Source organism: Streptomyces sp. NPDC046215, from assembly GCF_040646215.1.
In the GTDB taxonomy this organism is placed as follows: domain Bacteria; phylum Actinomycetota; class Actinomycetes; order Streptomycetales; family Streptomycetaceae; genus Streptomyces; species Streptomyces stramineus.
This window is the reverse complement of the sequence record NZ_JBEYZW010000031.1, coordinates 1-56,621: the sequence shown is the minus strand read 5'-3', so window position 1 is coordinate 56,621 and position 56,621 is coordinate 1. Positions and strand designations below refer to the sequence as shown.

Here is a 56,621-nt window from a genome sequence, read left to right as displayed (position 1 = left end):
GAGGTAGACGAGGGCGAGCGGGCGGCCGGCGGCGTCGCGGAAGCCCAGCAGGGAGCAGAGGAGCTGCGGGCCGAAACCGGCGTCCTGGAGCAGCGTATTGACCGCGTGCAGGTCGTTGACCAGCGCGGCGGCCCCCTCGGACTCGGCCGGCTGCCGGGCGAGCAGCCAGGTGTAGCCGTAGGCGTCCTGGCTGAACTCCACGGGCACCCCGCCGCGCCCGGTATCGGCGTCCAGGAGGTCCCGCACGTCCTGCCGCAGCCGGGTGAAGGCCCCGCCCTCCACGCTCGCGAAGCACACCGAGCCCAGCCCGGTCGGGGTGAAGCCGGCGCCCGCCTCGAGGGTCACGGCGGCGGAGGGCAGGGCGAAGAGCTGGTCGAGGTCGGGGCGGACCGGCTTGCTGCGGCCGAGGATGGCGTCCAGGAATCCCATGGGCGAAGCTCCTAGGGGCCGGGAGCGGTCAGGCGCGGCCGAGCCGGGCCGAGATCCGGCCCAGCAGGTCCAGCCGCTGCTCCAGCGACGGGTGGGAGGAGAACAGCCTGCTCAGGCTGTCCTTGGAGAAAGCGGGCGCGAAGTAGAAGGCGTTGAACGGCTCGGCCTGCCGCAGGTCGCGCGTGGGTATCCGCGCCATCTCCCCGGTGACCTTCGTGAGCGCGGACGCCAGGGCGGAGGGCCGGCCCGTCAGCAGCGCCCCGGCCCGGTCGGCCGACAGCTCGCGGTAGCGGGACAGCAGCCGGGTGAGCAGGAAGCTGATGGCGTAGACCACGGCGCTGATCAGCGGGATCAGCACCACCAGGAGCGCCGCGCTGCTGTCGCGCCCGCCGTCCCGGCGGAAGCCGCCCCACAGCCCGATACGGGTGATCACCCCGGCCAGGACGCCCAGGAAGGAGGCGATGGTCATCACGGCCACGTCGCGGTGCGCGACGTGCGAGAGCTCGTGCGCGAGGACGCCCTCCAGCTCCTGCGGCTCCAGTCTGCGCAGGAGCCCGGTGGTGGCGCAGACCAGGGCGTTCTTCCGGTTGCGACCGGTGGCGAAGGCGTTGGGGACATCGCTGTCGGCGACGGCCACGCGCGGCTTGGGCATGTCGGCGAGCGCGCACAGCCGGTCGACAGCGCCGTGCAGCTCGGGTGCCTCCTGCGGGGTGACCTCGCGCGCCCCCATGCTGAAGGCGGCGATGCGGTCGCTGAACCAGAACTGCGCGATGAACAGGCCGCCCGCGACGACCACGACGATCGGCCAGGACCCGCGCAACAGCGCCACCAGCACACCCACGAAAACCACGTAGAGGAGCCCGATGAAGAACATCGTGGCCACCATGCGGCTGGTCAGCCCCCGGTCAGGGGCGAATCGGGTGCGTGGCATGGGTACCTCCAAGGCTCTGCGGTACGTGCCCCAGAAACTGCCTCTGCCCCGATTCTCCCTCTTCACCGGCTGCGCGGGGGATAAAACCCCCGCCCCGGACGAAACGGCCGGGGCGGGCACGCACCGCCCCGGCGGCCCTTCCAGCCCTTGGTCCCCGGTCAGGACAGCTGGGCGAGCCCCTCCGTCGCGATCTTCTCGAAGACGACCGGGTCGGCGTCGAAGATCGAATCTGCGATCGGCCAGTGCAGCACGATCTCGTCGATGCCCAGCTCCGCGTGCGCGCCCGCGAAGTCGACAAAGGCGTCGAGGGAGGTCAGCGGGCGGCCGGGGTCCGGGGTGAAGCCCGTCAGCAGGATCTTCTCCGGGCCGGCGCCCTGACGGCCGACGTCGGCGCACGCCTTGGCCAAGCGCTCGATCTGGCCGCCGACGGCCGCCAGGGACTGCTCCGGCGTGCCCGTCTCGAACAGCTTCGGGTCACCCGTGGTCACCCACGCCTGCCCGTGGCGCGCCGCGAGCTTCAGACCGCGCGGGCCGGTGGCGGCCACCGCGAAGGGCAGCCGGGGGCGCTGCACGCAGCCGGGGATGTTCCGCACCTCGGTCGCCGCGTAGTGCTCGCCCTCGAACGAGACGACGTCCTCGGTCAGCAGCCGGTCCAGCAGCGGCACGAACTCGGCGAAGCGGTCGGCCCGCTCCCGCGGCGTCCAGGGCTCCTGGCCGCCCTTCAGCAGCGCCGAGGCGTCGAACCCGGAGCCGCCCGCGCCGATGCCGAGCGTGAGGCGGCCGCCGGAGATGTCGTCCAGGGAGATGAGCTCCTTGGCGAGCGTCACCGGGTGGCGGAAGTTCGGGGAGGTGACGAGCGTGCCCAGCCGCATCCGGGACGTGGCCGTCGCCGCCGCCGTCAGGGTGGGCACGGCGCCGAACCACGGCCCGTCCCGGAAGGTGCGCCAGGACAGGTGGTCATAGGTGTAAGCGGTGTGAAAGCCCAGCTCCTCGGCTCGCTGCCAGCGCTCACGGCCGCCCTCGGACCAGCGGCGGTCGGGAAGGATCACGGTGCTCAGTCGCATGGGAGCGAGCCTAGGCGCTGGGTATGACAGCGCGGGAGTGGGTATGACAACAGCCTATGCACCGAGTGGGGGGACACACGGCGCGGCCCGCACCTCGGGAGGTCGCACCGGGCTCGCCCGCGCATCCCGGCGCACGCCTGTGCGAACCGGTCGGCCCGTAGACGAGAATGGGACCGTGACTTCAGCTACCGAGCAGCCCGAGACCCCGGCAGCCCGCCGGTCAGCAGCCACTCCCCGGCTGATCGCCACCGATCTCGACGGCACCCTCCTGCGCGACGACAAAACGGTCTCCGACCGCACCGTCGCGGCCCTCGCGGCGGCGGAGGCGGCGGGCGTGGAGGTCTTCTTCGTCACCGGCCGCCCGGCCCGCTGGATGGATGTCGTCCGGGACCACGTGCACGGCCACGGCCTGGCGATCTGCGCCAACGGCGCCGCCGTCGTCGACCTGCACGACGGCGGCCGCTTCATCGAGGTCCGCCCGCTGGAGCGCACCGAGGCCCTCGCCATCGTCCACGCGGTTCGGGCCGTCGCCCCCGGCGCCTCGTTCGCCGTCGAGCGCACCACCGGCATCCACTACGAGCCGGAGTACCCGCCCTTCTTCCTCGACCCGGGAGCGGTCATCGGCCCCGCCGAGAAGCTGCTGGCCGAGCCCGTTGACGGCACGGACCACACGGCTGACACCGGGCACCCCGGTCCCATTCTGAAGCTCCTCGCCCACCACCCCGACCTCGGCCCGGACGAGTTCCTCACCCTCGCCCGCGAGGCCGGCGGAGCCCACGGTTCGTTCACCCGCTCCAGCCCCACGGCCCTGCTGGAGATCAGCGGCCTCGGCGTCAGCAAGGCCAGCACCCTGGCCCGGTGCTGCGCCGAGCGCGGGATCGCGCCCGAGGAGGTCGTGGCGTTCGGCGACATGCCGAACGACCTGGAGATGCTCGACTGGGCCGGCACCGCCTACGCGATGGCCAACGCCCACCCCGAGGTCCTGGCCCTCACCACGGACCACACCGCCGCCAACAACGAGGACGGCGTCGCGGCGGTCATCGAGCAGATCCTGCTCGCCCGCGGCCGGTAGCCGGCCGCTACAGCCGCACGCCCCGTGCGCCCAGCCAGCGCACCGGGTCGACGGCCGACCCGAAGCCGGGCGTGGTGCGGATCTCGAAGTGCAGGTGCGGACCGGTGGAATTGCCGGTGGTCCCGGACAGCCCGAGCCACTGGCCCGCGCGCAGTTCCTGCCCCGGCGTCACGAACGGCGCCGACAGGTGCGCGTACTGCGAGTACCAGCCGCCCTCGTGCCGGACCACCATGCTGATGCCGAACGGTCCCCCGCACCCGGCCGCCACCACCGTCCCGGCCCCGATCGAGCGCACGGGGGTGCCGATGGGGACGGCGAAGTCCTGCCCGGTGTGGCCCTTGGCCCAGTTCGCCCCCACGCCGCCGAAACCCGCCGTGAGCCGGTACGCGGTGACCGGTCGCGCCCAGTCCCCCTCGACGGCCTCCTCCTGCCCCGCGGCGGCACCGACCTCGGCCGCCAGGCCGTCGAGGCTGTCGAGCGGCACGCAGTTGCCGGACGCGACGGCCGCCTGGGCCATCGCGTTCAGCTCGCCCCGCGCGGCCGCCAACCGCTTCTCGGCGGCGAGCTCCGCGGTGCGCAGCCGCTCGGTGTCCTTGTCGAGGGCCGGCCGGGAAGCGGCCAGCGACCGCTCCTCCGCGGCCAGCTGCCGGCCCGCACGGACGTTCTGGTCCAGCAGCCGCCCCAGCCGGGCCCGGCGGCGCACGGCGGGGGCCTGGAGGTCCACCAGCTCCACGGGGTCGTCCGCGGCCCGGGTGCTGCCCACGGCGGTGAAGCCACCGGTCCGGTACTGCGCGCGGGCGGCGGCCCCGACGTCGTCGCGCAGGATCGCAGAAACGATTCTTCGATTGCGCAGCAGCGCGCCGATCTCCGCGGCCCGGGCCCGCTGCGCCCGCGCCGCGCGCCGCACCCGCTCGTACCGCTGCCGGGCCCGGCCGGCCTCCTCCGCGAGCCGGAACACCTCGGAGGTGACCTTCGTGAGCCGTTCCGGGGCCCGCCCGGCGGCCGGCAAATCGAAAACGAGCGGCGGGGAGACCACCGCGCACAAGGCACAGAGAACCACGCCACCGCTCCTGCGCAGGCGGCCCGGTACGTGAGACGGATACGGGCGTCGCATGAACGCGATCGTGTCCCGCGGCCGGGGAGGCGCGCGCCCGCTGAGGTCCGTTCGGACGAAGGGATGCCGCCCCGGGTGTGTGCCGTACGGCTGCGTGCGGCGGTGGCAGTGGCCCACGAGGAGCGGCGGACGGCCCGCCGGAGCGCCCGGTACGGGCGGTGGCACGGTCCCGGACGACGCCTGGGGGCGAGAACGACCCGGGCGACGGGCGACTCACCGGGCGGGAACACCCTCAGCCCGGCCGGCGGACCGCCCGTCACCCGTCAGCCGCACCCCGGAACACTTCCCGCCCCCGTCGGGGAACCGCTCACAGCGGCGCCTCCCACACCACCCGTGTGCCGCCGCCGTCCTCCCCCAGTCCCGGCCCGTACGAGCTGGAGCCGCCCAGCGACTCCGCCCGCTTGGCGAGGTTCCTCAGGCCGCTGCGGCGGCCGCCCTGCGGAATGCCCACCCCGTCGTCGGCGACCGTCAGCCGCACCCCGTCCCTGCCGTCCGGCAGCGTGACCGTCGCGTCCACCACGACCTCCATACGGGACGCCTGAGCGTGCCGGAACGCGTTGGACAGCGCCTCACGCAGCGCGGCGATGAGGTTCTTGCCGGTGAGCTCGCCGACCCTCGCGTCGACCGCGCCGAGGAAACTCGCCGACGGCTGGAAACCCAGCGGGACGGCGGCCGTGCCGAGCTCCCTCAGGACGCGCGTCCGCAGCCCGGCGGGCGCCTCCGCCGGGCCCTGCTGGAGGGCGAAGATGGCCGTACGGATCTCCTGGATGGTCACGTCCAGCTCGTCCACGGCCTGGCCGACCTTCTTCCGCACCTCGGGCACGACCGCCTTGCGCTGCGCGCTCTCCAGCATCAGACCGGTGGCGAACAGCCGCTGGATGACCAGATCGTGCAGATCCCGCGCGATCCGGTCCCGGTCCTCGTAGACGGCGAGCCGCTCCCGGTCGCGCTGTGCCTCGGCCAGGACGAGCGCCAGGGCGGCCTGGGCGGCGAACTGCGCGGCCAGCTTGCGTTCGGCCGGGCTGAATCTCCGCGCGCCCCGCGCGCGGGGCGTCGCGAGCGTGCCGAGCACCCGGTCGCCGCTCTTGAGCGGCAGCAGCATGCTCGGCCCGAACCGGGGCGCCACCTCCGTGATCATGCGCGGGTCGGTGGCGGAGTCGTCGATGAACACCGGTTCCCCGGCGAGCAGGTGTGAGACGACCGGGCTGTGCGGCGGTATCACCGTCCCCAGCAGGCCGGCGGGGTCGTCGGCGGAGACGGCCACCATCTCCATGCCGCCGTCGCCGTCCGGCAGCAGCACGATGCCGGCGGCGGAATCGGCCAGCCGGCGGGCCTGTTCGGCGACGACGGCCAGCGCGTCCTCCGCGTCGCTCCCCGACAGCAGGGCCGTGGTGACGGCCACCGAACCGTCGATCCAGCGCATCCGCTGCCGGCCCTCGTCGTGCACGCGCGCGTTGCCGATCGCGATGCCCGCCTCGGTCGCCAGGATCTTCACCATGTGGAGGTCGGCGATGCTGAACTCGCCGCCGCCCAGCTTCTCGGTCAGGTAGAGATTGCCGAAGACCTCACCCTCGACCCGGATCGGCACCCCGAGGAAATTGCGCATCGGCGGGTGTCCCGGCGGGAAGCCGGCCGAGCGCGGGTCGGACGCCAGGTCGGAGAGCATCACCGGCGCGGGCTGGTGGATGAGCGCGCCGAGCAGCCCGCGGTGGCCGTCGGGCAGCGCTCCGATCCGCTCGTGCTGCTCCTGGGAGACGCCGTAGGTGATGAAGTCGGAGAGCCCCTCACCGGTGGAGTCGATGACGCCGATGGCCGCGTAGCGCGCCCCGGCGAGATCGGCGGCGGTCCGGGCGATCCGGTCCAGGGTGGTGTGCAGCTCCAGCCCGGTGCCCACCGACTGCATGGCCTCCAGGAGCTGCGGCACGCGCGAGGTCAGCTCCGTGGACATGCCCTGGAGGCTGCGGGTGGCCTCCGTGGCGATGGCCAGCGGGTCCATCGGGCCCTGCACCTCCCGTGGGTCCTGCGGTCCGGGGGGTTCTGCCGTGGGTGCCATGCCCCCGAGCCTAGTAAGTCCCATTTGTCAGGGAAAGCGCGCTGAGGCTGATGTCCGGCACCGGTTCGATGACGTTCTCCGGCGGCCTGCCGGTTCCCGTCGCGGGTTCGCGCTCCAGCATCCGCCGGAACGGCCCGTCCGCCACCGCCAGCTCCTCGTACGGGCCCCGCTGCACCGCCCGCCCGTCCGCCAGGACGATCACCTCGTCGACCGCCTCCAGACCCGCCAGCCGGTGCGTGATCAGCACCGTCGTCCGGCCCTCGGTCGCCGCCAGCAGATCGGCGGTCAGGGCGTCGGCGGTCGGCAGGTCGAGGTGCTCGGCGGGCTCGTCCAGCACCAGGACGGGGAAGTCCGCGAGCAGCGCCCGGGCCAGCGCGAGCCGCTGTCGCTGACCGCCCGACATCCGCGCCCCGTGCTCCCCGACGAGCGTGTCGAGCCCCTCGGGCAGCCCGTCCACCCACTCCAGCAGCCGCGCGGAACGCAGTGCGGCCCGCAGCGCGGCGTCGTCCGCGTCCGGCCGCGCGAGCCGCAGGTTCTCGCGCACGGAGCTGTCGAAGAGGTGCGCGTCCTGCGCGCACAGCCCCACCAGCCGCCGCACCGCGTCCCCCGCCATCGGGGCCGTGTCCTCGCCCGCCAGGCTGTACGTGCCGGACTCGGCGTCCAGGAAGCGCAGCAGCACCTGCGCCAGCGTCGTCTTGCCCGCCCCGGAGCGGCCCACGACGGCCACCCGGCGCCCCGCCACCAGCTCCAGCCCGAAGCCCTCCAGGGCCGGCGCGGACTGTCCCGGATAGCGCGCCGTCACCCCCTCCAGACGCAGCGGGAACGGCGAGGCCGGCGCCTCGGCCGTCCCTTCCCGTACGGGCACGGGCGCGTCCAGCACCTCGTACACCCGCTCCGCCGAGCGCCGCACGCGCTGGCGGTACTGCACCGCGAGCGGCAGCCCGTTCACCGCCTCGAAGGCGGCCAGCGGCGTCAGCACGACCACGGCCAGCCACACCCCGGCCAGCCGCCCGTCCTGCACGGCCGCCACACCCGTCCAGGCCGCCCCCGCCACCGTCAGACCGCAGGCGAGAGCCGACAGGCCGGAGCCGAGCGCCGTGGCGGCCGACGCGCGGCGGGCGAGAGAGGTGAGCACAGCGTCCGCGCGGCGCAGCCTGGCCAGCCGGAAGGAGAGCACACCCGCGGCGGTCAACTCGGCTGTCCCGGCCAGCACGTCGACCACCTGGGCGGTCAACTCGCCCCGCGCGGCGGCCGACTGCCGTTCCGCCCTGCGGGCGACCGCCCCGGACAGCGCGGACACCCCCGCGCCGGCCGTCAGCAGCCCGAGCGCCAGCACCAGGCCGGCCTCCGGCAGCAGCCAGGCGGTGAAGCCCACCGAGACGGCCCCGACGGCCACCGCCGAGCCGACGGGCAGCAGCCAGCGCAGGAAGTAGTCCTGAAGGGCGTCGACGTCCGCGACGAGGCGCGAGAGCAGGTCACCGCGGCGGGTGTCCCGCAGCCCGGCGGGCGCCAGGCGCTCCAGGCGCCGGTACACCGCGACCCGCAGCCCGGCGAGGGTCCGCAGGGCGGCATCGTGGGAGACGAGACGCTCGGCGTAACGGAAGACGGCGCGGCCGATCCCGAACGCGCGGGTCGCCGTGACGGCGACCATCAAATAAAGCACGGGAGGCTGTTGCGAGGCCCGCGAGATCAGCCAGCCGGAGACGGCCATCAGCCCCACGGCGCTGCCGAGCGCGAGACTCCCGAGCAGCAGCGCCAGCCCGAACCGCCCCCACCGCTCGCGCCCGGCGGCACGGACACGGGCGAGCACACGGGGGGCGGGGGCGGCCGGGGTCGCCTTCCGGACCGCGCGCGATGCGAAAACGTCCGGCCGACCGGGCGTCGCCTCAGCGGACCGCGTGCCAGTAGTACGGTGCGCGGTTCCAGCGGCCGGGACCGCCGGGGCCTCGGCCTGGTCGGCGCGGTCGGTGCGGTCGTCCCGGTCGTGCTGGTCTGCGCGGTCACCGGCGCCGCCCTGCTGCCCGGGCACCTCCGGAAGCAGCCCTTCCGAAGGCAGTCCTTCCCGAAGCAGCCCTTCCGGAAGCAGCCCTTCCGGAAGGTCCGCGGGCCCGGCGAGAGTCACCACCCGGTCCGCCACCGCCAGCAGCGCCGGCCGGTGGACGACCAAGAGGACCGTGCGGCCCTCGGCCAGCCGCCGGACCGCCGCCACCACGGCCTCCTCCGTCTCGCCGTCCAGGCTCGCGGTCGGCTCGTCGAGCAGCAGGACGGGGCGGTCCGCGAGGAACGCCCGGGCCAGCGCGACCCGTTGGCGCTGCCCCGCGGACAGGCCGGCGCCGTCGTCGCCGAGGCGGGTGTCAGTGCCGTGGTGCAGCATGGAGACGAAGTCGAGCGCACCGGCCGCCCGCAGTGCTTCCCGCACCTGCGCGTCCGAGGCGTCCGGCCGGGCCAGTCGCACGTTCTCGGCGACCGTCCCGGCGAAGAGACGGGGTCGTTGCGGCACCCAGGCCACCTGGGCCCGCCAGCTTTCGGGGGAGAGCGATGACAGATCCGTACCGCCTACGAGCACCCGTCCGCCCGCCGGGCGGGCGAAGCCGAGCAGCACGTTCAGCAGGGTGGACTTCCCGGCCCCGCTCGGGCCCACGAGCGCGACCGTCTCCCCGGGCCGCACCTCGAACGAGGTCTCGGGCAGAGAGGGTTCGGTCCGCCCCTCGTGCCGCACCACCAGCCGGTCCACGGTGAGGGTCGCGCGGCGGGCGTCGGGGGCCGGCGCGGTCCCGGCCGGCGCCGGCTCGGTCTCCAGTACGGCGAAGACCTCGTCGGCCGCCGACAGCCCCTCGGCGGCCGCGTGGAACTGCGCGCCCACCTGCCGCAGCGGCAGATACGCCTCCGGTGCGAGGACGAGCACCATCAGGCCGGTGGCCAGATCGAGTTCGCCGTGGACGAGCCGCATGCCGATGCCGACGGCGACGAGCGCCACGGACAGGGTGGCGAGCAGTTCGAGGGCGAAGGAGGAGAGGAAGGCGATGCGCAGCGTCCGCAGCGTGGCCCGCCGGTAGTCGGAGGTGATCGCGCGGATCGACTCGGCCTGCGCCTTGGCCCGCCCGAAGACCTTGAGCGTGGGCAGTCCGGCGACGACGTCGAGGAAGTGCCCGGAGAGCCGGGCGAGCAGCCGCCACTGCTTGTCCATGCGCGACTGGGTGGCCCAGCCGATGAGGATCATGAAGAGGGGGATGAGCGGCAGCGTGAGGACGATGACGAGCGCGGAGACCCAGTCCGCGAAGACGATACGGGCCAGGACGGCGACGGGAACGACGGCGGCGAGGCCCAGCTGGGGCAGGTAGCGGGCGAAGTAGTCGTCGAGCGCGTCGATCCCGCGCGTGGCGAGGTTGGTCAGTTCGCCGGTCTTCTGCGAGTCGAGCCACGCGGGGCCGAGGCGGGTGGCCCGTTCCAGGAGCCGCAGCCGCAGCTCGGACTTCACGGCCGCGCTCGCCCGGTGGGCGGCGAGTTCGGTGAGCCAGGAGACGGCGGCCCGGCCCACGGCGACGGCCGCGAGCAGGGCCAGCCGCGTCCCCAGGTCCCCGGTGGTGCGGCCGTCCTGGAAGGCCCCGGCGACGATGTCGGCGATCAGCATCGCCTGGGCGATGACCAGGCCGGCCCCCGCCAGCCCGAGCACGACGGAGGCGACCAGGAAGAAGCGGGTCGCGGAGGCGTACCTGAGCAGGCGGGGGTCGACGGGCTGCATGGGGTTTCCGTCCTCAGTGGGCGGCGGGGGCCGGGATGTGCTGGGTGCCGATCCGCTTGCGGAACACCCAGTAGGTCCACGCCTGGTAGCCGATGATCAGCGGGGTCATGGGGACCGCGACCCACGTCATGATCTTCAACGTGTACGGGCTGGAGGCCGCGTCGGCGACGGTCAGGCTCCAGGCCGGGTTGGTCGAGGAGGGCATGACCTCGGGGAAGAGCGCGAGGAAGACCAGGGCGAAGACGGCCGCGATCGTCACCCCGGAGAGCGCGAAGGCCCAGCCCTCGCGGCCGAAGTGGTTCAGCACCAGGGCCAGTGCCAGCGCCACCACGGCCGTGACCAGGGCGGCGAGGCTGCGGCCGTTGCCGGACTCGATCTGGGTCCAGCCCAGGAAGGCCACCAGCAGGACACCGGAGGTCATGCCGAGCACGGTGGCGTAGGAACGGGCGCGGTGCCGGATCCCGCCGGTGGTCTTCAGTGCGGCGAACACGGCCCCGTGGAAGGTGAAGAGCACGAGCGTGAGGAGCCCGCCGAGGAGGGCGTACGGGTTCAGCAGGTCGACGAGCGCGCCGCTGAAGTTCTTGTCCGGCCCGATGGGCACCCCGCGCACCATGTTGGCGAACGTGAGGCCCCACAGGAAGGCGGGCAGCAGCGAGCACCAGAAGATCGCGTGCTCCCAGTTGCGCTGCCAGCGCTCCCCGGACCGCTTGTGGCGGTACTCGAAGGCGACGCCGCGGATGATCAGGCAGACCAGAACGGCGAGGAAGGGGAGGTAGAAGCCGCTGAAGAGGGTGGCGTACCAGTCGGGGAAGGCGGCGAAGGTCGCTCCGGCCGCGGTGATCAGCCAGACCTCGTTGCCGTCCCAGACCGGGCCGATCGTATTGATCAGCACCCGGCGCTCGGTGCGGTCCTTGGCGAGGCCCTTGGTCAGGACGCCGATGCCGAAGTCGAAGCCTTCGAGGAAGAAGTAGCCGGTCCACAGGACGGCGATCAGCAGGAACCAGAAGTCGTGGAGGTGCATGGTTCGTTGTCTCCGTTCCGCCGCGTCAGTACGCGAAGGTCATCGGCTTGTCGGCGTCCTCGGGCCGCCCGTCCCCGGCGCCGCCGGAGGGGAGCCGCAGCCTGGGGTCCTTCGCGGGCGGCTTCTCGTCCGTGTCCGGCCCCGCCTTGGCGTACTTCACGAGGAGCTTGACCTCGACGACCGCGAGCACCCCGTACAGCAGGGTGAAGACGGCCATGGAGGTGATGACCTCGCCCTGGCTGACCCCGGGCGAGACCGCGCTGCCGGTCTTGAGCAGCCCGTAGACGGCCCAGGGCTGGCGGCCCATCTCGGTGAAGATCCAGCCGAAAGAGTTGGCGATCAGCGGGAAGCCCATGGTCAGGATGCCGATGCGCCAGGACCAGGCGGTGAAGAAACCGTTCATCTCACGGGTCCGGGTCAGCATCAGCCGCGGCACCTCGTGCTCGCCCGTCCGGAACTCGGGGGCGAGCCAGAACTTCTTCCGGGTGGTCCACAGCCCGATGGCCGCGGCCACGAACGAGGTCATCCCGAAGCCGATCATCAGCCGGAAGCCCCAGAAGGTCATGAAGATGCTGGGGATGTAGTCCTCGGGCTTGCCGCCGTACCGTTCCGCCTCCTGGGCGGCGATGTCGTTGATGCCGGGCACGGCGTCGGTGAAGTTGCTGTGGGAGAGGAAGGAGAGCAGGCCGGGGATCTCTATCTCGACGCTGTTGTGGCCCTTGGAGACATCGCCGACCGCGAAGACCGAGAACGGCGCCGGCGCCTTGGTCTCCCACAGGGCCTCGGCCGCGGCCATCTTCATCGGCTGCTGCTCGAACATCACCTTGCCGAGGCTGTCGCCGCTGATGGCGGTGCCGAGCCCGGCGATGACGGCGACGACCAGCCCGACGCGCAGCGATGCCCGCATCGCGCCGATCTGCGTCCGCTGCTTCTCCCCCAGCTCCTCGCCCCGCAGCTGCTTGCGCTTGGCGCGCCACAGGTGGAAGGAGGCGATGCCGACGATGAAGGCGCCACCGGTGAGGAAGGCCGCGGTGAGGGTGTGGAAAACGACGACGAGCGTGGTGTTCTGGGTCAGGACCGCCCAGATGTCCGTGAGCCGGGCCTTCCCCGTCGCCTGGTCGATGGCGTAGCCCACGGGGTGCTGCATCCAGGAGTTCGCCGCCAGGATGAAGTACGAGGAGAGCACGGTGCCGAGCGAGACGATCCATATGCAGGCGCAGTGGATCTTCTTGGGGAGCTTGTCCCAGCCGAAGATCCACAGCCCGATGAAGGTGGACTCGAAGAAGAAGGCCAGCAGGGCCTCCATCGCGAGCGGCGCCCCGAACACATCGCCGACGAACCTGGAGTAGTCCGACCAGTTCATCCCGAACTGGAACTCCTGCACGATGCCGGTGACCACCCCCATCGCGATGTTGATCAGGAAGAGCTTTCCCCAGAACTTCGTGGCGTGGAAGTACTTGTCCTTGCCGGTGCGGACCCAGGCCGTCTCCAGCCCGGCGGTGACCGCCGCCAGGCTGATCGTGAGCGGGACGAAGAGATAGTGGTAGACGGTCGTGATGCCGAACTGCCAGCGGGCCAGCGTCTCAGGAGCCAAAGCCAGATTCACTCGGTCTCTCCTTGCCTCTCGCGTCACCGGCGACACGGGCCGCCGACGGTTATGCACCTGTATGACCCAGTTAAAGCAGGGCATAAAGGCAGAGCTTGTGAACGCGTTCACATTCACAAGCATTATGGCGCACCCGATTTTCGGACTTCTCAGCGGGTACCCCTTTCGGCCCTAGCGCGGGGGCCGTCCGGCGGGGGCGGGCCCGGACACGCTGAACGCCGCGCACCCCCTTCAAGGGGCGCGCGGCGTTCAGCGGCCGGGCGGGCGCGGGCTCAGAGCTCCTTGCGGAACGTCTCCGCGGCCTCCAGGAAGAGGTCGTTCGCCTCCCGCTCGCCGATCGTCACCCGCACGCCCTCGCCCGGGAACGGCCGGACGATCACCCCGGCCCGCTCGCACACGCCCGCGAAGTCGAGCGTCCGCTCCCCCAGCCGCAGCCAGACGAAGTTGGCCTGGGAGCCCGGGACCGTCCAGCCCTGCCCGGCCAGCCCCTGGGCCACCCGCGCCCGCTCGGCCACCAGCGCGTCCACCCGCTCCCGCAGCGCGTCCTCGCTGCGGAGCGAGGCCACGGCCGCCTCCTGCGCGATGTGGCTCACGCCGAACGGCACGGCGGTCTTGCGCAGCGCGGCCGCCACCGGCTCGTGGGCGACGGCGAAGCCGATGCGCAGCCCCGCCAGCCCGTACGCCTTGGAGAAGGTCCGCAGCACACAGACGTTCGGACGGTCGCGGTACAGGTCGAGCCCGTCGGGCACGTCCGCGTCCCGGACGAACTCGATGTACGCCTCGTCCAGCACCACCAGCACGTCCGCGGGCACCCGGTCCAGGAAGGATTCCAGCTCCGCCCGGTGCACCACGGTGCCCGTGGGGTTGTTGGGGTTGCAGACGAAGATCAGCCGGGTCCGCTCGGTGATCGCGGCGAGCATCGCCTCCAGGTCGTGGACGTCGTCGCCGGTCAGCGGGACCTGCACGGGCGTGGCACCGGAGACCTGGGTGATGATCGGGTACGCCTCGAAGGACCGCCAGGCGTAGATCACCTCGTCGCCGGGGCCTGAGGTGGCCTGGACGAGCTGCTGGGCGACGCCCACCGAGCCGGTGCCGGTGGCGAGGTGGGAGAGCGGGACGGAGAAGCGGTCCGCCAGCTCGGCCAGCAGGGCCGCGGAGGCCAGGTCCGGGTAGCGGTTGAGGGAGCCGGCCGCCTCGACGGCCTTCTCCAGCACCCCGGGCAGCGGCGGGTAGGGGTTCTCGTTCGAGGACAGCTTGTACGCGACCGGCCCACCGGTGGCGGCGGGCTTGCCCGGCTTGTAGGTCGGCACCCCTTCCAGGGCGGGGCGCAGCTTCGGGGTCTTCTCGGTCACCGCAGGTCCTCCTCGACATCCCGTGCGCTCGCGACCGCACGGACACACCGCACACGAATAGCGGACATGAATACTGCACACCTTAAGAGGATTCACCGGGGTGGCGTCCAGAGCAGGGGGAGCGCTCCTTTTTATGGCGCGCGCCGGTGGCGAGCGCCGTGGCGCGCATCACCCATGAAGGTGAGTTGAGACCTCTTCGAGACCTGGACCATTCACGAGACCTGGATATGCCAGAGGCCAAGGGTTCACCGTGAATAGCACCAACTCCCTCCGTTTCCATGGTCATTGCTCGGGAGAGCACATGCAGAAACGTGCCTGTCAACAGTCAAATACGCCGCCCTGCCAACGGACCACCCGAGCCCTACTATCGGCTCGCCATGACAGCAGCAGGGAAGCACCAGGTGAGCCGGGCGGATCCATCCCGCAGGGGCAGCCGGCACGAACGGGCGGGGATCCGGGACGTGGCCGCCGCCGCCGGGGTGTCGATCACGACCGTCTCCGACGCGCTCAACGGCAAGGGCCGGCTACCGGACGCGACCCGCCGCCATGTCCGCGAGGTCGCCGACCGGCTGGGCTACCGCCCGTCGGCCGCGGCCCGCACGCTCCGTACCGGCAAGTCCGGCCTCATCGGCCTGACGGTGACGACCTACGGGGATGAACCTTTCACCTTCACCGAGTTCGCCTACTTCGCCGAGATGGCCAGAGCCGCCACCTCGGCCGCGCTGGCCCGCGGGTACGCCCTGGTCATCCTGCCCGCCACCTCACGCCACGACGTGTGGTCCAACGTCGCCCTCGACGGCACCGTCGTCGTGGACCCCTCCGACCACGACCCCGTGGTCTCCGACCTGGTCCGCCAGGGCATCCCCGTGGTCTCCGACGGCCGGCCCGCGGGCAGCCTCCCCGTCACCGCCTGGGTCGACAACGACCACGAGGCCGCCGTCCTGGGCATCCTCGACCACCTCGCGGCGGCCGGCGCCCGCCGGATCGGTCTGCTCACCGGCACCACCACGGACACCTACACCCGGCTCTCCACCACCGCCTACCTGCACTGGTGCGAGCGCGTGGGCCAGGATCCGGTCTACGAGGAGTACCCCGCCCACGACCCCTGTGCGGGCGCCGTGGCCGCCGACCGGCTGCTGGCCCGCCCGGACCGTCCCGACGCCGTCTACGGCCTCTTCGACCCCAACGGCACGGACCTGCTGGCCGCGGCCCGCCGCTACGGCATGCGCGTCCCGGACGACCTGCTGCTCGTCTGCTGCAGCGAGTCCACGGTCTACGCCACGACCGAGCCGCCGGTGACCACGCTCTCCCTGAAGCCGCGGCGGATCGGCACCGCGGTCGTCCAGCTCCTCATCGACGCCATCGAGGGGCTCGACACCGGGCGGCCGGTCGAGCAGGTCATACCGACGGAGCTGATCGTCCGGACGTCCTCGCAGCGCCGCCGGCCCCGCACCACGGTCAGCCCGCCGCGGGGGCCCGCCCCGGACTGAGAACCGGGCGCGGAACCGGACCGGGAGGCGGCGGCCGGGCCCGCCCGGTCAACCCGCCGTTTCCCGCCGCCGCACCTTTCCCGGGCCCGTACCGAATCTCATACCGGGCGCAGGGGGCGCGGAGTCGCCCGGGCGAATGACTCAATTGGGGAGAAATGACCGGCGTATGCACCCTCCCGCTCCGATTGGCGGCCCCTGGTGCGTCACAAGGCGCGACGGTCATTCCTATGATGGGCGCACGACACCACGGACCGCCGTCGACCAGGCAAGGTCCACAAGGTGCACGGCGGCGCGATGGTGGAGGGGTCGATGACTCAGGGGGCCGGTCAAGGACCCGCGGCACGGACCACGGCGGCGATCCCGCCCTTCCCCGGGTACGCCGCGCCTCCTCCGCTGCCTCCGTACGCCCAGTCGGCGCCACCGGTGCAGCCGCCCATGGACGCTCCGGACGGCTACACCCCGACCGAGCGTGACCTCCCGGTGATCGGCCGCGGCGCCCCCGAGGACGTCCCGACCGTCGCCCTCACGCCGCTCCCCGAGCCGCACGCGCCCACCGCGCAGACCGGCCCCGGGCCGCTCTACGTCGTGGGCGACGTCCACGGCTACCTCGACGAGCTGTGCGAGGCGCTCTTCGCCCAGGGCCTCATCGACGAGAACGCCAGCTGGTGCGCCGGCAACACCCGTCTGTGGTTCCTCGGCGACTTCACCGACCGCGGCCCCGACGGCGTCGGTGTGATCGATCTCGTGATGCGGCTGTCCGCCGAGGCCGCGGCCGCGGGCGGCTACTGCAAGGCCCTGATGGGCAATCACGAGCTGCTGCTCATCGGCGCCAAGCGGTTCGCCGACACCCCGGTCAACTCCGGCGCCGGTACCGCCTCCTTCCAGGCGGCCTGGCTGCTCAACGGCGGCCAGCGCGCCGACATGGAGCGCCTGGAGGACCACCACCTGCAGTGGATGTCGCGGCTGGACGCCATGGCCCAGGAGGACGGGCACCTGCTCGTGCACTCCGACACCACCGCCTACCTCGAGTTCGGCGATTCCATCGAGGCCGTCAACGACGCGATCACCGAGGCCCTCCAGCGCAACGACCCCGACGAGTGCTGGGACCTCTTCCGCAAGTTCACCAAGCGGTTCGCGTTCCGGGACGAGGCCGGCCCGATGGCCGTGCGGGAGCTGCTCGACACCTACGGCGGCGGCCGGATCGTCCACGGGCACAGTCCGATTCCGTATCTTCTGGGTGAAGTCGGCGCCGAGGACGAGGACGGCGAGGGCGGCGGCACGCCGGTGGTCGACGGCCCTCATCTCTACGCGGACGGGCTGGCCCTGGCGATGGACGGCGGCGTGACGATGGCCGGAAAACTGCTGGTCGTGCAACTTCCGCTGAGCGGCTGAGGGTTCAGCAGGCGGGCGTCAGGGCAGGTAGGGAGTTCCACCGCAGCGGGGTAATTCGGGAAACACACTGTCACCCCGTGCCGGAACGGCTCTACCATCGGCTTATCCGTAGCAGGCTCTCCTCCGTTTCCGCCCACTGCCCGGTGTAAGCCGGCAAGAAGGCCCTACGGAGCATCGGGGGATGCACATGAACAGCGTTCCGCACCTGCTGGCCGAGGACCGCCCGGAATTCGAGCGTGTTGTCGACCAGGCGTTGCGTACCGCCGACCATGACCCGGAACTGGCCGCCGCGATAGGACAGCGGCTCAATGCGGAACAGTTGCGCGCCATGGCTCTCGACGCCATGTCCGCCATCTCGGCATGTGCGACTGTCGAATACCAGAACTACATAAAGGCGCGCGAAGCCCTGCGCGCGCTCTCTTCCCGAAAGCGCCGCCAGCCCGTGAGCGCCGGCGGCGCGCACGGCGAGGAGAGCGCCCCCGAAGGCGTCGCGGCCCCGGCCGCCCCGGATGACGCGACCATAGGGACCGCCGGCGCGGGCGCCGGTGCCGTGATCGCCGTCCTGGCCCCGGTCCTCGCCGGTATCGCCGCCCTGCTCTTCCTGGTGATCGGCTATGTGCTGCACACGATCGGAACGGACGCGACCGTCGCGGACCCCATGATCACCACGGGGTGGTGGTTCGCCGGTCTCACGGCCGCGGGAGCGTTCGTCGCCATGGTCGCCATGGTCCTCACGGCCCTGCGCAACGGCGTCGGCGCGGGCAGTGACGCGCGCGGGGTCGGCCTGACGGAAGAGGTCGACCGGGCCAGGGAAGCCTGGCGGCAGGCGCTCATCCACCGCGGGATACTGCCCTTCCTCCGCGAGGCGCTCGGCGGTCCCCCGGGCTCCCCCGCCGCCTCGCCGAAGCCCTTCGTCCCCAGACTTCCCGGCGGTCCCAGCCGCACCCCGCAGCTGGGTTATTCCCGTCCGGGCTTCACCAGCCCCGACAGTGAGTCCTCCCCCAGCCCCCGACCCAGCTACACCAGTCCCGACTTCACCAGTCCCGACTACGGGGGCCCGGACCACAACAGCCCCAACCGCCGGCCGAAGTGACCGGCCGGGCGACAGGCCCCGCGGCCGGGTGAGACGCCCGCTGAGCGCCCGTGAAGGGAGGCCCCGGCTGTTGCCGGGGCCTCCCTTCACGCCACCGCGGGGGCCCGCTCAGCGGGCCGTCAGTCGGCGATCGGCAGGTAGACGCGGTTGCCCGCCGCCGCGAACTCCTTGGACTTCTCCGCCATGCCCGCCGCGGGGTCCACGGCGAGATCGCCGCCGTGCTCGCGCCGGATGTCCTGAGAGATCTTCATGGAGCAGAACTTCGGCCCGCACATGGAACAGAAGTGCGCGGTCTTCGCCGGTTCCGCCGGCAGCGTCTCGTCGTGGAAGGCGCGGGCGGTGTCCGGGTCGAGGGCCAGGTTGAACTGGTCCTCCCAGCGGAACTCGAAGCGCGCGTCCGACAGCGCGTCGTCCCACTCCTGCGCGCCCGGGTGGCCCTTGGCCAGGTCCGCCGCGTGGGCCGCGATCTTGTAGGTGATCACGCCGGTCTTGACGTCGTCGCGGTCCGGCAGGCCCAGGTGCTCCTTGGGCGTGACGTAGCAGAGCATCGCCGTGCCCCACCAGGCGATCATCGCCGCGCCGATCCCGGAGGTGATGTGGTCGTACGCGGGCGCCACATCGGTCGTCAGCGGGCCGAGTGTGTAGAACGGCGCCTCCTCGCAGATCTCCTGCTGGAGGTCGATGTTCTCCTTGATCTTGTGCATCGGGACGTGCCCGGGGCCCTCGATCATCGTCTGGACGTGGTGCCGCTTGGCGATCGTGTTCAGCTCGCCGAGCGTCTTCAGCTCCGCGAACTGCGCCTCGTCGTTGGCGTCCGCGATGGAGCCGGGGCGCAGCCCGTCGCCGAGGGAGTACGTCACGTCGTACGCGGCGAGGATGTCGCAGAGTTCCTCGAAGTTTTCGTAGAGGAACGACTCCTTGTGGTGCGCCAGGCACCAGGCCGCCATGATCGAGCCGCCGCGCGAGACGATGCCGGTCTTGCGGCGGGCCGTGAGCGGGACGTAGCGCAGCAGCACGCCCGCGTGGACGGTCATGTAGTCCACGCCCTGCTCGGCCTGCTCGATGACCGTGTCCTTGTAGATCTCCCAGGTGAGCTCCTCGGCCTTGCCGTCGACCTTCTCCAGCGCCTGGTAGAGCGGCACGGTGCCGATCGGCACGGGGGAGTTGCGCAGCACCCACTCACGGGTGGTGTGGATGTTGCGGCCGGTGGAGAGGTCCATGACCGTGTCGGCGCCCCAGCGGGTCGCCCAGGTCATCTTCTCCACCTCCTCCTCGATCGAGGAGGTGACGGCGGAGTTGCCGATGTTGGCGTTCACCTTCACCAGGAACTTCTTGCCGATGATCATCGGCTCGATCTCCGGGTGGTTCACATTGGCCGGGAGCACGGCCCGGCCGGCCGCGATCTCCTCGCGGACGGTCTCGGGCGAAACGTTTTCCCGGAGGGCCACGTACTCCATCTCCGGGGTGACCTCACCCCGGCGGGCGTACGCGAGCTGGGTCACCGCGGTGCCGGCCCGGCCCCGGCGGGGCTGGCGCGGACGCCCGGGGAAGACCGCGTCGAGGTTCTTCAGCCCCCCGCGCGGCGACGTGTGCTTGAGGCCGTCGTCCTCGGGGCGCATCGGGCGCCCCGCGTACTCCTCGGTGTCACCGCGGCCGATGATCCAGTTCTCCCGCAGCGGCGGGAGGCCGCGCCGGACGTCCGTCTCGACGGCCGGGTCGGTGTACGGGCCGGAGGTGTCGTACAGCCGTACGTCCTGCCCGTTGGTGAGATGCACCCGCCGCACCGGAACCCTGAGGTCCGGTCGCGAGCCGGTCACGTAGTCCTTGTGCCAGCCGATCCGGCCGTTTTCGGACGTGCGTGCATCCTGCGAGGTCATGAGACCAGAACTCCCTACGCCGGCATTACCCGGTAACAGGTTCGGCGGTCGACGCAGCGATTTTCCGTACACGTGCGTACACGCACTACGGAGGTCAGCGCCCTCTCAGCCCGGTGCTCCGAGCTCCCGCGATTGCAAAGGTGCCACCACGCTAGCGCTTCCCCGGCCCGGAGGGCCAGGGGGGCTTGCGATGATCGGGGCGTGACCCCCGAGAACCGCTCCCCCCACGAGCCCACCCCTGCACACCCGCCCAGCTCGTCGCACAGCCACGGACATGCGCACGCGCACAGCCACGGACCGGCCAAACCGGTCTCCGCCCACCTCCGCAAGGTGATCGCGGCGGTCCTCATCCCGTTCGCCGCCGCGGTGCTCACCGGACTCGCCGTGCTGTGGCCCGGCGGCGCGCCGGACCACCCGCACTCCGGTCTCGGCCTCGACCGGCAGACCGAGTCCGGGCGGGTAGTCAAGATTGAAGAGATGGACTGCACCAAGGCCGGCGCCGCGCCGCAGCAGCCGGTGCGGCAGCAGCCGGGCGGGGAGGGCGGGCCGCCTCCACCGCCCCGAGGGCCCTGCGAGAAATCGGAGATCGAGGTCACCTCCGGCCCTCACAAGGGCCGCACGTTCACCGAGCTCGTCCAGCCGACGGCCTCACGGCACTACTCCGTCGGCCAGAAGGTCATCCTCGCGTACGCCCCCAAGGCGCCCGAGAAACTCCAGTACTCGGTCACGGACGTGGACCGGACGCTGCCCATAGCGCTGCTCGCCGGGCTGTTCGCCCTCGCCGTCGTGGCGGTGGGCCGGCTGCGCGGCGTCTTCGCGCTGATCGCCCTGGTCATCAGCTTCGGTGTGCTGACGCTGTTCATCCTGCCGGCGATCCTCCAGGGGTCCGACCCGCTGGTGGTGGCCGTCATCGGCGGCAGCGCCATCATGCTGATCGCGCTTTACATGTGCCACGGACTCTCCGCCCGCACCTCCGTGGCGGTGGTCGGCACGCTCACCTCGCTGCTGCTCATCGGCCTCCTGGGCGCCCTCTTCACCGGCTGGGCGCACCTGACGGGCGACACCGACGACCAGACGGGGCTGGTCCACGGCCTCTACCCGCAGATCGAGATCCGCGGGCTGCTGCTCGCCGGCATCATCATCGGCTCGCTCGGCGTCCTGGACGACGTGACGGTCACGCAGACGTCCGCGGTCTGGGAGCTGAAGGAGGCCGACCCCGGCGCCGGTTGGCGCAAGCTCTACGGGGCGGCGATGCGCATCGGGCGGGACCACATCGCCTCGGTGGTCAATACGCTCGTGCTGGCGTACGCGGGTGCGTCGCTGCCGCTGTTGCTGCTGTTCTCCATCGCGGACAGCGGGGTGGGGACGGTCGCGACCAGCGAGATCGTCTCGGAGGAGATCGTCCGGACGCTCGTCGGCAGCATCGGTCTGGTGGCCTCGGTGCCGGTGACGACCGCGCTGGCGGCGCTCGTTGTCAGTGCCGACCGGCACACTGCGGGTACGAAGCCGGGTGCCAGGGGCAGGGCTTCGAAGGCTTCCCGGGGCGGCAGGCGGCGCCGCGCGAAGTGACGGGGGCACGGCTCACGGGGGTGGGGACATGTCGACAGTGGTCGGGGCGGCGCGGGTGAGTGCGGCGGCCGCCGCGGAGGCGGTGGTCACGGAGGCGGTGGTCACGGAGGCGGTGGTCACGGAGGCCCGGGGCGCGGCCGGCGCGGCGGCCCGGGCGACCGGTGACGCCGAGGCCGCGGCCGCCCGGGCACGAGGGCCGGCGGGGGCCGCGGCGGCTACGGTTCAGGGTCCGGCGGGATCCGCGGCTATCCAGGTCCGGGCGGTTGCCCGGACGGAGCGCCGGGAGCCGGTCGTCGCCCGACAACTGGCCGAAAAGCGGCCGGAGATCGTACGGGCCGGGGCGGAGGCGTCCGGGAACGCCGACCGCACGGTGGTGCTCAACGGCGCGGACGGGGGCTCCGCGCTGTTCGCGAAGGCCCCGGCGAGGGGCGGTACGGGCCGGGGCCCGGCGCGGCGGCTCCTCGTCGCCGGGAGCGCGGCGGGCCCGGAGGGCATGACAGAGGGCCCGGGCGCGGGTGTCCCGGGCGGAGGCGGCGGCGGGGGCCCGGCGGCGTCCGGGGCACCGGCGTCCGCACCCGGGGGTGCGGCCCCGCGTGTCGAGCGGGTGCCGATGCAGGAGACCGACGGTGTCCGGCGGGCCGGCGAAGGCATAGCGGGCCGCTAACCGGCGTTCTGCCCCTCGGTGTTGCCGGCGAGGATGTTGTCGAGCTCGGCGGCGAGGTCGTAGTCGAAGTCCGCGACCGTGCGCTCCTCGCCGAGGGGAGCGATGCGGTCGGTCCGGTCGAGGAACGCCACCAGGGGTGCCGCGCCGGCCCGGAAGAGTGCGCCCTCGGGGCCCACTTGCAGACGGATGAAGACGTCCGAGAGGTGCTCGGTCGAGGCGGGGGCAATATGCACATCGCCCTCGCCGGACGGCTGGCTGAGCCCGTCGAGGAGCAACTCACGGGCGAACGCCCAGGTCACGGGCGCGTCCCCCGGGAGGTGAAAGGTGAACTTCACCGCGTAGGGATCACTGCTGTCGTAGTCCAGCCCCACCGGAATCCGGAAGGACAGCTCCTCGGATACGAGGAAGGTCATGATCACTTCTGCCTGAACCGTTTCACGCATCGCCCAATGCCCCGATTCGTCGTTTTGGCCGGGATTGGCTCCTTATGCCTTTAAACGCCATCGTTCGACAGCATCCCGAGATCACAAGGAGTGACTTTTCAGATACCGATAGAGATCGAGAGTGAGCTTACGAGCTCTATGACTCTGGAGCGTAGCGACTCGACTACTGCATGGAGTCGTTCCACGGGATTCAAGGCAGAGAAATCGCCAATAACCGTCAACACCGACCTTGGGCGACGGTCGGAAAGGTTATGCCGACGGTGGGCGCGGTGACGTACTCCTGTCCGCCGCACACGGGTTGGAGCTGACGAATCGGTACGAAGCGGGACAGAGCGGGCCGTGAGGCCCGTGCGGCTACCAGTCGCCCTTCGACGACGAGGACGTGAACTTCTTGACGACGAAGATCAGACCGCCGATGAGCGCCACCAGCAGCAGCGCCTTGAAGGCCAGGGCGATGACCCAGCCCAGCACGCTCATGATCAGACTGCCGAACACCACGAGGACGAGGACCGGCACGGCGATCCACTTCACCCACCACGGGAGACCTTCGACAATCCCCTGCACAGCCATGTCGTCCTGCTTTCCGCTCGGTGGTTCCGGGGCCCCGCAGGAGCCCCGCTCTCGCTCTCGATGCTAGGACGGACAGCCGGGCCGCCGGGGGCCTCACGCCCCCCGTCCTCCCCTGACCGTTCCCCTACGGGACGCCGGGCCCGCGGCTCAGCTCTCCGGCGGAGAGAAGACGACGAGAACCCTCAGATCCTCGCTGACGTGGTGGAAGCGGTGCGTCTCACCGGCCGGGACGTACACCACGCTCCCCCGCGCGACCTCGGTCGTCTCCGCGCCCACGGTGATCGACGCCCGGCCGCTCATCACCATGTAGACCTCGTCCTGGGCGTGCGGGGTCTGCGGGTCGGTGTCCCCCGCGTTCAGCGCGTACAGCCCGACGGACATGTTCCGCTCCCGCACGAACTGCAGGTACGCACCGTCGTTGGCGGCCCGCTCGGCCTCCAGGTCATCCAGCCGGAACGCCTTCATCGCTTGCCCATCCTTCGTCGGCCGACCCCGTCTGCAACGATCTCACCATGAAGAATTTTGTAGTCAAGACGATCGCCAACGCGGCGGCCCTGGCCGTTGCGATCTGGCTGCTCAGGGGCATCACCCTGTCCGGCGAGAACACCGCGCGCAAGGTGCTCACGCTGTTCGGCGTCGCCCTCGTCTTCGGCGTGGTCAACTTCATCGTCAAGCCGCTCGTGAAGCTGCTGTCCCTCCCGCTCTTCATCCTGACCCTCGGCCTCATCACGCTGGTGATCAACGCGTTGATGCTGCTGCTGACGTCCTGGATCGCGGACAGCCTCGATCTCGCCTTCCACGTCGACGGGTTCTGGACGGCCCTGGTCGGCGGCGTGATCATCTCCGTCGTGGCGTGGGCGATGCATGTGATCCTGCCGGACGAGCAGGACTGACGCGGCCGGGGCAGCCGGCCCCGCCGCACGGCGGGGCGCGGCCCGCGGAAGGCGGCACACGGCCCGCGGACGGGGGGACACGACAGGACACACCGCACCACGGCCGGCCCGCGGGCGGGGCGGTCGGCAGAAACGTTTTCGTACCGGCAGGACCGCGACAGGACCGCGGCAGCGCCGACTGAACACGGGCAGGACCGACGGAGGGATCAGCACATGACAGGCGACGGCACACGGGTCGTACGGGCAGGTCTGCCGGAGCCGCGGCCGAACGAGCCCACGCTCCCCGGCCCGGCCTTCGCCGCCCACTTCCACCTCCCGGGCGAGGTCTCGGGCCCGTACACCTACGGCCGCGAGGCCAACCCCACCTGGACCGCCCTGGAAGAGGCCCTCAGCGAGCTGGAGGCCCCCGGAGGCGGGGCCGGCACCGTCGTCTTCCCCTCGGGCATGGCCGCGATCTCCGCCGTGCTCCTGTCCCGGCTGCGCCCCGGTGACACGGCCGTCCTGCCGAGCGACGGCTACCAGCTGCTGCCCGCGCTGCGTGAGCGCCTCGAAGGCTTCGGCGTCACCGTGCGGTCCGCGCCCACGGGCGGGGACGCCCAGCTCGCGGCGCTGGAGGGCGCGCGGCTGCTGTGGCTGGAGACGCCGTCCAACCCCGGCCTCGACGTGTGCGACATCCGCCGCCTCGCCGACGCCGCGCACCGCCGGGGCGCCCTCGTCGCCGTCGACAACACCCTGGCCACTCCGCTCGGCCAGCGCCCCCTCGAACTGGGCGCCGACTTCTCCGTGGCCAGCGGCACCAAGGCCCTCACCGGTCACGGCGATGTCCTGCTGGGCTATGTGACCTGCCTGGATCCGGAGCTCACCGCCGGCATCCGGGCCTGGCGCAAGATCACCGGCGCGATCCCGGGCCCCATGGAGTCCTGGCTCGCCCACCGCTCCCTCGCCACCCTCCAGCTGCGCGTGGACCGCCAGGCCGGGTCCGCCCTCGCCCTGGCCGAGGCGCTGCGCGACCGCCCCGAGGTGACCGGCCTGCGCCACCCCGGCCTGCCCACCGACCCCGCGCACGCGCTCGCCGCGCGGCAGATGCGCGGCGGACGATTCGGTTGCGTGGTTTCTTTCGTCCTTCCGGACCGCGCTCACGCGGAACGCTTTTTGTCCGCTCTGCGATTTGTCGACGAAGCGACGAGTTTCGGTGGAGTGCGGTCGACGGCGGAACGACGGGGGCGCTGGGGAGGAGATGCGGTGCCCGAAGGTTTCATTCGTTTCTCGGTAGGTGTAGAGGACACCGAGGATCTCGTCAACGACGTGTTGACCGCGCTGAATCAGGCGAAAGGATAAGGCGGCCGACGGCCCGGAAAAGGCCGTCGGTCCGACCTGCCGGGCAGCGTTTCCCGGTCGGCCCGGCAGCAGCCGGTAAGACCCGCACCGCACAGGCGGCCCTCACCGCGCAAGAGGTGAACCGGCCGATGAGGACGACGGAGGGGCACGGCGGCGGCGGGGTGGTGGTCGGGGCGCACATCCGCAGGTCAGACACACCACGGCAGGTGAAGACGGCTCGAGCCTCCCCCCTCTTGGCTCGAGCCGTCGCGGGCGGACGGTGACAACACGTCCGGCCGCGCGACCAAGGCTAGTTGACTCTGCGTCAGTGTCCAATCACGCTAGCGACACAGCCCTATCGACTTATTTATAGTTCGCGTACGACCGGGCAGCGTCGAGCCAGGGAGACAGCATGGATCTGGCCCTCTTACGCACATTTGTCACGGTGCACCGGGCCGGGTCCTTCACCCGGGCCGCGGCCCTCCTCGGGCTGTCCCAGCCCGCCGTCACCGGCCAGATACGGACGCTGGAGAAACAGCTGGGGCGGCCGCTCTTCCTCCGCCAGGCGCGCGGGGTGAGCCCCACGACCACGGGGCAGGAGCTCGCCCACAAGATCGCCCCGCACATCGACGCCCTCCTGGAGATCACCGAGGCGGATCTCGACGGGCCCGACCCCCACCGCACCCTGCACCTCGCCGGGCCGCCCGAGTTCACGGCCCTGCGCGCCCTGCCCGCCCTGACGCCCCTGATCAACAAGGGGCTCGCGGTGCGCACCGCGCACGGCACGGCCGAAGAGCTCTTCGAGAACCTCGCCGCAGGCCATCACGACCTCGTCATCACCACCTCCCGCCCCCGCGGCGGGCTGCTGACCGCGACCCCGCTCTGCGACGAGGAGCACGTGCTCGTGGCCGCGCCGCGCTGGGCGGCCCGCCTCGGGGGCGCGGCCGTCCTGCGCGACAAGGGCGCTCAGGCCCTGGAGAACCTGCCCGTCGTCGAGGTCCACGAGAGCCTCCCGCTCGTCTCCCGCTACTGGGCCAGCGTCTTCGACACCAAGCCGATCGCCTCGGGCAGCGTCATCACACCGGACCTGCGCGCCGTCCTCACGTGCGTCACCGCCGGGGCCGGGCTCGCGGTGCTGCCCCGGTACCTGTGCGCCGACGCCCTGGACACCGGAGAGGTCGTGGCCCTCCTGGACCCGCCCGTGCCCCCGCTGCGCACGTACTTCCTCGTCGTCCGCACGGGAACGCTCGCTCTTCCGCACCTCGCGCGGGCGCACGAGTGGCTGCTGCGCTGCGCCGTCTCCTGGTGAGAATGGGCCTCACCAGGGGGTTTCACCCGGTGCTCCACGCGGCAGATGTCCCCTATGACCGAACGCCCAGTGGTCAAGCGCACCGCCCGTGCCATTCTTCTCGACAGCACGGCCCACGACAGTACGGCCCTCGACAGCACAGCCCTTGACCGCGCGGCCGGCGGGCCGGGCGGTGCGCCCAGCCCCGCTCCGGGGCTCGAAATGATCGTGATCAAGCGCGTCAAGCCCGGTGAGGACCCGTACTGGATCACGCCCGGCGGGGGCATGGAGCCCGAGGATGCCACCGTCGTCGCCGCTCTGCACCGCGAGGTCGACGAGGAACTCGGCGCCAAGGTCGTCGATGTCGTGCCCGCCTTCGTCGACACGGTCTCGCACTCCACCCACCACGCGGCCCACGGCGTGAAGGTGCAGCACTTCTTCGTCTGCCGCCTCGCGTCGATGGATCTTTCGCTCCGCCACGGCCCCGAAGTGGACGAGCCGTGCGGGACGTACGACGTGGTCCGCATTCCGTTCACCCGGGCCGGGGTCACTTCGGTGAATCTGGTGCCGCCGTCCCTGCGCGCGTACTTGGAAGCGAACATCGAGGGCGTGCGGGCCCTGCTCGCTGACGACCTCGGCTGACGCGCGCCCCGCCCGTCCGGCCGTTCAGCCCCTGGTCCGTGCCATCAGCTCGTCGATCTCGTCATGCCTTATGCGGTGCGGCGGGATGCCGATGCCTTTCAGGGCGCTCACGCCGCTGCGGATCATGCCGGGCGGGCCGGACAGGTAGGCGTCGTAGGCGGGCCACGGCCCGTACTGCCGGATGACGTGCGGGAGTTGCCCGCTGAGGCGGCGGGTCGGGCTGTCGGAGACGACCGGGCGGACGGAGAGCCAGGGGTGCGACCGCTGGAGCCGCAGCATGGTGTCGATGTCGTAGAGGTCCCCGTCGTGCCGGGCGCCGTAGAAGACGTCCACGGGGCGGCGCCGCCCGTGCTCGGCGATGTCCTCGACCAGGGCCTTGATGGGGGCGATGCCGGTGCCGCCGCCCAGGCACAACAGGCCGTTGTCAGTGGTGTGGTCCACAATCATGGAACCGGCGGGGGGACCGAGGCGCAGCACATCGCCCGGGCGGGCGCGATGGACGAGCGCGTTGGAGACCCAGCCGGCCGGTACGGCTTTGACGTGGAAGGAGAGCAGCCCGTCCGAGCGGGGCGCGGCGGAGAAGGAGTAGTGCCGCCAGACGCGCGGCCACCAGGGGGTTTCCAGGCTGGTGTACTGCCCGGCGAGGAAGGGGTAGGGCTGGTCGGGCCGTACGGAGACGACGGCGATGTCCGGCGTCCGGCGTTCGTGGCTCACCACCTCGGCGTGCCACCAGGCGGGGGAGGTCGCCTCGTCCTCGGCGGCCGCGTCGATCATGATCTGTGAGATCGCGGTGTACACCCGGACCCAGGCGGCTTCGGTCGCCGCGTTCCAGGTGCCCGGGGCGTAGCGGGTGAGCGCCCCGATCAGGGCCTCGCCGACGGCCGGGTAGTGGGAGGGGAGCGTGCCGTACTTGCGGTGCCCACGGCCCAGCCGGCCCAGGTACGCGGTGAGGGTGGCGGTGTCGTCCGCGTGCCGGGCGGCGGCCAGCAGGGCGGTGAAGAGTCGGTCGCGCTGTACGTCCATGGCGGCGGGGAAGAGGGCACGCAGATCAGGGTGGCGGATGAACAGCAGCGCGTAGAAGTACGAGGTCACCTTGTCGGCGACGGGCTCGACTTCGGACAGGGTGCGGCGGATGAGCACGGTGTCCGGGGACGGTGCGGAAGGGGAGGGAGGGGAGGACGGGGAGGAAGAGGAGGAAGGGGCGGGCAGTTGACTGGTTCCCGGTGCAGCCGGGGAGGCGGGGGCCGGTGGGGGTGATGGGGCCGGAGTGGGCGGCGGCACGGGCTGGAAGGTGAAAGCTCCGTGAGGTTCCGGGGATTGGGGAGCAGCGAGTGACTCCTGCGAGGGCCTGCTCGGGGTGGGGGTCGGTGCAGGGGGCGATGCCGGTGCCGGTGCCGGTGCCGGTGGCCAGGGTGACGCGTCGGTCGACGGCTCCGGGGGGACCGGCTGCGGCGGCAACCACAGGGGCGGGCCGGCTGGTGGCTCGAAGGCGGGCGCCGGTGGGGTTTCGGCGCGCGTGACCGGCGGGGGGCCGGGCGGGGCCGGGGGCCAGGGGTCGGCCGGTATCGACGCCCAGAGTGACCGGTCGGCCGGTGGCTCGGGGGTGGGGGACGGAGGGGGTGACGGCGAAGGCTCGGCGCGCGTCCCCGACGGCAGGCCGGGCGGGACCGGGGGCCCCGGGTGGGGCGGTGCCGAGGACCAGGGCGACCGGCTCGCCGGTGGCTCCGAGGTGGTCGGCGGCGGAGGTTCTACGCCCGTGGCCGGCTGCGAGGCGGCTGGGGCTTCGGGCTCGCGAGGGGGCGGTGGCGGCATCGGCATCAGCGGTGCCGGTGACCACGGCGCCGGACCGGCCGGTGCCTCCGGGACGGGCCATGGAGCGGACCCGGCATCCGCGTCCGGCCGGGGATCGGGCGCGGCCTCGCGCCCGGGATCTGCCGGTGCCGGTGACCACGTCGGGGGGTCGGCCGGTGGCTCCGGGACGGGCCATGGACCGGGCCCGGCATCCGCGTCCGGCCGGGGATCGGGCGCGGCCTCGCGCCCGGGATCTGCCGGCGCCAGCGACCACGTCGGGGGGTCGGCGGGGGGCTCACCGCCCAGGGGCTGAGGCACATCCGGTGCGAGCCCGGGCCGCGCCGGCGTCGACATCGGCGTCGGCGTCGACATCGGTGACCACAGTGAGGCGGTGTCCGGTGGCTCATCGCCCCGGGTCCGCTGCGGGTCCGACATCGTCTCGGGCTCTGGCCCGCCCCCCGCCCCGGGCGGGACCGGCGTCGTCGGCGGCGACCAGAGGGGGCCGCCGGCCGGTGGTTCCGGGGCCGCCGACGGCCGGGCGGTCCGGGTGTCTTGTGGGGCCCGGGGTACTGGCCCGGACGTGGTCGGCGGCCGGACCGGCGGCTCCGGGGCCCCGGGCCACTCGGGCGCCTCCCCCTGGCCCGGCCATGGCCCCGCCGTCGCCGGGCGCCACGCGCTCCGGGGGGCGCCCCCTGGTGGCTGCTCGACCGGCCCGCCGGAACGGGGCTCCGGCACGGCCGGTGGTACCGCCGGCGGTGCGGGGACGGTCCGCGGACCGCTGTGCGGTTCGCCGGACGCCACCGGCGAAGGCGGTACGCCCTGTCCGTCGGCCTGCCTTCCCCGAGCCGGCGGCTCCCCGAGCCCCGGTGGCACGATCCCCGCAGTCGGCACGGCCCGCTGCCAAGCCCCCGGTTCCGGGTGCGGGGAGCGGTGCGGCGGGGGTTCGGCCGAGCGTTCGTGTTCCCGTGGTGGCGGCTGGTGGTGGTGGGACGAGGGGTTCGGGTGGTGCGGTAGACGCTCCACCCGCCCCTCGGGGCCGGTCCCACGGCGCGCGGCACCGGGCTCACGCGCTTCGTTCGGCCCCCCGTGCTCAGGGCCCCCGCGCTCAGAGCTGCCGGGCTTCGGCTTCCCCGGCGGGGTGAACCAGCCCCGATCGCCTCCGGTGGCGCCGCCGCCGCTGCCGCCATCGGCCGACGTGGTGGTCGGAGCGTCCTTCATCGTCTCGCCTCGAACATCTCTCGGTCGGTCCTCGCACTTCCGCCCACGTCGGATTCGTGCCGCGATTCCCCACTCCGTTCATGGGCGTTCATGGGCCGCTGTGCCGGTCCGCGCAGCATGCCACCTTCCGCACCGTCTCCGCTCAAATCACCGGAAGTCCGGGCGTGCGGGCCCATGTTGAGGCTAAACTCGGCCCGCTTCCGCGCGCCCGGCCATATCTGCACGGGTAAAACGGAGTTGACCATACCGGGCGGTCAGCGATCCGCAAGACGCGCGTTCGGGGCGCTCGTCGACCGTGGCCTTTACCGCGGGGCGCCGACCAATGCGTACGCCTCGCGGAGGTCCCGTCCGGCATAGGCGTGGGCGGCGATGTCCCGCACGTGGTGGTCCGCGTTCACCGCCACCGAGACCGGTACCACGGCGAACAGCAACGCGTCCGACATCGAGTCCCCGTACGCGACGCAGTCGGCGCGCCCCAGCCCGTACTCCGCGCAGAGTTCGTCCGCTATCCGCACCTTCGCTCCGGCGTCGAGAATGCCCGCCGGGTCCACCGGGTCCAGGAACGGGACCTCGGGCCAGCGTGACCCGTGGGCCGCGTCGACTCCCCAGGTCAGCAGGCGTTCCACAAAGAAGCCCGGCGACAGTGAGATCACCGCGGACCGTTCGCCGCGGGCCCGGATCTCCGCCCAGACGTCGGGGATGCCGTCCATCCACGGCGCGCCGTCGAACGCGGCCGCGATGCGGTCCTCGGTGAGTTCTCCCCACAGCTCGCACGCCAGCGCGGCGAAGCGGGCCGGGGTCAGTTCGCGCGCCGCGAAGGCCCGCTCCAGTTCGTCGATCTCCCGTTCCACGCCGAGCTGCCGGGATATCTCGACGGCCGCCGCCGACCCGTGCATCAGGGTTCCGTCCATATCGAACAAGTGCAGTCTGGTCACAGTTCCCGAGGGTAGGCGCACCGCGCTCGGCAACCCCGGCGGACCCGGCCCCGTGCGAACACCCGGTGAGGACGGGAGGTCCTCACCGGGTGTGTGTGGGCCCGCGCGTTCAGCCGCCCAGGACCTCCGCGATCGCCCCGGCCGCGAGGCCGTGATCCTGCTCGGGTGCCCCGCCGCCCACGCCGACCGCGCCGATCAGCCGGCCGTCGCGGTGCAGGGGCACGCCGCCCGCGATGAAGAGCAGCGGCCGGTCGAGGGCGGTCGGCAGCGTGTGGAAGAGCCCGCCGGGCTGCACGGCGTCGACCAGGTCGGCGGTCGGCGCGCCCAGCTGGAGGGCGGTGAACGCCTTGCGGGTGCTCGTCTCCCCGGCGATCAGCACGGCGCGGTCGTCCCGGCGGAAGGCCAGCAGGTGGCCGCCCGCATCAAGGACGGTGACGGCGATCCGTACGCCCTGCGCGTCGGCGGCGCGGCGGGCGGCGGTGACGAGGGCGTCCGCGTCCTGCGTGGTCAGGGGGAGGACAGGGGTGGGGGCGGTCATGGGTGGTGCTCCTATAGCTGTGTTCAGAGGGTGTTGCGGTGGTTCAGGTGAGGCCGGGGTGGTCGGGCAGCCCGCCGGAGGACGTCAGCGGCCCGCCGTGACCGGCTCGGGGCTCGGAGCGGCCGCCGAACCGGCGGCGATGAGCCCGCCCCGCCCGGCCGTCCGCCGCTCCAGGGACGCGGACAGCACCGCCAGGCCGAGCGCGGAGGCGGCCATCAGGGCGCCGACCCAGTTGGGCGCGGTGTAGCCGAACCCGGCGGAGATGACCAGGCCGCCGAGCCAGGCCGCGATGGCGTTGCCGAGGTTGAAGGCGCCGATGTTCACGGCGGAGGCGAGCGTCGGGGCGTCGGCGGTCTGGTCCAGGACGCGCTTCTGCAGGGGCGGCACGGAGGCGAAGCCGAAGGCACCGATCAGGGGGACGACGACCGCGGTGGCGATCTTGTCGTGCGTGGCGAGCGGCAGCAGGGCCAGGGTGACGGCGAGGGCGGTGAGCGAGACGTACAGCATGGGCATCAGCGCCCGGTCCGCGTACCGGCCGCCGACCAGGTTGCCCACGACCATGCCGAGGCCGAAGAGGACGAGCAGCCAGGTGACGGAGGAGGGCGCGAAGCCGGCGGCGTCGGTCATCATCGGGGTCAGGTAGGTGCTCATGGTGAAGACGCCGCCGAAGCCCAGCACGGTCATCGCCATCGCGAGCAGCACCTGCGGGTTCCGGAAGGCGGCCAGTTCGCCGCTGACGCGGGTCCGCTCCGGGCGGGGCATCGGCGGCACGAGGGCCGCGATGCCGAGGACGGCGAACACGCCGAGCGCGGCGATGATGAAGAAGGTGACGCGCCAGCCGGCGCTCTGGCCGACCATGGTGCCCAGCGGCACGCCCACCACGTTGGCGACGGTCAGGCCGGTGAACATCATCGCGAGGGCGCCCGCCTTCTTGTGCGGGGCGACGAGCCCGGCGGCGACGATCGAGCCGATGCCGAAGAACGCGCCGTGGGCGAGCGAGGCGACGATCCGGCCGGCCAGCATCACCCCGAAGACGGGGGCCACGGCGGAGAGGACGTTGCCCGCGACGAACAGCCCCATCAGGGCCATCAGCATCCGCTTGCGGGAGACCCGGCTGCCCACGATGGCGAGGATCGGCGCGCCGATGACGACGCCCAGCGCGTAGCCGGTGGTCAGGAAGCCTGCGGTGGGGATCGAGACGCCGAAGTCGTCCGCGATCTCGGGGAGGAGCCCGGAGGTCACGAATTCGGTGGTGCCGATACCGAAGGCGCCGATGGCGAGCGCCAGCAGTGCGAGAGGCATGACGGTTTCCTTCAGAAGCGCAGAGAAGAGGGGAGGGACCCCGAGCACCTACTTCATTGCAGGCGGCCCTTACGAGCGTCCACAATAATTGCAGACGCTGGTTACTTGCAAGCGCGGGCTATTGCGGTAGCGCAGTATCCTGTCCGTACGGCCTCGGATCGCACGGGGGAGCCGCCTTACCGGGCGGTCGCGTGCGCCGTCCCCGTCCGTACATCCGCAAAGGAGGGCTCCCCATGTCCGACACCCCGGACCCCGCTCTGCTCGGCCTGGCCCAGGGCTGGTGCGCGCTCTCGGCGCTGCACGGCCGGATCGAGGCGCACATCGAGCGCGCCCTCCAGGCCCGGCACGAGCTGAGCGTCCGCGAGTTCTCCGTCCTCGACGTCCTCAGCCGGCAGCACGCCGGCGAGGGCGGCCACCTGCGGATGAACCAGGTCGCCGACTCTGTCGTCCTCAGCCAGAGCGCGACGACCCGCCTGGTCAACCGCCTGGAGGACCGCGGCCTGCTCACCCGCTACCTCTGCCTCACCGACCGCCGCGGCATCTACACCGACGTCACGGACGCGGGCCTCGCCCTCCTCGCGGAGGCCCGGCCCACGAACGACACCGCTCTGCGCGAGGCCCTGGAAGAGGCGTCCCGGCGGCCCGAGCTGGCTCCGCTGGTCGCCGCCGTCGAGTCGCTCGCACCGGCGGTATAGCGCTTCACGGGGTCTCCTGCGCGGGCCACCGCCCCGCGTAGGGTCCCGATCATGAGCGATACAGAGATCCGGCGCGCGACCGCCGACGACATCCCCGCCCTCGTGAAGCTGCTCGCCGACGACCCCCTCGGGGCGCAGCGGGAGACCCCGGAAGACCTCGCTCCGTACCGGGCGGCCTTCGCCCGGATCGCCGCCGACCCCCACCAGCACCTGGTCGTCGCCGTGCGCGACGGCCGCACGGTCGGAACGCTCCAGCTCACCCTCATACCGGGGCTGTCCCGGCGCGGCGCGTCACGCGCGCTGATCGAGGCCGTGCGCGTCGACAGCGAGGAGCGCGGCGGGGGTCTGGGCACCCGGCTCGTCGAGTGGGCCGTCGGCACCGCGCGGGACGCGGGATGCCGGCTGGTGCAGCTCACCTCGGACGCCACACGGATCGAGGCGCACCGCTTTTACGAGCGGCTGGGGTTCGAGGCGTCACACCTGGGCTTCAAGTTCCAGCTGTAGCTCGGTAGCGGTAGGTACGGGACGCCGGGGCCCGTTCCGAACGGCCATCGGCGTCCCGAATCTACCCCGAGCTCAGGGGCCGGCCTTCCGGGCGCGCGTCCGCTCGCGGTGCGCCTTCTGGCGGCAGGCGGCACCGCAGTACCGGGCGGGCCGGCCCGTCCGGGCGGAGGGCACGGGTCCGGCGCAGACCGCGCACCCCGTTTCGTTACGCAGTGGCGCCCGCGGCGGGGGTAGTTTCGTCACGCTTCTTCCCGGGCGGAGGCTGTCGCACATCAAGGCCGTCATCCTCCCGGGCGGGCCGTCCGGGCCGCGCCGCCGCTCCATCGCCAGACAGCCGAAGAGCAGCGCCAGCACGTCCTCGACGCTCACGTCTTTCCTTACCGCGCCCGCCTGTTGAGCCCTGTCCAGGAGGACGGACAGGGCCGCGCGGAAGTCCTTCTCGATGTCCGGCGTCGGCTCGAAACGCGCCCCGGCACCGCCGGAACTCTCCTCCAGCGCGTCCTGGAGCGCCTTGTTCCGCGCGGAGATCCTCACCACAGCCGACAGATAGCGGTAGAACACCACCCCGGGGTCGGCTGCAGTGGCCAACTCCCGTGCGGTGTCGGTGAAGAGCTGGATCCTGCCCACCACTGTCGCCCTGAACAGGGCGTCTTTGGAGGGGAAATGGCGGTAGACCGTGCCCGGGCCCACTCCGGCCCGGCGGGCGATCTCGGTCAGCGGTACCGCCAACCCGCCTTCCTCGAAAGCGGACCGGGCCGCTTGCAGCACGAGCGCCCTGTTGCGGCGAGCGTCCGCCCGGAGCGGTGCGCCGACCCGCGCCGGGGGCGGGGCGGTCCTGCGGTGTGCCATGCGGGCGGGCCTCCGGGCGGCGAGGAGCGAAGCGGGGTGGTGATTCCGATTCTATCCGGGCTGGTAGAGGAGCGGAGGGAGTGCACAAAGAGGCGCTAAATGTCATATATACCTACTTGAGGGCATGAAAAAACCGCCGCCGGTGCGCGGGGCACCGACGGCGGCAGAGGGCCCTAAGACGGCCCGCTCAGGAGGCTCAGGCAGCGAGTGCGGCGTCCCACGCGGCGCCCGCCGCTGCCCGCGCCGCGCCCTCGCCCTCGTCCGCGATCTCCGCGCCCACCGCCCGCAACCCCGCGGCCAGTGCCGACAGCGAGGCCAGGACGACCGCCCGGTCGGCCGCGAGACCGTAGTGGTTAACGCGGATCATCTCCTTCGCCAGCGACCCCGCCGCGGCCTGCACGGGCACGGCCGGGTCGGCGGACAGCGCCGCCGCGACGACCTCCCGGGCGTCGACACCCGCGGGAGCACGCAACGTGGTGGCGACCGGGGCCGCGTCCCCGTCACGGGTCACATAGGGAGTGAGGGCGCCCAGTGCCCGTACGCCTGCTCGGGTAGCCGCGGCGGCGGCGCGGTGTCGGTTGATCACGGCGTCCAGGCCGACCGCCTCGATCCGGTCCACGGCCTGCTCCAGGGCGAGCATCTCCAGCTGCGCGGGCGCGTGCGGCAGCGCCGTGCGCCCGCCGTCGATCCAGCGCTCCTTCCAGTCCAGCAGGGAGAGGTACGAGCGGCGCGGAGCCTGCTCGTTGGCGGCGATCCGCTCCCACGCGCGGGCGCTGACCGACACCGCCGACACCCCGGCCGGGCCCGTCATCGCCTTCTGCCCGCCGATGACGCACAGGTCGACGCCCCACTCGTCGGTCAGCAGCGGTTCCGCCCCGACGGACGCCACCGCGTCCAGCATCAGCAGCGCGCCGTGCTCCCGCACGACCTTTCCGATCTCCGCCACCGGATTGGTGTTGCCGGTGGCCGCCTCCGCGTGGACGAGGCTGACGAAGTCGATCGCGGGGTGGGCGCGCAGCGCCTCGGCGACCTGCTCCGGGCCGGCCGCGCCGCTGAACGGCGCCGTCACCGTCACGACCTCAGCGCCGCAGGACCGCAGCCAGCCGCCGAACGTCTCCCCGTACGGGCCCGTGATGATGTTCAGCGCGGTGCTGCCGGGGCGCACGGCCGAGCGGATGCACGCCTCCAGGGGCAGCAGCGCCTCGCCCTGCATGGCGATCACGCTCTCGCGCGTCCGCATCAGCGCGGCGACCTTGTCCTCAATGCGCGCGAAGTGCGCGGCACCGAGCGGTGCGAGGTCGAGCAGGACCGGTGCGGTGTTCGCAGTCACGGTGGCCTTCCAGGGTGGTATCGCGCCGCGTTCCGGCGCCCGCCAATCTCTCCCCGAGCCTACGTCCGGGTGGTGGCGGGCGCCGAGCCCGTCACCGCCAGCCGCCCTCGTCCACACCCCCCGGCACCGCGTCCCCGCGCTCGTACGGCTCCCGGGTGAAGACGAAGGTGCCGAGGTCGAGATGGCTCACCGCGCCCCCGCCGGCCGCCCGGACGACCCTCAGCGTCTCGCCCGTGTAGTAGCCGTCGAGGCCCGTCCACGTGCCGTCGGCCTCCGGGCGGAAGCGCGACCCCCGGCCCGCCGCCCCCAGCGGTGTCAGGTCCAGCGACCCGCCCGCGCCGAGGCGCACGGTGAACGGCGCCGCGCCCCAGTGCCACAGGCCCGTGAGCTCCAGCAGGGCCGGGTCCACGTCGCCTTGGCCGAGCGGACGCCAGGGTGCCGGAATGCGGGGTTCGCGGTCGGCGACCGTGCGCACCAGGTCCGCGGCGGCGGGGATGACGTCGAAGCAGGACGTCCGATTGGCCAGGACCACACCGGCCAGCGCCTCCTCCGGACTCGCCCACAGCGTCGCCACGAACCCCGGCATCGAACCGACGTGCCCGACCAGGGTCCTGCCCTCCCGGCGCACCACCTGGATCCCGAGCCCGTACGTGCTCGACCAGGCCGGGTCCGTGGGCGCGCACTGCGGGGTGCGCATCTCCGCGAGCGTCGCCGCACCGAGCACGCGGTCGTCACCGTCGAGGAGGAACGCCGCGAAGCGGCACAGATCAGCCGCTGTGGACCAGAGCTGCCCGGCCGGGCCCATCCGCCCGGTGTCCACCGCGGGTTCCGGAAGCAGTACGTCCGCCCAGGGGTGCACGGCCCGGCCCGCCGCGTGCGGGGCCTCGGGCGCGAGCGTGGTGCGGTCCATGCCCAGCGGTGCCAGCACCTCCCGGCGCAGCGCCTCGCCCCACGGCTCCCCGCGCAGCCGCTCCACCAGCGCGCCGAGCAGCGCGTATCCAGGGTTGGAGTAGTGGTGCAGCCGGCCCGGGGCGTGCAGCTGGGAGCGCTCGGGGAAGTTGTCGGCGAGCTCGGGGCGCAGTTCCCCTTCCGTGCGCTCCCACCAGGGGCCGCGCGCCTCGGCCACCAGGCCCGAGGTGTGCGCGAGGAGCTGGGCGACGGTCGCCTCCCCGCCCTCGGGAACGTCGAGGTACGTGCCGAGCGGCCGGTCGAGATCGATCAGCCCCTCGTCGCGCAGCCGCATCACCAGGACGGCGGCGAACATCTTGGTGAGCGAGCCGATGCGGTACTGGGTGCCGGCGCCGACCGTCTCCTCACCGCTGTCCCCGGACGCGGAACCCCGCCCGCCGGACCACACCATGCGCCCCTCGCGCATCACCGCGCCCACCAGAGAGGGCGTGCGGCCCTCACGTTGCGCGACGGCGATCCGGTGCAGCAGGGCCCGCTCCGTCTCCGGCAGCAGGTCGGCGGCCCCCCGGCCCTGCGCGGAGCTCTCGTATGAGGTGATCATGCCCGCACCCTAGCCAAGGCCGCTTCCCACCCCAGGGGGTGACCGGCGCACTGGCGTTGACGCCGACGTCAAGGTCTACGGTCGTGCCCATGCGCATCGGGGAACTGGCCCAACAGGCGGGCACCACCACCCGCACCCTGCGGCACTACGAGTCCCTGGGGCTCCTGACCGCCCGCCGCACCGGCAACGGCTACCGCACCTACGACGAGGAGGACCTGCGCCTCCTCCGGCAGATCCGGACCCTCCAGGACTTCGGCTTCGGCCTGGAGGAGACCCGGCCGTTCGTGGACTGCCTGCGCGCCGGGCACCCGGCCGGCGACTCCTGCCCCGCCTCGCTCGCGGTCTACCGCCGCAAGCTGGCGGAGCTCGACGAGCTCATCGCCCACCTCGGACGGGTACGGGCCGAGGTCGGCGCCCAGCTCGCCCGCGCCGAACTGGAAGCCACCGCCGGCCTCCCCGGCGGCCCGCCCCCGCGCTGCGCCTTCACCGCACCCGACACCGAACAGGAGACCGGCAGCCCATGAACCTCGGCACCGCCGCGGCTTCGGCCACTTCAGTGGCTTCCGCCCTATCTGTCCCGACCGCCACGGCCACCCCGTCCAGCACGGCCACCCCGTCCGTCACGTCCAGTACGACCGTCACGACCGTCATGTCTGTCACGGACGACACCTTCGCCGCCGAGGTCCTCACCTCGGAACTGCCCGTCCTCGTCGACTTCACCGCCGACTGGTGCAAGCCGTGCCGCCAGATCGCCCCCGTCCTCGCCGGGATGGCGGCCCAGGAGGCCGGTCGGCTCAAGATCGTCCGGCTCGACGTGGACACCAACCCGCGGACCCAGGCGGCCTACGGCGTCCTGTCCATGCCCACGCTCATCCTCTTCCGCACCGGCGAACCCGTGAAGTCGCTGGTCGGCGCGCGCCCCGAGCGCCGCCTCCGCCAGGAGCTCGCGGACGAGCTGCCCTGGCTCGCCCCGAGCTGAAGGCGGCTCGGCTCCCCGGCGTCAGCCGAGCTTCTTGACCTGCGCCTCGATGACGGCCTTCGGCTGCTCGGCCTTCCCCGTCAGGCTCTGGGAGTAGAAGGTCGCGACCGTGGAGCCCTTGCGGACCGCCACCAGCTGTCCCGTGCCGGGCGTGCCCTCCATGTCCACGGTGAGGGTGAAGGCGAGCGCCTCGTCACCCGCCGTGTACGAACCCGTCTCCACCTTGGTGACCTTCGTCTTCGTGCCACCGGCGTCCATGGTGAAGCCGCCGGCGCAGTCCGCGCCCGCCTTCTTCAGCGCCGCCACGGCGTCCACGCCGCCCTTGCCGTCGTACGAGCCCAGCGTGTCGACCGTGACCGTCGCGCCGATGGCGCCCATGCCGGCCTTCATCTTCTCCTCGGCCGAGGCGTCCGCGGGGAGGGGCTTGGCGATCGGCACGATCTTCCGCGCCACGGTCGCGGCGGCGCTGCCGGGGGCGCGCAGGCCCATGATGTCGGTGAGCACCTTGCACTCGGCCTTGTCGCTGCCGACCGTCTTGGCCGCGGCGACGTCGACCGCGCTGGGCGCCTCGATCTTGTGGTCCTTGAGGTCGCTCTGGGTCAGCACCAGCTTGTCCAGCTCGGCCTGCGGGAGCGCCTTCGCGTTCGCGCCCGGCGCGGCGGGGGCCGACGCCTTGCCCTTCGGCTCGTCCTTCGCGCCCTTCGCGGGCTCGTCCGAGCCACAGGCGCTCACGAGAAGGGCCAAGGAGACCGCCGACGCGGCGACAGCGGTACGGCGGAGGGTGGTGCGGCGCATGTGACAGGACTTTCTCTGGAACGGTGAACGACGCCTCTTCGCGCGGTTCACTCACCAGCGGTCACACAGCGGTGGCTGCGCATCGGTGGCTGCACATCAACGGCCAGGCGACAGCGGCCGGGCGGCAGATGGGCATGCGTCAGGTGGGTACGCGAATCGTCGTACGAGAGGGCCCAAACCTATGTCCAGAACCGGTCCACGGATCAACTTTTTTTGGCCGGATCCCAATCGTGATGACGGCGCAATCACACCTGTATCCAACCGAGACACCCACCGCACAACCCACGGGCCCCACGCGCACATCAAGCCCCGCAGGGCCGGCGATCAGGCCCCCGCCATGTCCACGAAGCGGGAGTAGTGACCCTGGAAGGCAACCGTGATCGTGGCCGTCGGGCCGTTACGGTGCTTGCCGACGATGATGTCCGCCTCGCCCGCGCGCGGGGACTCCTTCTCGTAGGCGTCCTCGCGGTGCAGCAGGATGACCATGTCCGCGTCCTGCTCGATCGAGCCGGACTCACGGAGGTCGGAGACCATCGGCTTCTTGTCCGTGCGCTGCTCGGGACCACGGTTCAGCTGCGAGAGGGCGATGACCGGCACCTCCAGCTCCTTAGCGAGGAGCTTGAGGTTTCGCGACATGTCCGACACTTCCTGCTGACGGCTCTCGGCCCGCTTGGCGCCACCCGCCTGCATGAGCTGCAGGTAGTCGATGATGACGAGCTTGATGCCGGCCCGCTGCTTCAGCCGGCGGCACTTGGCGCGGATCTCCATCATCGACAGGTTGGGGGAGTCGTCGATGAAGAGCGGCGCCGTGGAGACATCGGGCATCCGGCGGGCGAGGCGCGTCCAGTCCTCGTCCGTCATGGAGCCGGAGCGCATGTGGTGGAGCGCCACCCGCGCCTCGGCCGACAGCAGGCGCATCGCGATCTCGTTGCGGCCCATTTCGAGCGAGAAGATCACGCTCGGGAGGTTGTGCTTGATCGAGCAGGCCCGGGCGAAGTCCAGCGCGAGCGTCGACTTGCCCATGGCCGGGCGGGCGGCGATGACGATCATCTGGCCGGGGTGCAGGCCGTTCGTCAGCGAATCCAGGTCCGTGAAGCCCGTGGGGACGCCGGACATCTGGCCGCTGCGCGAGCCGATGGCCTCGATCTCGTCGAGCGCGCCCTCCATGATGTCGCCGAGCGGCAGGTAATCCTCGCTGGTGCGCTGCTCGGTGACCGCGTAGACCTCGGCCTGGGCCTTGTTGACGATGTCGTCGACGTCGCCGTCGGCCGCGTATCCCATCTGCGTGATGCGCGTGCCCGCCTCGACCAGGCGGCGGAGCACCGCCCGCTCGTGGACGATCTCGGCGTAGTACTCCGCGTTGGCCGCGGTGGGGACCGACTGGACCAGGGTGTGGAGGTACGGCGCGCCGCCGACGCGGGTGATCTCGCCCCGCTTGGTGAGCTCGGCCGCGACCGTGATCGGGTCGGCGGGCTCGCCCTTGGCGTAGAGGTCGAGGATCGCCTGGTAGATCGTCTCGTGCGCCGGCCGGTAGAAGTCGTGGCCCTTGAGGACCTCGACGACATCGGCGATGGCGTCCTTGGAGAGCAGCATGCCGCCGAGCACGGACTGCTCGGCGTCGAGATCCTGCGGGGGGACGCGCTCGAATCCGCTCGCCGCGCCCTGCCGGCCCTCGCCGCCCTGGGACCAGGAGCCTTCCTCGTCGTGGTCGCGGCGCTCGCTACGGGGCGCTCCGTCGCCCCGGCGGGGGCGGGAGACGGGGAGCCGGTCGCTGGGGCCGGAGTCCGCCCAGGGGTCGTCCATGGGCGGTTCGGGGATGCTCATCCCGCCACCTCCTCCCGTCCGCGACGCGGACCTCGCCGTGCAGTTCTTTCTTACGGCACGGCTCTGACAATTAAGTCGCCCGACTCCGGTTCCGGTGCGTCGAGTTCGTGGTGATCTCGTCAGGTCGTCGAATCCGGAACAGGCTGCGGGCGCCGGTCCACGGTAGGCCCGCGGGCACCGTCAGCCAATCTGGTTATCCACAGGGCATGTGGACGACGGGCGCCATCCTGTGGGTAACTCCGTGGATCCTGTGTACGGCACGGGGGAAACCGCTGTGGACAAACACACAATCACTCCCGGGACACGCCTCTGACCTGCACTTTCGCCATCCACCGGCTGTTGAGGAGAAAAACTTTCCCAGTCGGCCCAAGATCGCGACAAACGACGCAGAGAAGATCGCCCCGGGCTCCCAGATGTAAGGGTCCTAGATCAGTTGCGCCAATTACCTGTGGAAGATTAGGTTGAGACCATGAACCAGGCCCCCGCGCGCGACCCCCGCCCGGCTCGCCGGCACGACCGCGAGATCCTCTCGCTGGCCCTGCCGGCCTTCGGCGCGCTCGTCGCGGAGCCGCTCTTCCTGATGGTCGACAGCGCCATCGTCGGCCACCTCGGCACCCCCCAGCTCGCCGGGCTAGGCGTCGCCGGCGCCCTGCTCTCCACCGCCGTCAGCGTCTTCGTCTTCCTCGCCTACGCCACCACGGCGGCCGTCGCCCGCCGCGTCGGCGCCGGTGACCTCCCGGCCGCCATCCGGCAGGGCATGGACGGCATCTGGCTCGCCCTCCTCCTCGGCACGGCCGTCATAGCCACCGTCCTGCCCACCGCACCGGACCTCGTCGAGCTCTTCGGCGCCTCCTCCACCGCGGCCCCGTACGCCACCACCTACCTGCGCGTCAGCGCCCTCGGCATCCCCGCCATGCTCGTCGTCCTCGCCGCCACCGGCGTGCTGCGCGGCCTGCAGGACACCCGGACGCCGCTCTACGTCGCCGTCGGCGGCTTCGCCCTCAACGGGGCCCTCAACCTCGCCCTCGTCTACGGCGCCGGGCTCGGCATCGCGGGCTCCGCCTGGGGCACGGTCATCGCCCAGTGGGCCATGGCCGGCGTCTACCTGGCCGTCGTCGTCCGGGGAGCCCGGCGGCACGGCGCCTCGCTCCGGCCGGACACCGCCGGGATACGCGCCTGCGCCCAGGCAGGGGTGCCCCTCCTCGTCCGCACCCTCTCCCTGCGGGCCGTGTTCCTGATCGCCACCGCGGTCGCGGCCCGGCTCGGTGACACCGAGGTCGCCGCGCACCAGGTCGTGCTCAACCTGTGGAGCCTGCTCGCCTTCGCCCTCGACGCCATCGCCATCGCCGGCCAGGCGATCATCGGCCGCTACCTCGGCGCCGACGACCCGGCCGGGGCCCGGGCGGTCTGCCGGCGGATGGTGCAGTGGGGCATCGTCTCCGGCGTGGTGCTGGGCGTGCTGGTGGTGGCCGCGCGGCCCCTGTTCATCCCGCTGTTCACCACCGACGCGACCGTACGGGACGCCCTGCTGCCGGCGCTGCTGGTCATGGCCCTCACCCAGCCCGTCGCCGGCGTCGTCTTCGTCCTGGACGGTGTCCTGATGGGGGCCGGTGACGGCACCTATCTCGCCTGGGCGATGCTGCTCGTCCTCGCCGTCTTCGCGCCCGTCGCCCTGCTCGTGCCCGCCTTCGGCGGCGGCCTCACCGCGCTGTGGTGGGCGATGGGCCTGATGATGGCGGCCCGCCTGGTGACCCTGTGGCTGCGGACCCGCTCGGGCCGCTGGATCGTCACCGGGGCGACCCGCTGATCCCCTCGGGGGCCTCCACGAGCCGACGGCGAAGGGCCGCACCCCGGGGTGCGGCCCTTCGTCACGCGTTACCGATCGCGAAGCGATCAGGCAGCGACGACCTCGATGCCGAGCTTGGCAACGACGTCGGCGTGCAGACGCACGCTGATCTGGTGCGAGCCCAGCGTCTTGATGGGCGAGCCCACCTCGACACGGCGCTTGTCGACCTTCGGGCCACCGGAAGCCTCGATCGCCGAAGCGATGTCGGCCGGGGTGACGGAGCCGAAGAGGCGGCCGGCGTCGCCGGCGCGGGTGGCCAGGCGCACCTTGGTGCCCTCAAGCTGACCCTTGACCTCGTTGGCCTGCTCGATCGTGGCGATCTCGCGGATCTTGCGGCCGCGGCGGATCTGCGCCACGTCCTGCTCGCCACCCTTGGTCCAGCGGATCGCGAAACCGCGCGGGACCAGGTAGTTGCGGGCGTAGCCGTCCTTGACGTCGACGACGTCACCGGCGGTGCCGAGGCCGGAGACCTCGTGGGTGAGGATGATCTTCATTTTTCGGTCACCCTTCCCTTATCGCGCGGACGACGTGTAGGGCAGCAGCGCCATCTCACGGCTGTTCTTCACGGCCGTGGCGACGTCGCGCTGGTGCTGGGTGCAGTTGCCGGTCACGCGGCGGGCACGGATCTTGCCGCGGTCGGAAATGAACTTCCGCAGCATGTTCGTGTCCTTGTAGTCCACGTAAGCGGTCTTGTCCTTGCAGAACGCGCAGACCTTCTTCTTAGGCTTGCGCGGAGGCGGCTTCGCCATTGTCTCTCTCCTGTGTGATCAAGAAGTTTTAGTGCTGTCGCCCTCGGGCCGTCGCGGGCCCGGGCCCGCGAAGGGCCTAGAAGGGCGGCTCGTCCGAGTAGCCGCCGCCGGAGTTGCCGGAGCCGCCGCCCCAGCCACCGCCGCCGCCGCCCTGCTGGCCGCCGGACGGAGCGCTGGTCGCCCACGGGTCGTCGGCGGGAGCACCGCCACCACCCTGCTGCTGGCCGCCGGCGGGGGCATTGCCCCAGCCGCCGCCCTGCTGCTGGCCGCCACCGCTGCCGCCGCCAAAGCCACCCTGGCCACCGCGACCCGCGGTCTTGGTGACCTTCGCCGTGGCGTTCTTCAGGCTGGCGCCGACCTCTTCGACGTCGAGCTCGTAGACCGTGCGCTTGACGCCCTCGCGGTCCTCGTAGGACCGCTGCTTGAGCCGGCCCTGCACGATGACGCGCATGCCGCGCTGAAGCGACTCGGCGACGTTCTCCGCGGCCTGCCGCCAGACCGAGCACGTGAGGAAGAGGCTTTCGCCGTCCTTCCACTCGTTGGTCTGCCGGTCGAAGGTGCGGGGAGTCGACGCGACGCGGAACTTCGCGACCGCCGCACCGGACGGGGTGAAGCGCAGCTCGGGGTCGTCGACGAGATTGCCGACGACCGTGATGACGGTCTCGCCTGCCATGGATGAACCTCTCGGCGGGTGTGCTGCTGGCTGCTTGCTACTCGTTGCGATGCAGCCCGATTACCTCTGAACCGCTGGGGTTCAGTGGGTCTCGGGACGGAGGACCTTGGTCCGGAGGACCGACTCGTTCAGGTTCATCTGTCGGTCGAGCTCCTTGACGACCGCAGGCGTGGCCTGCAGGTCGATGACCGAGTAGATGCCCTCGGGCTTCTTCTTGATCTCGTACGAGAGACGACGACGGCCCCAGGTGTCGACCTTCTCAACCTTTCCGTTGCCCTCACGGACGACGGAGAGGAAGTTCTCGATCAGCGGGGAGACAGCGCGCTCCTCGAGATCGGGGTCGAGGATGACCATCACCTCGTAGTGACGCATGTGGAACCCACCTCCTTTGGACTCAGCGGCCACGGTCGTTCCGTGGCAGGAGGGTCGTGATGCGTAAACAACGGTATCGGCCGACACTGACAATCAGCGGAAAATCCCTGGGTCGCCCCGAGGACCGAAGCTGGTCTGGGCAGACACCGGTGCAGACCGTACACAGTACCCGCACTCCGGCTTCCGGTTGAAATCCAGTGGTCCGGGACCGCAATCTGGACGTCTCGGGTGTGACCGGCGCTACAGTGCGCCGCCTGCCTTCAGGAGGTAGCTCCATGACACAGGCCGCTCGGCAACCCCATGGCCCGCGGACATTCATCGGCTCCGCCCTCAACAGCGACGGCAAGCCCCATCCCGTCGAGAACACCTTCGTCGCGGTGACGATCGTGCTCGGGGCGCTCGCCGCCATCAGCTCGGCGTTCCACAGCCTGCACCTGCTCAGCTCCTGGAGCGGACTCCTCGGCATCCTCTCCGGCGCCTGGGGCCAGTACATCTCACAGACGACGGGCGAGCGGTTCCTCCTCATCATCGGGCTGGGCGCCGCCGCGCTGGGCTTCTTCCTCGGCATGGCACACGGCGGCCTCTTCGGCGGCCTCATCGGATAGCCCGGGCACGGGCCGGTCGGGCTGCGCGGGCCGCACGGGCTGCGCAGGCGGTACGGGCTCCGCGGGCGGTACGGCCCGTACGGACGGACGGCCGGGCCGTGCGGGACGCTCAGGCTGCCCGGACTGCTCGGGCTGCCCGAGCGGGCCCCGCTCGCGGGTGGCCGCGGACACGCTCCCGGCCGCCCGCCGGGCCCTGCCAGGCAGGGCCCGGGAGGGCCCGGGCAGGCTGTACGGCAGTACGCCCAGGCGAGGCGCTGCCCCCGTCGCAGTAGGCTTCGGCGCGAGAGCCGGAGCCCCGACCCTGGGGACACACCTGCCGAGGAGCGCCCCGCATGACCCTGACCCTGAGGACAATCAGCCGAGAGCAGCATCTGGCGTACATCCAGAGCCTGCCCGCGGCCAGTCACATGCAGGTGCCGGCGTGGGCTGACGTCAAGGGCGAATGGCGCTCGGAGAGCCTGGGCTGGTTCGACAAGAACGGCCAGCTCGTCGGCGCGGGCCTGGTGCTCTACCGCCAGCTGCCCAAGATCAAGCGTTACCTGGCCTACCTCCCCGAGGGGCCGGTCATCAACTGGTTCTCGCCGCACCTCGAGGACTGGCTGCGGCCCATGCTCGCCCACCTGAAGCAGCAGGGCGCCTTCTCCGTGAAGATGGGCCCGCCCGTGGTCATCCGGCGCTGGGACTCCAACGCCATCAAGTCGGGCATCGCCGATCCGGACGTCAAGCGCCTGCGCGACGTCGAGGCCACGCACATCGAGCCGCGCGCCTTCGAGGTGGCCGACCAGCTGCGCCGGATGGGCTGGCAGCAGGGCGAGGAGGACGGGGCCGGCTTCGGTGACGTCCAGCCGCGCTACGTCTTCCAGGTGCCGCTGTCGAACCGCTCCCTGGAGGACGTCCACAAGGGCTTCAACCAGCTGTGGCGCCGCAACATCAAGAAGGCCGAGAAGGCCGGTGTCGAGGTCGTCCAGGGCGGCTACGAGGACCTGCCCACCTGGCAGCACCTCTACGAGATCACGGCCGAGCGCGACAAGTTCCGCCCGCGCCCGCTGAGCTACTTCCAGCGCATGTGGACGGCCCTCAACACCGAGGACCCCAACCGCATGCGGCTGTACTTCGCCGTGCACGAGGGCGAGGCTGTCGCCGCCGCGACGATGCTGATCGTCGGCGGGCACGTCTGGTACTCCTACGGCGCCTCCGCCAACCACAAGCGCGAGGTCCGCCCGTCGAACGCCATGCAGTGGCGGATGCTGCGCGACGCCTACGCCCTGGGCGCGAGCGTCTACGACCTCCGGGGCATCGGCGACTCCCTCGACGAGAGCGACCACCTCTTCGGCCTCATCCAGTTCAAGGTCGGCACGGGTGGGCAGGCGGCTGAGTACCTCGGCGAGTGGGACTTCCCCCTCAACAAGCTGCTCCACAAGGCTCTCGACATGTACATGTCGCGTCGCTGACCCTCGCGTTCCTTCCGTTCGCACGACCACATCACCCAGCAGGCACAGGGAAAGGCTCCGGGACCGGCCATGGCGCTCACGCTCTACATCGACACCGCGCGTTGGCGGGCGCACCAGCAGACCGTCATCCAGCAGTTCCCGGGCATCGTCCCGGTCTGCAAGGGCAACGGTTACGGCTTCGGCCACGAGCGCCTGGCCGACGAGGCCGCGCGCTTCGGTTCGGACATCCTCGCCGTCGGCACCACCTACGAAGCGGCCCGCATCAAGGACTTCTTCAGCGGCGACCTGCTGGTGCTCACCCCCTTCCGGCTCGGCGAGGAGCCCGTACCCCTGCCCGACCGGGCCATCCGGTCGGTCTCCTCGGTCGAGGGCGTCCGCGGGCTCGTCGGCGCCCGCGTCGTCATCGAGGTCATGAGCAGCATGAAGCGGCACGGCATCAGCGAGGAGGACCTCCCCAAGCTGCACGCCGCCATCGAGGACGTGCGCCTGGAGGGCTTCGCGATCCATCTGCCGCTCGACCGCCCGGACGGCTCCGACGCCGTCCAGGAGGTCACCGCCTGGATGGAGCGGCTGCACCACTACCGGCTGCCCCTGCACACCATGTTCGTCAGCCACCTCAAGTCGGACGAACTCGCCCGGCTGCAGCAGCAGTTCCCGCAGACCCGCTTCCGGGCCCGCATCGGCACACGGCTGTGGCTCGGCGACCACGACGCCACCCAGTACCGCGGTGCGGTCCTGGACGTCACCCCGGTCTCCAAGGGCGACCGCTTCGGCTACCGCCAGCAGAAGACCGCCGGTGACGGCTACCTCGTCGTCGTGGCCGGCGGCACCTCGCACGGCGTCGGCCTGGAGGCTCCGAAGGCGCTGCACGGCATGATGCCGCGCGCCAAGGGCGTCGCCCGCGCGGGCCTCGCGACCATGAACCGCAACCTCTCGCCCTTCGTCTGGGCGGGCAAGCAGCGCTGGTTCGCGGAGCCCCCGCACATGCAGGTCTCCATCCTGTTCGTGCCGAGTGACGCCCCGGCCCCCCAGGTCGGTGACGAGCTGGTGGCCCACCTGCGGAACACCACCACTCAGTTCGACCGTCTGCTCGACCACTGACCCACCCCCCTGGGTACGGGGCCGGAGCCGCGCCTACTGCGTGCGCTCTCCGGTCCCCCATCGGACACCCGTGCCGCCGGAGTGCTCCGCGTGCCGTGCCCGGCGCGCGGAGCCCGGGGCGAATATGTCCGGCGCCCCGTCCAGGACGCCGCCCGAGGGGTCGTCCGAGCCGTCCCGGCGGACGACGTCCCGCTCCGGCATGAGGATGTCCCGCACGACGATCGCGCACAGGTACAGCGTCCCCAGCAGGTGCAGGGCGATCGCCAGCTGGTAGCCCTCGGTGGGCAGGCCCTGGTGTTTGTCGCCGCTGCCCGTGTACGCCAGGTAGGACCAGATGCCGAGGAAGTACAGCACCTCGCACGCCTGCCAGACGAGGAAATCGCGCCACTTGGGCCGGGCCAGCACCGCCAGCGGGATCAGCCACAGCACGTACTGCGGCGAATAGACCTTGTTGGTCAGGATGAAGAGCGCCACCACCAGGAACGCCAGCTGCGCGAAGCGCGGCCGCCTCGGCGCGTACAGGCCCAGTGCGCCCAGGCCCAGGCAGCCCAGGATCATCAGCAGCGTCACATAGGTGTTGGCGCCCTCCAGCGGGTTCCCCGTGCGCTGGGAGATGAGGAGCCAGACCGAGCCGAAGTCGATCGGCCGCTCCTGGCTGAAGGTGTAGAACTTCGCCCAGCCGTCCCGGATGTGGAAGCCCGCGGCGTCATGCGTGATCATCACCGGCAGATTGACCACCAGCCAGGCGCCGGCCGCCGCCGCGGCCGCGGCCCCGAACGCCCGCATCCGGCCGGCCCGCCAGCACAGGACCAGCAGCGGCCCCAGCAGCAGCACCGGGTACAGCTTCGCGGCCGCCGCGAGGCCGATCAGGGCGCCCGCGAGGAGCACCCGGCCGCGGGACCACATGAGCATCGCGGCCGCGGTGAGAGCCACCGCGAACAGGTCCCAGTTGACGGTGGCGGTCAGGGCGAAGGCCGGGGCGAGGGCGATCAGCAGGGCGTCCCACGGGCGGCGCCGGTGCGTCCGGGCCGCGCAGACCGCGATGACCGCGGTGCAGGCCATGAGCATTCCGGCGTTGACCAGCCAGTTGAGCTGCTCGCGGTGCTGGATGGTGCCGCCGCCGGGCGTGAGCAGGGCGGCGATCTCCATGAACAGGCCGGTGAGGACCGGATACTCCAGATAGTCCATCCCGCCGGACAGTGACTGCGGAATCCGGTCGAAGTACGGAATGAGACCCGCGTCGAAGCCGCGTCCGCTGTAGAGGTGCGGGATGTCGGAGTAGCAGGCGTGCGTGTACTGGGTGGTGGCGCCGTAGAACCAGCCGTAGTTGTAGCACGGCAGCTTCTGCACCATCCCGAGCGCGAACATCCCGATCGCCACCAGCGCGACGATGCGGACCGGCGTCCACCAGCCGCCGACGGGCAGCGCACGCCGCCCCGCCGGCCCGCCGATGAGCTCGCTGCCGGCGGCGGCCACCTCGTCCTCGACGGTGGGCCGTACAAGCTGGTCGTCCCGCGCGCTCCTCATGGGGGCCATCCTGCCGTACCGGCCTGTGCGCCGTCGGAGCCTGTGGATAACCCTGAGGGCCGCCCCACACGAACGTGGGACGGCCCTCGGGCCCATCAGGTCACCCGGCTCGTCCGGAGCCGGTATCTCAGCAGGTCAGCCGTCCATCCCGCCGAACAGGCCGCCACCACCGGGCCGCCGGCTCGGCTCCGGCGACGGCGACGCGCCCGGCTCGCCACCGGGCCCGCCGTTGTCGCCCGGGCCTCCCGAGTGGCCGCCGTTGCCGTTGCCGCCGCCGTTTCCGCCGTGCTTGCACCGCAGGTCCAGCGGGTGGCAGGACCTGCTGGCCGACGGGCTGGGGGAGGCGGGCTTCGAGGGGCTCGGCGAAGCGGACTTCGACGGGCTGGGCGAGGCGGACGTCGACGGAGCGGCGCTGGGGGCGGGGCTGGCACCGTCCCCGTAGATCTTCTCGCCGATCGGCTCCGCCGGCTCGAACTGCTCCACCGGCTGGCCCTTGAGGGCCTTGCCCATGTAGTCGGCCCAGACCTCCGCCGGGAACGACGCACCGTGGATGGACTCCTTGCCACCCACACCGCGCATCGACAGGAACTCCTGCTTCTTCGCATTGGGGTCGACCCGGTACATGCCGATCGCCGTCGAGAGCTGCGGGGTGTAGCCCGCGAACCACGCCGAGCGGTTCTCGTCCGTCGTACCCGTCTTGCCCGCCGCCGGCCGGTTGCCGAGCTGCGCCGACGTACCGGTGCCCGCGTCCACGACGGTCTTCAGCACGTCGGTGACGTTGTTGGCCACCTTGGGCGAGAACGCCTGCTTGCTCGCGCTCTCGTGCGTGTAGGCGGGCTGGCCGTCCTTCTCGACCTTCTCGACCGAGTAGGGGTCGGTCTGCTTGCCGCTGGCCGCGAAGGTCGCGTAAGCGCCCGCCAGCCGGATCGCACTGGGCGCCGAGGTGCCCAGGGAGAAGGTAGGCGTGGGCGCGGCGAGCTGGTCCTCGTCCAGGCCCGCTTTCACGGCGGCGTCCTTCACCTTGTCGGTGCCGACGTCCATGCCCAGCTGGATGAACGGGGTGTTCACCGAGAACTGCATGGCCGTCCGGAGCGTGATGAGCCCGCGGCTCTCGTCGCCGTCGTTCTTCTGCCGCCACTCACCACCGTTGGTGTCGCGCCAGACCGTCCCGTTGTAGTTCCTCAGCGTCAGTTTGTTGTCACCGTTGTAGATGCTCTCCGGCGAGACGAGCGTGCGCTGGCTCATCGTCTGGGTCGCACCGAGGTTCGGGTTCCGCTTGCCCTCCGACATCGCGGCGGCGAGCACGAACGGCTTGAAAGTCGAGCCCACCTGCACACCGGTGTAGTCGGCGTTGTTGGTGTAGTGCTCCAGGGCGTTGGCACCGCCGTAAATGGCGACGATCTTGCCCGTCTTCGGCTCCACGGAGGCGCCGCCGAACTGGACGAACTTGTCCCGCTCGCGCACGTCCGGCTTGATGTTCGCCTTGCGGACCTCTTCGACCGACTTCGCCAGGGCGTCGACCTTGTTGCGGTCGAACGTCGTGTGGATCTGATAGCCGCCCCGGTCCAGCTGGGACTTGCTGATCCCGGAGTGCGCCACGATGTAGTTGTCGGCGAGGTCGGTGAGGTAGCCGATCTGTCCGGCACGGTTGGTGGCGGCCTTGGGCTTCTGGGGCATCGGGAACCCCTTCTGGACCCAGGAATCGCGCTCCGCCGACGTCATGCGGCCGACCTCGACCTCACGGTCCAGCGTCCACTTCCAGCGGTCCGAGGCACGCTTGAGGTTCTTCTCCGGCGTCGCCGCCGGCCCCTGACCGCCGTAGGGGTCGTACAGGTTCGGGCCGTTCAGCGTCGCCGCGAGAAAAGCGCTCTGGCTGGCGGTCAGCTTCGAGCAGTCCGTGTCGAAGTACGCCCGCGCCGCGGCCTGGATTCCATAGGCCCCGCGACCGTAATAGGCCGTGTTCAGGTAGCCGGCGAGAATGTCGTTCTTGTCCATCGAGGTGCCGACTCTTATCGAGATCAGCAGCTCGGTGGCCTTGCGCTTGAGCGTCTGTTCCTGGCTCAGATAGGTGTTCTTGACGAACTGCTGGGTGATGGTCGAGCCACTCTGTGTCTCACCGCCCTGCGCCATCTTGACGACCGCTCGGGCGATGCCCATCGGGTCGACGCCCCAGTCATCATAGAAACTGGCGTTCTCGGCGGAAATGACCGCACTCTGCATCGATTTGGGGATCTTCGCGAACGGCACGATCTGCCGGTTGAGATCACCACCGCCGGCCACGACCATCTGCTTGCCGTCGGCCCAGTAATAGACGTTCTTCTGGGTCTCCGCGGCCTTCTGCGCGTCCGGCACCTGCACGAGCGCGAGCGCGATCCCCACGGTGCCCAGGATCAGCCCTATGAACGTGAAGCCCATGCCGAGCACGAGCTTCCAGGAGGGCACCCAGCGCCGTATCCCGGCCTTGCCCGCGCGCGGGTAGTCGATGAAACGCTTCTTGCCCGGGCGACCTCCGTCCCGCCGGCCGCGGGCCACCGCGCCGGAGCCCTGGTCGGACGGGCGTCTGCGCCCGGGCCCTCCGCCGCGCCGGTCGGCCCGGCGGGCGAAGCCGGCGTCGTCACCCCGGGCTGAGCCCGGCGTGGCGGAACTGCTGGGTGATGCTGTGCGACGGCCGGGCGTCGGCTGTGGGGCCGCGCGCCTGGACGCGGCGCGTCCGCCGCCCTGAGGCTGCGGCGGCTTGCGGCGGTGCTCGCTCATCGAACGACTACTCCTCGGGCAGGCACTAACGCCTGGAAGCGGCAGGTGGGTTGCGTTCCCCCTGAGGTGCGGGCCGGCTCCCTCCAGCAGCCGGACGCACTACATCCGGAACGAGGACGCCCCACGGCGTCACACGGTTCCCGGTGGTTTGCATGGCGCACAGACTACGCACGGTCAAATCGCTCCCACTGCGGAGGTTCACTCCAATTCAGGCAGGTTGTGTCCCACGAATCGGTGATGTGACCTCGTTCACCGTGCCCCCTCTTGTCGCAACAGGATGGCCGTTCTATCGTCTGGATGTATCGAGTCGATACATCAGCTCGGCATAAGGGACCTAGCGGACCAAGGAGGCGACACTTGAGCAGACGCTCCGGCATCCTCGAGTTCGCCGTTCTCGGCCTGCTCCGTGAGTCCCCGATGCACGGCTACGAACTGCGGAAACGCCTCAACACCTCACTCGGGGTGTTCCGCGCGTTCAGCTACGGCACCCTCTACCCCTGCCTGAAGGCCCTGGTGGCCAGCGGCTGGTTGATCGAGGAGCCCGGCAGCGCTCCCGAGGACGCCCGCGCGGCGTCGCTCGCGGGGCGACGGGCGAAGATCGTCTACCGCTTGACGGCAGAAGGCAAGGAACACTTCGAGGAACTGCTCGCCCACAGCGGCCCGGACGCCTGGGAGGACGAACATTTCGCCGCCCGCTTCGCGTTCTTCGGGCAGACCTCGCGGGATGTACGGATGCGGGTGCTGGAAGGCCGCCGCAGCCGGCTGGAGGAGCGTCTCGAAAAGATGCGCGCCTCCCTGGCCCGTACCCGCGAGCGGTTGGACGACTACACCCTCGAACTGCAGCGACACGGCATGGAGTCGGTGGAGCGCGAAGTCCGCTGGCTGAACGAGCTGATCGAGAGCGAGCGGACCGGGCGCGACATGCGCAAGGGCTCCGCGCCGCAGGACACATCTGGAGATGCGGACGGCATCCCCCGGGACGGGGACAGTTCCCGGCCGGGTCCGTCCGACGACACCACCAAGTGAGCTCTGCACTCCGCAGGGCTTTCCTCGAGTACAAAAACAGGGAGCAACCGGAATGGGTTCGGTTCGCGTAGCCATCGTCGGCGTGGGCAACTGCGCCGCCTCGCTGGTGCAGGGCGTCGAGTACTACAAGGACGCCGACCCGAACGGTCGCGTGCCGGGTCTGATGCACGTGCAGTTCGGCGACTACCACGTGCGTGATGTGGAGTTCGTGGCCGCCTTCGACGTCGATGCGAAGAAGGTCGGCCTCGACCTCGCCGACGCCATCGGCGCCAGTGAGAACAACACCATCAAGATCTGCGACGTGCCGTCCACCGGCGTCACCGTCCAGCGTGGCCACACCCACGACGGCCTGGGCAAGTACTACCGCCAGACCATCGAGGAGTCCGCCGAGGCCCCCGTCGACATCGTCCAGGTCCTCAAGGACAAGCAGGTCGACGTCCTCGTCTGCTACCTGCCGGTGGGCTCCGAGGTCGCCGCCAAGTTCTACGCCCAGTGCGCCATCGACGCCAAGGTCGCGTTCGTCAACGCTCTTCCGGTCTTCATCGCCGGCACCAAGGAGTGGGCGGACAAGTTCACCGAGGCGGGCGTCCCGATCGTCGGTGACGACATCAAGTCGCAGGTCGGCGCCACGATCACGCACCGCGTGATGGCGAAGCTGTTCGAGGACCGCGGTGTCGTCCTCGACCGCACCATGCAGCTGAACGTCGGCGGCAACATGGACTTCAAGAACATGCTCGAGCGCGAGCGCCTGGAGTCCAAGAAGATCTCCAAGACGCAGGCCGTCACCTCGCAGATCCGTGACCGTGAGATGGGCGAGGACAACGTCCACATCGGCCCCTCGGACTACGTGGCCTGGCTGGACGACCGCAAGTGGGCGTACGTGCGCCTCGAGGGCCGCGCGTTCGGTGACGTTCCGCTGAACCTGGAGTACAAGCTCGAGGTCTGGGACTCCCCGAACTCCGCCGGTGTCATCATCGACGCCGTGCGCGCCGCGAAGATCGCCAAGGACCGCGGCATCGGTGGCCCGATCCTCTCCGCTTCCTCGTACTTCATGAAGTCGCCGCCGGTGCAGTACTTCGACGACGAGGCCCGTGAGAACGTCGAGAAGTTCATCCAGGGCGACGTCGAGCGCTGATCGGGCACAGCAGCTCAGTGAGCCGCCGAGCCCACTGAACGACTGTCTTGATCGCGGGCCCCCGGGTTGTCCACCCGGGGGCCCGCGCCGTGTGTGAGGCTGTGCGGCATGCCTGTCGTACGCGATCTGCGCGTCCTGCTGCGGCTACGGGATTTCCGCCGGCTGCTGGCCGTCCGGCTGCTGTCGCAGTCGGCTGACGGCGTCTATCAGATCGCCCTCGCCGCGTACGTGGTCTTCTCCCCCGAAAAACAGGCTTCTCCCACGGCGATCGCCTCCGCCATGGCGGTCCTGCTGCTCCCCTACTCGCTGCTGGGGCCGTTCGCCGGAGTGCTGCTGGACCGCTGGCGCCGCCGCCAAGTACTGCTGCACGGAAACCTGCTCCGTACGGCACTGGCCGTCGTCACCGCCCTGCTCATCGTCGCCCGCGTGCCGGACTGGCTCTTCTATGCCTCCGCCCTGTCGGTGACCGCGGTCAACCGCTTCGTGCTCGCCGGGCTCTCCGCCTCCCTGCCCCGAGTGGTCGACTCGGGCGAACGCCTGGTCATGGCCAACTCACTGTCCCCGACCGCCGGCACTCTGGCGGCGACCGCGGGCGGCGGCCTCGCCCTCGCCCTGCGGCTCGTGACTCCCGAGGGCTCCGGAGCGGACGCCGTGGTGGTCCTGCTCGGTGCGGCGCTCTACCTCAGCGCCGGCCTCTGCTCGCTGCTGATGCCGGCGGATCTGCTGGGCCCGGACACCGCCGCTCCCAGGTGCCGCCTATGGGCCACCCTCTCCACGACCACCAGCGGGCTGGCCGACGGGCTGCGCCATCTGGCGGAGCGCCGCACCGCCGCCCGAGCACTGGCCGCGATGACGATGATGCGCTTCTGCTACGGCGCACTCACCATCACTGTGCTGATGCTCTGCCGCTACGCCTGGACCGATACAGAAGCGGACGGGCTGGCACTTCTCGGCATCGCCGTCGGCGTCTCGGGGGCCGGATTCTTCGCGGCGGCCGTCGTCACCCCCTGGGCCGTGGCGAGGCTGGGGCGCGGCGGCTGGATGGTGGCGTGCGCCGCGGTGGCCGCGGTCCTCGAACCCGCCCTCGGCCTCCCCTTCGAGCGGGTCCCCATGCTGATCGCCGCCTTCGTCCTGGGGCTCGCCACCCAGGGCGCCAAGATCGCCACGGACACCGTGGTCCAGTCCGCGGTCGACGACGCGTTCCGGGGCCGGGTCTTCTCGCTCTACGACGTCCTCTTCAATGCCGCATTCGTCGGCGCGGCAGGGGTGGCGGCCCTGATGCTGCCCGCCGACGGCCGGTCGGCAGTGCTGGTGGTGACAGTCGCCCTGCTCTACGCGGCGACCGCTATGGCGCTGGCTGTTCTCCGCCGCCGGTGAGACGGCACCGGTTGTGGGGGGGGGGGGGGGGGGGGGGGGTTTTAAAGAGCCCCGCCGCCCCCACCCCCCCGCGGGGGAGGGGGGAGAAAAAGACGGAGCAGTACAACCAGACC

General features: G+C 71.6%; 49 protein-coding genes and 1 riboswitch (1 of these 50 running past the window's edge). Of the genes, 21 read left to right on the top strand and 28 right to left on the bottom strand.

Annotated elements, in window-relative coordinates; genetic code table 11:
* From ABZ951_RS16140 to ABZ951_RS16130, 3 genes are all read right to left on the bottom strand, one after another.
* On the bottom strand, positions 1-429 hold the 5' portion of the coding sequence (locus ABZ951_RS16140; protein WP_344084844.1) for a hypothetical protein. Its footprint begins 162 nt before the window's first position; the window shows 429 of its 591 coding nt (coding positions 1-429); the start codon lies at positions 427-429; the stop codon falls past the left edge of the window.
* 28 nt (positions 430-457) lie between these two features.
* Positions 458-1,360 (bottom strand): zinc metalloprotease HtpX, encoded by a 903-nt coding sequence (htpX, locus tag ABZ951_RS16135; RefSeq protein ID WP_344084847.1) that lies wholly within the window; start codon positions 1,358-1,360, stop codon positions 458-460.
* A 158-nt stretch (positions 1,361-1,518) separates the two neighbouring features.
* Positions 1,519-2,424 carry an LLM class flavin-dependent oxidoreductase gene (locus tag ABZ951_RS16130; protein WP_344084850.1) on the bottom strand — a complete coding sequence of 302 codons (906 nt, stop codon included), beginning with the start codon at positions 2,422-2,424 and terminating at the stop codon, positions 1,519-1,521.
* Positions 2,425-2,599: 175 nt separating this feature from the next.
* On the opposite strand from ABZ951_RS16130, the gene ABZ951_RS16125 reads away from it, so the two are divergent.
* Positions 2,600-3,496: an HAD hydrolase family protein gene (locus ABZ951_RS16125; protein WP_344084853.1), complete on the top strand. Its 897-nt coding sequence runs from the start codon at positions 2,600-2,602 to the stop codon at positions 3,494-3,496.
* 7 nt (positions 3,497-3,503) lie between these two features.
* Here ABZ951_RS16125 and ABZ951_RS16120 read toward each other — a convergent pair whose 3' ends face one another.
* From ABZ951_RS16120 to hisC, 6 genes are all read right to left on the bottom strand, one after another.
* Positions 3,504-4,556, bottom strand: coding sequence for a M23 family metallopeptidase (locus ABZ951_RS16120; RefSeq protein WP_344084856.1), 1,053 nt, complete (start codon positions 4,554-4,556; stop codon positions 3,504-3,506).
* Positions 4,557-4,917: 361 nt separating this feature from the next.
* A complete protein-coding gene (locus ABZ951_RS16115; protein WP_344085291.1) occupies positions 4,918-6,606 on the bottom strand; it encodes a GAF domain-containing protein in 1,689 nt (562 codons plus the stop codon).
* A 67-nt stretch (positions 6,607-6,673) separates the two neighbouring features.
* Complete coding sequence (gene cydD / locus ABZ951_RS16110) at positions 6,674-10,405, bottom strand: thiol reductant ABC exporter subunit CydD (RefSeq protein WP_344084859.1); 3,732 nt, start codon at positions 10,403-10,405, stop codon at positions 6,674-6,676.
* Between the two features lie 13 nt (positions 10,406-10,418).
* Positions 10,419-11,426: a cytochrome d ubiquinol oxidase subunit II gene (gene cydB, locus ABZ951_RS16105; protein WP_344084862.1), complete on the bottom strand. Its 1,008-nt coding sequence runs from the start codon at positions 11,424-11,426 to the stop codon at positions 10,419-10,421.
* A 25-nt stretch (positions 11,427-11,451) separates the two neighbouring features.
* Positions 11,452-13,032: a cytochrome ubiquinol oxidase subunit I gene (locus ABZ951_RS16100; RefSeq protein WP_344084865.1), complete on the bottom strand. Its 1,581-nt coding sequence runs from the start codon at positions 13,030-13,032 to the stop codon at positions 11,452-11,454.
* A 272-nt stretch (positions 13,033-13,304) separates the two neighbouring features.
* Complete coding sequence (gene hisC / locus ABZ951_RS16095; protein ID WP_344084868.1) at positions 13,305-14,384, bottom strand: histidinol-phosphate transaminase; 1,080 nt, start codon at positions 14,382-14,384, stop codon at positions 13,305-13,307.
* Between the two features lie 377 nt (positions 14,385-14,761).
* Here hisC and ABZ951_RS16090 point away from each other — a divergent pair, with 377 nt between their 5' ends.
* From ABZ951_RS16090 to ABZ951_RS16080, 3 genes are all read left to right on the top strand, one after another.
* A complete protein-coding gene (locus ABZ951_RS16090; RefSeq protein WP_344084871.1) occupies positions 14,762-15,874 on the top strand; it encodes a LacI family DNA-binding transcriptional regulator in 1,113 nt (370 codons plus the stop codon).
* Between the two features lie 294 nt (positions 15,875-16,168).
* On the top strand, positions 16,169-17,266 hold the full coding sequence (locus ABZ951_RS16085; RefSeq protein WP_344085294.1) for a metallophosphoesterase: 1,098 nt from the start codon (positions 16,169-16,171) through the stop codon (positions 17,264-17,266).
* A 181-nt stretch (positions 17,267-17,447) separates the two neighbouring features.
* A complete protein-coding gene (locus tag ABZ951_RS16080) occupies positions 17,448-18,359 on the top strand; it encodes a hypothetical protein (protein ID WP_344084874.1) in 912 nt (303 codons plus the stop codon).
* Positions 18,360-18,478: 119 nt separating this feature from the next.
* Here the strand turns inward: ABZ951_RS16080 and thiC are convergent, their stop codons facing one another.
* Positions 18,479-20,236 carry a phosphomethylpyrimidine synthase ThiC gene (thiC, locus tag ABZ951_RS16075; RefSeq protein ID WP_344084877.1) on the bottom strand — a complete coding sequence of 586 codons (1,758 nt, stop codon included), beginning with the start codon at positions 20,234-20,236 and terminating at the stop codon, positions 18,479-18,481.
* Positions 20,230-20,376, bottom strand: a riboswitch (TPP riboswitch). (Overlaps the previous gene by 7 nt.)
* 61 nt (positions 20,377-20,437) lie before the next feature.
* Between thiC and ABZ951_RS16070 the strand changes: the two genes are divergently transcribed.
* Both ABZ951_RS16070 and ABZ951_RS16065 read left to right on the top strand, forming a co-directional pair.
* Positions 20,438-21,805, top strand: a complete 1,368-nt coding sequence (locus ABZ951_RS16070) for a YibE/F family protein (protein ID WP_344084880.1) — start codon at positions 20,438-20,440, stop codon at positions 21,803-21,805.
* Between the two features lie 28 nt (positions 21,806-21,833).
* A complete protein-coding gene (locus tag ABZ951_RS16065) occupies positions 21,834-22,469 on the top strand; it encodes a hypothetical protein (RefSeq protein ID WP_361280053.1) in 636 nt (211 codons plus the stop codon).
* Here the strand turns inward: ABZ951_RS16065 and ABZ951_RS16060 are convergent.
* The 3 genes from ABZ951_RS16060 to ABZ951_RS16050 form a co-directional block, all read right to left on the bottom strand.
* Positions 22,466-22,912, bottom strand: coding sequence for an SsgA family sporulation/cell division regulator (locus ABZ951_RS16060; protein ID WP_344084886.1), 447 nt, complete (start codon positions 22,910-22,912; stop codon positions 22,466-22,468). The two genes, ABZ951_RS16065 and ABZ951_RS16060, sit on opposite strands and share 4 nt — an antisense overlap.
* Before the next feature lie 354 nt (positions 22,913-23,266).
* Positions 23,267-23,482, bottom strand: a complete 216-nt coding sequence (locus tag ABZ951_RS16055; protein ID WP_344084889.1) for a DUF5326 family protein — start codon at positions 23,480-23,482, stop codon at positions 23,267-23,269.
* Positions 23,483-23,629: 147 nt separating this feature from the next.
* Entirely contained in the window at positions 23,630-23,947 is a 318-nt protein-coding gene (locus tag ABZ951_RS16050) for a cupin domain-containing protein (protein WP_344084892.1), read from the bottom strand.
* Between the two features lie 47 nt (positions 23,948-23,994).
* On the opposite strand from ABZ951_RS16050, the gene ABZ951_RS16045 reads away from it, so the two are divergent.
* The 4 genes from ABZ951_RS16045 to ABZ951_RS16030 all read left to right on the top strand — a co-directional run bounded on the left by ABZ951_RS16045 (position 23,995) and on the right by ABZ951_RS16030 (position 27,622).
* Positions 23,995-24,375 (top strand): phage holin family protein, encoded by a 381-nt coding sequence (locus ABZ951_RS16045; protein ID WP_344084895.1) that lies wholly within the window; start codon positions 23,995-23,997, stop codon positions 24,373-24,375.
* Between the two features lie 213 nt (positions 24,376-24,588).
* Positions 24,589-25,713 (top strand): cystathionine gamma-lyase, encoded by a 1,125-nt coding sequence (locus ABZ951_RS16040; protein WP_344084898.1) that lies wholly within the window; start codon positions 24,589-24,591, stop codon positions 25,711-25,713.
* A 391-nt stretch (positions 25,714-26,104) separates the two neighbouring features.
* The gene (locus ABZ951_RS16035; RefSeq protein ID WP_344084901.1) at positions 26,105-27,001 is read left to right on the top strand and encodes a LysR family transcriptional regulator; all 897 of its coding nucleotides are present in this window, start codon (positions 26,105-26,107) and stop codon (positions 26,999-27,001) included.
* A gap of 201 nt (positions 27,002-27,202) precedes the next feature.
* The gene (locus ABZ951_RS16030) at positions 27,203-27,622 is read left to right on the top strand and encodes an NUDIX domain-containing protein (RefSeq protein WP_344085297.1); all 420 of its coding nucleotides are present in this window, start codon (positions 27,203-27,205) and stop codon (positions 27,620-27,622) included.
* 24 nt (positions 27,623-27,646) lie between these two features.
* Here ABZ951_RS16030 and ABZ951_RS16025 read toward each other — a convergent pair whose 3' ends face one another.
* From ABZ951_RS16025 to ABZ951_RS16010, 4 genes are all read right to left on the bottom strand, one after another.
* Positions 27,647-29,188, bottom strand: a complete 1,542-nt coding sequence (locus ABZ951_RS16025; RefSeq protein ID WP_361280064.1) for a globin domain-containing protein — start codon at positions 29,186-29,188, stop codon at positions 27,647-27,649.
* 1,745 nt (positions 29,189-30,933) lie between these two features.
* Entirely contained in the window at positions 30,934-31,566 is a 633-nt protein-coding gene (locus ABZ951_RS16020; protein ID WP_344084904.1) for a haloacid dehalogenase-like hydrolase, read from the bottom strand.
* 109 nt (positions 31,567-31,675) lie between these two features.
* Positions 31,676-32,104 carry a heme-binding protein gene (locus tag ABZ951_RS16015; RefSeq protein ID WP_344084907.1) on the bottom strand — a complete coding sequence of 143 codons (429 nt, stop codon included), beginning with the start codon at positions 32,102-32,104 and terminating at the stop codon, positions 31,676-31,678.
* Positions 32,105-32,188: 84 nt separating this feature from the next.
* Entirely contained in the window at positions 32,189-33,406 is a 1,218-nt protein-coding gene (locus tag ABZ951_RS16010) for an MFS transporter (protein ID WP_344084911.1), read from the bottom strand.
* Positions 33,407-33,639: 233 nt separating this feature from the next.
* Here ABZ951_RS16010 and ABZ951_RS16005 point away from each other — a divergent pair, with 233 nt between their 5' ends.
* Together ABZ951_RS16005 and ABZ951_RS16000 are read left to right on the top strand one after the other, a co-directional pair.
* On the top strand, positions 33,640-34,101 hold the full coding sequence (locus ABZ951_RS16005; protein ID WP_344084914.1) for a MarR family transcriptional regulator: 462 nt from the start codon (positions 33,640-33,642) through the stop codon (positions 34,099-34,101).
* Between the two features lie 51 nt (positions 34,102-34,152).
* A complete protein-coding gene (locus ABZ951_RS16000; RefSeq protein WP_344084917.1) occupies positions 34,153-34,605 on the top strand; it encodes a GNAT family N-acetyltransferase in 453 nt (150 codons plus the stop codon).
* 72 nt (positions 34,606-34,677) lie between these two features.
* Here the strand turns inward: ABZ951_RS16000 and ABZ951_RS15995 are convergent, their stop codons facing one another.
* The 3 genes from ABZ951_RS15995 to ABZ951_RS15985 all read right to left on the bottom strand — a co-directional run bounded on the left by ABZ951_RS15995 (position 34,678) and on the right by ABZ951_RS15985 (position 38,294).
* Positions 34,678-35,454 (bottom strand): helix-turn-helix domain-containing protein, encoded by a 777-nt coding sequence (locus ABZ951_RS15995; RefSeq protein WP_344084920.1) that lies wholly within the window; start codon positions 35,452-35,454, stop codon positions 34,678-34,680.
* Positions 35,455-35,650: 196 nt separating this feature from the next.
* Positions 35,651-36,784 (bottom strand): aminotransferase class V-fold PLP-dependent enzyme, encoded by a 1,134-nt coding sequence (locus ABZ951_RS15990; protein ID WP_344084923.1) that lies wholly within the window; start codon positions 36,782-36,784, stop codon positions 35,651-35,653.
* 91 nt (positions 36,785-36,875) lie between these two features.
* The gene (locus ABZ951_RS15985) at positions 36,876-38,294 is read right to left on the bottom strand and encodes a serine hydrolase domain-containing protein (RefSeq protein ID WP_344084926.1); all 1,419 of its coding nucleotides are present in this window, start codon (positions 38,292-38,294) and stop codon (positions 36,876-36,878) included.
* Between the two features lie 89 nt (positions 38,295-38,383).
* On the opposite strand from ABZ951_RS15985, the gene ABZ951_RS15980 reads away from it, so the two are divergent.
* Together ABZ951_RS15980 and trxA are read left to right on the top strand one after the other, a co-directional pair.
* Positions 38,384-38,818, top strand: coding sequence for a MerR family transcriptional regulator (locus ABZ951_RS15980; RefSeq protein ID WP_344084928.1), 435 nt, complete (start codon positions 38,384-38,386; stop codon positions 38,816-38,818).
* A 125-nt stretch (positions 38,819-38,943) separates the two neighbouring features.
* Complete coding sequence (gene trxA / locus ABZ951_RS15975) at positions 38,944-39,273, top strand: thioredoxin (protein WP_344084931.1); 330 nt, start codon at positions 38,944-38,946, stop codon at positions 39,271-39,273.
* A 21-nt stretch (positions 39,274-39,294) separates the two neighbouring features.
* On the opposite strand, the gene ABZ951_RS15970 is transcribed toward trxA, so the two are convergent.
* Positions 39,295-40,068, bottom strand: coding sequence for a hypothetical protein (locus ABZ951_RS15970; RefSeq protein WP_344084933.1), 774 nt, complete (start codon positions 40,066-40,068; stop codon positions 39,295-39,297).
* Positions 40,069-40,392: 324 nt separating this feature from the next.
* Positions 40,393-41,892, bottom strand: a complete 1,500-nt coding sequence (dnaB, locus tag ABZ951_RS15965; RefSeq protein ID WP_344084936.1) for a replicative DNA helicase — start codon at positions 41,890-41,892, stop codon at positions 40,393-40,395.
* 469 nt (positions 41,893-42,361) lie between these two features.
* Between dnaB and ABZ951_RS15960 the strand changes: the two genes are divergently transcribed.
* Positions 42,362-43,699, top strand: a complete 1,338-nt coding sequence (locus tag ABZ951_RS15960; protein ID WP_344084939.1) for an MATE family efflux transporter — start codon at positions 42,362-42,364, stop codon at positions 43,697-43,699.
* Between the two features lie 86 nt (positions 43,700-43,785).
* Here ABZ951_RS15960 and rplI read toward each other — a convergent pair whose 3' ends face one another.
* From rplI to rpsF, 4 genes are all read right to left on the bottom strand, one after another.
* The gene (rplI, locus tag ABZ951_RS15955) at positions 43,786-44,232 is read right to left on the bottom strand and encodes a 50S ribosomal protein L9 (RefSeq protein WP_087927231.1); all 447 of its coding nucleotides are present in this window, start codon (positions 44,230-44,232) and stop codon (positions 43,786-43,788) included.
* 18 nt (positions 44,233-44,250) lie between these two features.
* Positions 44,251-44,487, bottom strand: a complete 237-nt coding sequence (gene rpsR / locus ABZ951_RS15950; RefSeq protein WP_004950692.1) for a 30S ribosomal protein S18 — start codon at positions 44,485-44,487, stop codon at positions 44,251-44,253.
* Positions 44,488-44,563: 76 nt separating this feature from the next.
* Positions 44,564-45,160 (bottom strand): single-stranded DNA-binding protein, encoded by a 597-nt coding sequence (locus ABZ951_RS15945; RefSeq protein WP_344084987.1) that lies wholly within the window; start codon positions 45,158-45,160, stop codon positions 44,564-44,566.
* 81 nt (positions 45,161-45,241) lie between these two features.
* A complete protein-coding gene (rpsF, locus tag ABZ951_RS15940; RefSeq protein WP_058045341.1) occupies positions 45,242-45,532 on the bottom strand; it encodes a 30S ribosomal protein S6 in 291 nt (96 codons plus the stop codon).
* Between the two features lie 275 nt (positions 45,533-45,807).
* Between rpsF and ABZ951_RS15935 the strand changes: the two genes are divergently transcribed.
* The 3 genes from ABZ951_RS15935 to ABZ951_RS15925 all read left to right on the top strand — a co-directional run bounded on the left by ABZ951_RS15935 (position 45,808) and on the right by ABZ951_RS15925 (position 48,689).
* On the top strand, positions 45,808-46,137 hold the full coding sequence (locus ABZ951_RS15935; protein WP_344084992.1) for a hypothetical protein: 330 nt from the start codon (positions 45,808-45,810) through the stop codon (positions 46,135-46,137).
* Positions 46,138-46,469: 332 nt separating this feature from the next.
* Positions 46,470-47,588, top strand: a complete 1,119-nt coding sequence (locus ABZ951_RS15930; RefSeq protein ID WP_344084995.1) for a peptidoglycan bridge formation glycyltransferase FemA/FemB family protein — start codon at positions 46,470-46,472, stop codon at positions 47,586-47,588.
* Between the two features lie 69 nt (positions 47,589-47,657).
* The gene (locus tag ABZ951_RS15925) at positions 47,658-48,689 is read left to right on the top strand and encodes an alanine racemase (protein ID WP_344084998.1); all 1,032 of its coding nucleotides are present in this window, start codon (positions 47,658-47,660) and stop codon (positions 48,687-48,689) included.
* A gap of 33 nt (positions 48,690-48,722) precedes the next feature.
* Here ABZ951_RS15925 and ABZ951_RS15920 read toward each other — a convergent pair whose 3' ends face one another.
* Positions 48,723-50,216: a glycosyltransferase 87 family protein gene (locus ABZ951_RS15920; protein ID WP_344085001.1), complete on the bottom strand. Its 1,494-nt coding sequence runs from the start codon at positions 50,214-50,216 to the stop codon at positions 48,723-48,725.
* 135 nt (positions 50,217-50,351) lie between these two features.
* A complete protein-coding gene (locus tag ABZ951_RS15915; RefSeq protein WP_344085004.1) occupies positions 50,352-52,970 on the bottom strand; it encodes a transglycosylase domain-containing protein in 2,619 nt (872 codons plus the stop codon).
* 357 nt (positions 52,971-53,327) lie between these two features.
* Between ABZ951_RS15915 and ABZ951_RS15910 the strand changes: the two genes are divergently transcribed.
* From ABZ951_RS15910 to ABZ951_RS15900, 3 genes are all read left to right on the top strand, one after another.
* On the top strand, positions 53,328-53,996 hold the full coding sequence (locus tag ABZ951_RS15910; RefSeq protein ID WP_344085007.1) for a PadR family transcriptional regulator: 669 nt from the start codon (positions 53,328-53,330) through the stop codon (positions 53,994-53,996).
* Between the two features lie 52 nt (positions 53,997-54,048).
* A complete protein-coding gene (locus ABZ951_RS15905) occupies positions 54,049-55,131 on the top strand; it encodes an inositol-3-phosphate synthase (protein ID WP_344085010.1) in 1,083 nt (360 codons plus the stop codon).
* A gap of 108 nt (positions 55,132-55,239) precedes the next feature.
* On the top strand, positions 55,240-56,508 hold the full coding sequence (locus ABZ951_RS15900; RefSeq protein ID WP_344085013.1) for an MFS transporter: 1,269 nt from the start codon (positions 55,240-55,242) through the stop codon (positions 56,506-56,508).
* Positions 56,509-56,621 lie beyond the last annotated feature (113 nt).

Coding starts and splice junctions, on each gene's coding strand:
- htpX (WP_344084847.1), bottom strand. CDS start 1,360: ATGCCACGCACCCGATTCGCCCCTGACCGGGGGCTGACCAGCCGCATG.
- ABZ951_RS16130 (WP_344084850.1), bottom strand. CDS start 2,424: ATGCGACTGAGCACCGTGATCCTTCCCGACCGCCGCTGGTCCGAGGGC.
- ABZ951_RS16115 (WP_344085291.1), bottom strand. CDS start 6,606: ATGGACCCGCTGGCCATCGCCACGGAGGCCACCCGCAGCCTCCAGGGC.
- cydD (WP_344084859.1), bottom strand. CDS start 10,405: ATGCAGCCCGTCGACCCCCGCCTGCTCAGGTACGCCTCCGCGACCCGC.
- cydB (WP_344084862.1), bottom strand. CDS start 11,426: ATGCACCTCCACGACTTCTGGTTCCTGCTGATCGCCGTCCTGTGGACC.
- ABZ951_RS16090 (WP_344084871.1), top strand. CDS start 14,762: ATGACAGCAGCAGGGAAGCACCAGGTGAGCCGGGCGGATCCATCCCGC.
- ABZ951_RS16085 (WP_344085294.1), top strand. CDS start 16,169: ATGGTGGAGGGGTCGATGACTCAGGGGGCCGGTCAAGGACCCGCGGCA.
- ABZ951_RS16080 (WP_344084874.1), top strand. CDS start 17,448: ATGCACATGAACAGCGTTCCGCACCTGCTGGCCGAGGACCGCCCGGAA.
- thiC (WP_344084877.1), bottom strand. CDS start 20,236: ATGACCTCGCAGGATGCACGCACGTCCGAAAACGGCCGGATCGGCTGG.
- ABZ951_RS16065 (WP_361280053.1), top strand. CDS start 21,834: ATGTCGACAGTGGTCGGGGCGGCGCGGGTGAGTGCGGCGGCCGCCGCG.
- ABZ951_RS16060 (WP_344084886.1), bottom strand. CDS start 22,912: ATGCGTGAAACGGTTCAGGCAGAAGTGATCATGACCTTCCTCGTATCC.
- ABZ951_RS16055 (WP_344084889.1), bottom strand. CDS start 23,482: ATGGCTGTGCAGGGGATTGTCGAAGGTCTCCCGTGGTGGGTGAAGTGG.
- ABZ951_RS16050 (WP_344084892.1), bottom strand. CDS start 23,947: ATGAAGGCGTTCCGGCTGGATGACCTGGAGGCCGAGCGGGCCGCCAAC.
- ABZ951_RS16045 (WP_344084895.1), top strand. CDS start 23,995: ATGAAGAATTTTGTAGTCAAGACGATCGCCAACGCGGCGGCCCTGGCC.
- ABZ951_RS16040 (WP_344084898.1), top strand. CDS start 24,589: ATGACAGGCGACGGCACACGGGTCGTACGGGCAGGTCTGCCGGAGCCG.
- ABZ951_RS16035 (WP_344084901.1), top strand. CDS start 26,105: ATGGATCTGGCCCTCTTACGCACATTTGTCACGGTGCACCGGGCCGGG.
- ABZ951_RS16030 (WP_344085297.1), top strand. CDS start 27,203: ATGATCGTGATCAAGCGCGTCAAGCCCGGTGAGGACCCGTACTGGATC.
- ABZ951_RS16015 (WP_344084907.1), bottom strand. CDS start 32,104: ATGACCGCCCCCACCCCTGTCCTCCCCCTGACCACGCAGGACGCGGAC.
- ABZ951_RS16010 (WP_344084911.1), bottom strand. CDS start 33,406: ATGCCTCTCGCACTGCTGGCGCTCGCCATCGGCGCCTTCGGTATCGGC.
- ABZ951_RS16005 (WP_344084914.1), top strand. CDS start 33,640: ATGTCCGACACCCCGGACCCCGCTCTGCTCGGCCTGGCCCAGGGCTGG.
- ABZ951_RS16000 (WP_344084917.1), top strand. CDS start 34,153: ATGAGCGATACAGAGATCCGGCGCGCGACCGCCGACGACATCCCCGCC.
- ABZ951_RS15995 (WP_344084920.1), bottom strand. CDS start 35,454: ATGGCACACCGCAGGACCGCCCCGCCCCCGGCGCGGGTCGGCGCACCG.
- ABZ951_RS15985 (WP_344084926.1), bottom strand. CDS start 38,294: ATGATCACCTCATACGAGAGCTCCGCGCAGGGCCGGGGGGCCGCCGAC.
- ABZ951_RS15980 (WP_344084928.1), top strand. CDS start 38,384: ATGCGCATCGGGGAACTGGCCCAACAGGCGGGCACCACCACCCGCACC.
- trxA (WP_344084931.1), top strand. CDS start 38,944: ATGTCTGTCACGGACGACACCTTCGCCGCCGAGGTCCTCACCTCGGAA.
- ABZ951_RS15970 (WP_344084933.1), bottom strand. CDS start 40,068: ATGCGCCGCACCACCCTCCGCCGTACCGCTGTCGCCGCGTCGGCGGTC.
- dnaB (WP_344084936.1), bottom strand. CDS start 41,892: ATGAGCATCCCCGAACCGCCCATGGACGACCCCTGGGCGGACTCCGGC.
- ABZ951_RS15960 (WP_344084939.1), top strand. CDS start 42,362: ATGAACCAGGCCCCCGCGCGCGACCCCCGCCCGGCTCGCCGGCACGAC.
- rplI (WP_087927231.1), bottom strand. CDS start 44,232: ATGAAGATCATCCTCACCCACGAGGTCTCCGGCCTCGGCACCGCCGGT.
- rpsR (WP_004950692.1), bottom strand. CDS start 44,487: ATGGCGAAGCCGCCTCCGCGCAAGCCTAAGAAGAAGGTCTGCGCGTTC.
- ABZ951_RS15945 (WP_344084987.1), bottom strand. CDS start 45,160: ATGGCAGGCGAGACCGTCATCACGGTCGTCGGCAATCTCGTCGACGAC.
- rpsF (WP_058045341.1), bottom strand. CDS start 45,532: ATGCGTCACTACGAGGTGATGGTCATCCTCGACCCCGATCTCGAGGAG.
- ABZ951_RS15935 (WP_344084992.1), top strand. CDS start 45,808: ATGACACAGGCCGCTCGGCAACCCCATGGCCCGCGGACATTCATCGGC.
- ABZ951_RS15930 (WP_344084995.1), top strand. CDS start 46,470: ATGACCCTGACCCTGAGGACAATCAGCCGAGAGCAGCATCTGGCGTAC.
- ABZ951_RS15925 (WP_344084998.1), top strand. CDS start 47,658: ATGGCGCTCACGCTCTACATCGACACCGCGCGTTGGCGGGCGCACCAG.
- ABZ951_RS15920 (WP_344085001.1), bottom strand. CDS start 50,216: ATGAGGAGCGCGCGGGACGACCAGCTTGTACGGCCCACCGTCGAGGAC.
- ABZ951_RS15915 (WP_344085004.1), bottom strand. CDS start 52,970: ATGAGCGAGCACCGCCGCAAGCCGCCGCAGCCTCAGGGCGGCGGACGC.
- ABZ951_RS15905 (WP_344085010.1), top strand. CDS start 54,049: ATGGGTTCGGTTCGCGTAGCCATCGTCGGCGTGGGCAACTGCGCCGCC.
- ABZ951_RS15900 (WP_344085013.1), top strand. CDS start 55,240: ATGCCTGTCGTACGCGATCTGCGCGTCCTGCTGCGGCTACGGGATTTC.